At 73.5% G+C, this 57,671-nt stretch carries 37 protein-coding genes (1 of these 37 running past the window's edge); 10 read left to right on the plus strand and 27 right to left on the minus strand.

What is annotated here, in order from left to right; genetic code table 11:
- The 10 genes from ACWDBE_RS14615 to ACWDBE_RS14660 form a co-directional block, all read right to left on the minus strand.
- Nucleotides 1-6,046: SDR family NAD(P)-dependent oxidoreductase (locus ACWDBE_RS14615; RefSeq protein ID WP_449808169.1), on the minus strand; the 6,046-nt coding region annotated here is incomplete at its 3' end.
- A gap of 19 nt (nt 6,047-6,065) precedes the next feature.
- Complete coding sequence (locus ACWDBE_RS14620; protein ID WP_449808170.1) at nt 6,066-16,871, minus strand: SDR family NAD(P)-dependent oxidoreductase; 10,806 nt, start codon at nt 16,869-16,871, stop codon at nt 6,066-6,068.
- Nucleotides 16,872-16,990: 119 nt separating this feature from the next.
- Nucleotides 16,991-18,307: a methylaspartate mutase gene (locus ACWDBE_RS14625; protein ID WP_449793344.1), complete on the minus strand. Its 1,317-nt coding sequence runs from the start codon at nt 18,305-18,307 to the stop codon at nt 16,991-16,993.
- A gap of 29 nt (nt 18,308-18,336) precedes the next feature.
- Nucleotides 18,337-18,825 (minus strand): cobalamin B12-binding domain-containing protein, encoded by a 489-nt coding sequence (locus ACWDBE_RS14630; protein ID WP_402414003.1) that lies wholly within the window; start codon nt 18,823-18,825, stop codon nt 18,337-18,339.
- Nucleotides 18,825-20,063, minus strand: a complete 1,239-nt coding sequence (locus ACWDBE_RS14635) for a type III PLP-dependent enzyme (RefSeq protein ID WP_449808171.1) — start codon at nt 20,061-20,063, stop codon at nt 18,825-18,827. Before ACWDBE_RS14635 ends, ACWDBE_RS14630 begins: the two co-directional genes overlap by 1 nt.
- Nucleotides 20,060-21,589: an AMP-binding protein gene (locus ACWDBE_RS14640; protein ID WP_449808172.1), complete on the minus strand. Its 1,530-nt coding sequence runs from the start codon at nt 21,587-21,589 to the stop codon at nt 20,060-20,062. Before ACWDBE_RS14640 ends, ACWDBE_RS14635 begins: the two co-directional genes overlap by 4 nt.
- A gap of 30 nt (nt 21,590-21,619) precedes the next feature.
- Nucleotides 21,620-23,146, minus strand: coding sequence for an AMP-binding protein (locus ACWDBE_RS14645; protein ID WP_449808173.1), 1,527 nt, complete (start codon nt 23,144-23,146; stop codon nt 21,620-21,622).
- Nucleotides 23,147-23,179: 33 nt separating this feature from the next.
- On the minus strand, nt 23,180-23,431 hold the full coding sequence (locus ACWDBE_RS14650) for a phosphopantetheine-binding protein (RefSeq protein WP_380458481.1): 252 nt from the start codon (nt 23,429-23,431) through the stop codon (nt 23,180-23,182).
- 141 nt (nt 23,432-23,572) lie between these two features.
- Nucleotides 23,573-24,508, minus strand: coding sequence for an ACP S-malonyltransferase (locus tag ACWDBE_RS14655; protein WP_449808174.1), 936 nt, complete (start codon nt 24,506-24,508; stop codon nt 23,573-23,575).
- Nucleotides 24,505-25,428, minus strand: a complete 924-nt coding sequence (locus tag ACWDBE_RS14660; protein ID WP_449793337.1) for a proline iminopeptidase-family hydrolase — start codon at nt 25,426-25,428, stop codon at nt 24,505-24,507. Before ACWDBE_RS14660 ends, ACWDBE_RS14655 begins: the two co-directional genes overlap by 4 nt.
- A gap of 428 nt (nt 25,429-25,856) precedes the next feature.
- Between ACWDBE_RS14660 and ACWDBE_RS14665 the strand changes: the two genes are divergently transcribed.
- The 4 genes from ACWDBE_RS14665 (at nt 25,857) to ACWDBE_RS14680 (ending at nt 29,147) form a co-directional block, all read left to right on the plus strand.
- Nucleotides 25,857-27,086 (plus strand): cytochrome P450, encoded by a 1,230-nt coding sequence (locus tag ACWDBE_RS14665; RefSeq protein ID WP_449793336.1) that lies wholly within the window; start codon nt 25,857-25,859, stop codon nt 27,084-27,086.
- A 48-nt stretch (nt 27,087-27,134) separates the two neighbouring features.
- Complete coding sequence (locus ACWDBE_RS14670; protein WP_449793335.1) at nt 27,135-28,355, plus strand: cytochrome P450; 1,221 nt, start codon at nt 27,135-27,137, stop codon at nt 28,353-28,355.
- A 62-nt stretch (nt 28,356-28,417) separates the two neighbouring features.
- Nucleotides 28,418-28,609: a ferredoxin gene (locus tag ACWDBE_RS14675; RefSeq protein WP_449793334.1), complete on the plus strand. Its 192-nt coding sequence runs from the start codon at nt 28,418-28,420 to the stop codon at nt 28,607-28,609.
- Nucleotides 28,610-28,856: 247 nt separating this feature from the next.
- Nucleotides 28,857-29,147 carry a YccF domain-containing protein gene (locus tag ACWDBE_RS14680; RefSeq protein WP_449808297.1) on the plus strand — a complete coding sequence of 97 codons (291 nt, stop codon included), beginning with the start codon at nt 28,857-28,859 and terminating at the stop codon, nt 29,145-29,147.
- A 64-nt stretch (nt 29,148-29,211) separates the two neighbouring features.
- Here the strand turns inward: ACWDBE_RS14680 and ACWDBE_RS14685 are convergent, their stop codons facing one another.
- The 9 genes from ACWDBE_RS14685 to ACWDBE_RS14725 all read right to left on the minus strand — a co-directional run bounded on the left by ACWDBE_RS14685 (nt 29,212) and on the right by ACWDBE_RS14725 (nt 41,712).
- The gene (locus ACWDBE_RS14685; RefSeq protein ID WP_449793258.1) at nt 29,212-30,480 is read right to left on the minus strand and encodes an APC family permease; all 1,269 of its coding nucleotides are present in this window, start codon (nt 30,478-30,480) and stop codon (nt 29,212-29,214) included.
- 177 nt (nt 30,481-30,657) lie between these two features.
- Nucleotides 30,658-31,089, minus strand: coding sequence for an SRPBCC family protein (locus ACWDBE_RS14690; protein WP_449808175.1), 432 nt, complete (start codon nt 31,087-31,089; stop codon nt 30,658-30,660).
- A gap of 89 nt (nt 31,090-31,178) precedes the next feature.
- The gene (locus ACWDBE_RS14695) at nt 31,179-32,810 is read right to left on the minus strand and encodes an AMP-binding protein (protein WP_449808176.1); all 1,632 of its coding nucleotides are present in this window, start codon (nt 32,808-32,810) and stop codon (nt 31,179-31,181) included.
- Between the two features lie 140 nt (nt 32,811-32,950).
- Nucleotides 32,951-33,190, minus strand: coding sequence for a chaplin (locus ACWDBE_RS14700; RefSeq protein WP_449793261.1), 240 nt, complete (start codon nt 33,188-33,190; stop codon nt 32,951-32,953).
- 98 nt (nt 33,191-33,288) lie between these two features.
- Entirely contained in the window at nt 33,289-33,648 is a 360-nt protein-coding gene (locus ACWDBE_RS14705; RefSeq protein ID WP_449793262.1) for a hypothetical protein, read from the minus strand.
- A complete protein-coding gene (locus ACWDBE_RS14710; protein ID WP_449808177.1) occupies nt 33,645-36,257 on the minus strand; it encodes an Hsp70 family protein in 2,613 nt (870 codons plus the stop codon). The genes ACWDBE_RS14705 and ACWDBE_RS14710 overlap by 4 nt, the downstream gene beginning before the upstream one ends.
- Before the next feature lie 37 nt (nt 36,258-36,294).
- Entirely contained in the window at nt 36,295-37,065 is a 771-nt protein-coding gene (gene grpE, locus ACWDBE_RS14715; protein WP_449808178.1) for a nucleotide exchange factor GrpE, read from the minus strand.
- Nucleotides 37,062-37,487, minus strand: a complete 426-nt coding sequence (locus tag ACWDBE_RS14720; RefSeq protein WP_449793265.1) for a hypothetical protein — start codon at nt 37,485-37,487, stop codon at nt 37,062-37,064. The genes grpE and ACWDBE_RS14720 overlap by 4 nt, the downstream gene beginning before the upstream one ends.
- A 127-nt stretch (nt 37,488-37,614) precedes the next feature.
- Nucleotides 37,615-41,712: a hypothetical protein gene (locus ACWDBE_RS14725; protein WP_449808179.1), complete on the minus strand. Its 4,098-nt coding sequence runs from the start codon at nt 41,710-41,712 to the stop codon at nt 37,615-37,617.
- A gap of 248 nt (nt 41,713-41,960) precedes the next feature.
- Between ACWDBE_RS14725 and ACWDBE_RS14730 the strand changes: the two genes are divergently transcribed.
- Nucleotides 41,961-43,823 (plus strand): protein kinase domain-containing protein, encoded by a 1,863-nt coding sequence (locus tag ACWDBE_RS14730; protein WP_449808180.1) that lies wholly within the window; start codon nt 41,961-41,963, stop codon nt 43,821-43,823.
- A 57-nt stretch (nt 43,824-43,880) separates the two neighbouring features.
- On the opposite strand, the gene ACWDBE_RS14735 is transcribed toward ACWDBE_RS14730, so the two are convergent.
- Both ACWDBE_RS14735 and ACWDBE_RS14740 read right to left on the minus strand, forming a co-directional pair.
- Nucleotides 43,881-44,420: a hypothetical protein gene (locus ACWDBE_RS14735; RefSeq protein ID WP_449793268.1), complete on the minus strand. Its 540-nt coding sequence runs from the start codon at nt 44,418-44,420 to the stop codon at nt 43,881-43,883.
- Between the two features lie 218 nt (nt 44,421-44,638).
- Nucleotides 44,639-46,885: a heavy metal translocating P-type ATPase gene (locus ACWDBE_RS14740; RefSeq protein ID WP_449808181.1), complete on the minus strand. Its 2,247-nt coding sequence runs from the start codon at nt 46,883-46,885 to the stop codon at nt 44,639-44,641.
- 344 nt (nt 46,886-47,229) lie between these two features.
- Between ACWDBE_RS14740 and ACWDBE_RS14745 the strand changes: the two genes are divergently transcribed.
- Together ACWDBE_RS14745 and ACWDBE_RS14750 are read left to right on the plus strand one after the other, a co-directional pair.
- A complete protein-coding gene (locus ACWDBE_RS14745; protein ID WP_449808182.1) occupies nt 47,230-48,147 on the plus strand; it encodes a hypothetical protein in 918 nt (305 codons plus the stop codon).
- A gap of 353 nt (nt 48,148-48,500) precedes the next feature.
- On the plus strand, nt 48,501-48,941 hold the full coding sequence (locus ACWDBE_RS14750) for a nitroreductase family deazaflavin-dependent oxidoreductase (protein WP_449793271.1): 441 nt from the start codon (nt 48,501-48,503) through the stop codon (nt 48,939-48,941).
- A gap of 110 nt (nt 48,942-49,051) precedes the next feature.
- On the opposite strand, the gene ACWDBE_RS14755 is transcribed toward ACWDBE_RS14750, so the two are convergent.
- Nucleotides 49,052-49,207 (minus strand): hypothetical protein, encoded by a 156-nt coding sequence (locus tag ACWDBE_RS14755; RefSeq protein WP_449793272.1) that lies wholly within the window; start codon nt 49,205-49,207, stop codon nt 49,052-49,054.
- A gap of 73 nt (nt 49,208-49,280) precedes the next feature.
- On the opposite strand from ACWDBE_RS14755, the gene ACWDBE_RS14760 reads away from it, so the two are divergent.
- Complete coding sequence (locus tag ACWDBE_RS14760; RefSeq protein WP_449793273.1) at nt 49,281-49,835, plus strand: DUF1990 family protein; 555 nt, start codon at nt 49,281-49,283, stop codon at nt 49,833-49,835.
- Nucleotides 49,836-49,894: 59 nt separating this feature from the next.
- Here ACWDBE_RS14760 and ACWDBE_RS14765 read toward each other — a convergent pair whose 3' ends face one another.
- Nucleotides 49,895-50,356, minus strand: a complete 462-nt coding sequence (locus tag ACWDBE_RS14765; RefSeq protein WP_449793274.1) for a YjbQ family protein — start codon at nt 50,354-50,356, stop codon at nt 49,895-49,897.
- 243 nt (nt 50,357-50,599) lie between these two features.
- Nucleotides 50,600-50,866, minus strand: a complete 267-nt coding sequence (locus ACWDBE_RS14770; RefSeq protein ID WP_449793275.1) for a hypothetical protein — start codon at nt 50,864-50,866, stop codon at nt 50,600-50,602.
- Nucleotides 50,867-51,670: 804 nt separating this feature from the next.
- Between ACWDBE_RS14770 and ACWDBE_RS14775 the strand changes: the two genes are divergently transcribed.
- Nucleotides 51,671-53,872 (plus strand): bifunctional glycosyltransferase/CDP-glycerol:glycerophosphate glycerophosphotransferase, encoded by a 2,202-nt coding sequence (locus ACWDBE_RS14775; protein ID WP_449808183.1) that lies wholly within the window; start codon nt 51,671-51,673, stop codon nt 53,870-53,872.
- Between the two features lie 138 nt (nt 53,873-54,010).
- Here the strand turns inward: ACWDBE_RS14775 and ACWDBE_RS14780 are convergent, their stop codons facing one another.
- A complete protein-coding gene (locus ACWDBE_RS14780; RefSeq protein ID WP_392871794.1) occupies nt 54,011-54,223 on the minus strand; it encodes an EF-hand domain-containing protein in 213 nt (70 codons plus the stop codon).
- Nucleotides 54,224-54,399: 176 nt separating this feature from the next.
- On the opposite strand from ACWDBE_RS14780, the gene ACWDBE_RS14785 reads away from it, so the two are divergent.
- The gene (locus tag ACWDBE_RS14785; RefSeq protein ID WP_449793277.1) at nt 54,400-55,068 is read left to right on the plus strand and encodes a lysophospholipid acyltransferase family protein; all 669 of its coding nucleotides are present in this window, start codon (nt 54,400-54,402) and stop codon (nt 55,066-55,068) included.
- A 114-nt stretch (nt 55,069-55,182) separates the two neighbouring features.
- On the opposite strand, the gene ACWDBE_RS14790 is transcribed toward ACWDBE_RS14785, so the two are convergent.
- Nucleotides 55,183-57,048 (minus strand): ABC transporter ATP-binding protein, encoded by a 1,866-nt coding sequence (locus ACWDBE_RS14790; RefSeq protein ID WP_449808184.1) that lies wholly within the window; start codon nt 57,046-57,048, stop codon nt 55,183-55,185.
- A gap of 212 nt (nt 57,049-57,260) precedes the next feature.
- A protein-coding gene (locus tag ACWDBE_RS14795) for an SDR family NAD(P)-dependent oxidoreductase (RefSeq protein WP_449793279.1) crosses the window boundary here: on the minus strand, nt 57,261-57,671 show its 3' portion. The gene runs 363 nt beyond the window's last position; 411 of the gene's 774 nt are visible here — the last part of the coding sequence; its start codon lies beyond the right edge, outside the window; it ends in the stop codon at nt 57,261-57,263.

Consider the following 57,671-nt stretch of genomic DNA (forward strand, 5'->3'; position numbering starts at 1 on the left):
GGGACGGCCCGTTGGGCGCGGTCAGCCCGTTGGAGGCACCGTCCTGGTTCACCGCGGAGCCACGGATGACGGCCAGCACCTGGTGCCCGTTGCGCCGGGCGTCCGAGAGCCGCTCCAGCAGCAGCATCCCGGCGCCCTCGGAGAGCGTGGTGCCGTCCGCGCCGTCGGCGAAGGACTTCGCCCGGCCGTCGGCGGCGAGATTGCGCTGCCTGCTGAAGTCCACGAACGTGTCCGCGGTGGACATCACCGAGACGCCGCCGGCCAGGGCGAGCGTGCACTCGCCGCCGCGCAGCGACTGCGCCGCCAGGTGCAGGGCCACCAGCGAGGAGGAGCAGGCGGTGTCCACCGAGAGGGTGGGACCCTCCAGGCCGAGGGTGTAGGCGACCCGGCCCGAGGCCACGCTGCCGAGGCTGCCGTTGCCCAGGTAGTCCCGCACGTCCTCCGGCGCGTTGCTGAGCCTGCTGCCGTAGTCGTGGTACATCACCCCGGCGAACACGCCGGTGGCACTGCCCCGCACCGAGTACGGGTCGATGCCGGCGCGCTCCAGCGCCTCCCAGGAGGTCTCCAGGAGCAGGCGCTGCTGCGGGTCCATCGCGATCGCCTCGCGCGGCGAGATGCCGAAGAAGTCCGGCTCGAAGTCGGCGGCGTCGTGCAGGAACCCGCCCTCGCGGGAGTACGTCCGGCCGGCCTTGCCCGGCTCCGGGTCGTAGAGTCCCTCGATGTCCCAGCCACGGTCGGCCGGGAACTGCGAGATGCCGTCACCGCCGTCCGCCAGCAGCTGCCACAGCTCCTCGGGGGTGCTGACACCACCGGGGAAGCGGCAGGCCATCGCCACGATCGCGATCGGCTCGTCGCCGGCCTGCCGCGCGCCGGCGGCGGGTTCGGGGACCGGCTCGGCGGAGCCGAAGAGTTCGGTCCTGAGGTGGCCGACCAGGGCGGTGGGGTCCGGGTAATCGAAGACCAGGGTGGCCGGCAGCCGCAGACCGACAGCCAGGCCCAGCCGGTTGCGCAGTTCCACCGCGGTCAGCGAGTCGAAGCCCCAGTCCCTGAAGGCCCGTCGCGGGTCGAGCACCATGTCCGAGTCGTGGCCGAGCACGGCGGCGACATGGGTGCGGACCAGCTCGAGGAGGGCCGTGTCGCGCTCGGCCCGTCCGAGGGCGGCCAGCTTGTCCAGCGCGCTGCCCGGTGCCGCGGGTGCCGCTGCCGCCGTGCGCCGGGCGGCCGGACGGAGCAGGCCGCGCAGCACCGGGGAGAGCGTGCCCGCCGAACGCAGCGCGGGCAGGTCCAGGCCGATCGGCACCAGCAGTGCCCGGTCCCCGGCCAACGCGAGGTCGAAGAGCGCCAGGCCCTCGGCGGTGGCGAGAGGACGCACCCCGGACCTGGCCATCCGCACCACGTCCGCCTCGCTCAGGTGGGCGGTCATCCCGGTGCGCTGCTCCCAGAAGCCCCAGGCCAGCGAGAGGCCGGGCAGGCCGAGCGCCTGGCGGTGCTGGGCCAGACCGTCGAGGAAGGCGTTGGCCGCCGCGTAGCCGGACTGGCCCGCACCGTCCACGGTGCCGGCGGCCGAGGAGAAGAGCACGAACGCCTTGAGGTCGAGACCGGCGGTGAGCTCGTGCAGATGCCAGGCCGCGTCCACCTTGGGGCGCAGCACCGCGTCCAGCCGCTCAGCGGTGAGCGCGGTGACCAAGCCGTCGTCCAGCGCGCCGGCCAGGTGCAGCACGGCGGTCAGCGGGCGGTCGACGGGGACGGTGGCGAGCAGGTCGGCGAGCTGCTCGCGGTCGGCCGCGTCGCACTTGGCCACGGTGATCTCCGCGTCCAGGTCGGCGAAGTCGTCCTGGGCGACGCCGCTGCGCCCGGCCAGCAGCAGGTGACGCACACCGTGCTCGGCCACCAGGTGCCGGGCCACCAGCGCGCCCAGCACGCCGGTGCCGCCGGTGATCAGCACGGTGCCCTCGGCATCGAGGGGGCTGACGGTGCCATCCGGTGCGCTCCTGACCAGCCGGGGCACGTGCACCTTGCCGTCGCGCACGGCGAGTTGTGGCTCGCCCGAGGCGGCGACCGCCGCCAGGGCCTGCTCGACGGTGGTGTCCTGGTCGGCGTCCACCAGGACGAACTGCTCGGGGTTCTCGCCCTGGGCGGCGCGGGTCAGGCCCCAGACGGCGGCCGCGGCGAGGTCCTGGACGCCCTCGGCGCCCACCGCCACCGCTCCCCTGGTGAGCACCACCAGGCGGGAGGCGGCGACCTTCTCGCTGTCCAGCCACTGCCGCAGGGTCTCAAGCACCTGGACGGAGACGGCCCGGGTGCCGGTGACGGGATCCTCGCCCTGCCGCACCGGCAGGACCACCAGCTCCGGTACGGTCGCCAGCTCCGCCAGGCCGCCCTCGCCGAGCACCACGTGATCGGGTGCGGGTCCCTCCACCGCGAGGACCGGCCAGTCGAGCCGGAACAGGGCGTCGGAACGGGTGGCCGCCCCGAGCGCGGCGGGGTCGGCCGCGCGGGTGGTCAGCGCGTCCACCGAGGCCACCGGGGAGCCGGTGGTATCGGCGAGCTGGACGGTCAGTGCGTCGGTGCCGGTGATCCGCAGGCGCAGCGCCCTGGCTCCCGAGGCGTACAGCGAGACGCCGTTCCAGACGAAGGGCAGCCGGGCCTGGCCCGGATCCTGGCCACCGCCGAGGTCCGCGGCGTGCAGGGCCGCGTCGAAGAGCGCCGGGTGCAGGGCGAACCCCTGTTCCTCCACCGGGAGTTCGACCTCAGCGAAGACCTCCTCGCCACGCCGCCAGGCCGCCTTGAGCCCCTGGAAGGCGGGGCCGTAGTGGTAGCCCTGCTCGGCCAGCCCCTCGTACACGCCGTCCACCGGGACCGGCTGCGCACCGGCCGGGGGCCAGGCCGCCAAGTCGAAGCCGGCCTCGGCGGTGTCCGGCTCCAGCAGGCCGCTGGCGTGCCTGGTCCACTCGCCTTCGCCGCCCTCGGGGCGCGAGTGCACGGTCAGCGGGCGTCGGCCCGAGTCGTCCGGCTCGCCGAGGTGGAGCTGCAGTTGGACCGCGCCGCGCTCGGGCAGCAGCAGCGGCACCTCCAAGGTCAGTTCCGACACCCGGCCGCAGCCGACCTCGTCGCCGGCCTTGACGGCCAACTCCACGAACGCGGTACCCGGCAGCAGGACCGTGCCGCCCACCGCGTGGTCGGCCAGCCAGGGCGCGGTGGCGGTGGCGAGCCGGCCGGTGAAGAGCATGCCGCCGCCGTCGGCGACCGTGACCGAGGCGCCGAGCAACGGGTGTCCGGCGGCGACCAGACCGGCCGCCGTCACATCGCCCACCGCCTGGGAGCTGCCGAGCCAGAACCGCTCGCGCTGGAAGGCGTAGGTGGGCAGGTCCACCTTGCGCACGGGCGTCCCGGCGAAGACCGCCGCCCAGTCGAGGGCGACGCCGTGCACGTGCGCCTCGGCCAGCGATGTCAGGAAGCGCTCAGGGCCGCCCTCGTCGCGGCGCAGCGAGCCGATCCCGACGACCTCGGCGTTCAGCGCCTCCGCCGTCTCCTCCACGCTGTGCAGCAGCACCGGGTGCGGGCTGCACTCGACGAAGACGCCGTAGCCACTGTCGAGCAGCAGCCGGGTGGCGCCCTCGAAGAGCACGCTCTGGCGCAGGTTGGTGTACCAGTAGTCGGCGTCCAGGCCCGCGGTGTCGAACAGTTCGCCGGTCACCGTGGAGTAGAACGGCACGTCGACGGAGCGCGGGCTCAGCCCGGAAAGCTCCTCCAGCAGCCGCTCGCGGATCGACTCGACCTGGGCCGAGTGCGAGGCGTAGTCCACCGGCAGCCGTTTGGCCCGCACGCCCTCCGCGCGCAGCCCGGCGTGCAGCTGGTCCAAGGCGTCGGCGTCGCCGGAGACCACCACCGAGGCCGCGCCGTTGACGGCGGCCACCGAGAGCCGCCCTTCGTACTCGGCGAGCCGCGCACGGACCTGCTCCGCCGCCAGCGCCACCGACATCATGCCGCCGCGCGCGGACAGGTCGTCCGCGATGGCCAGGCTGCGCAGGGCCACCACCTTGGCGCCGTCGGCCAGCGAGAGCGCCCCGGCCACGCAGGCGGCCGCGATCTCGCCCTGCGAGTGCCCGATCACGGCGGCCGGGCGCACCCCGTAGGAGATCCACAGCTCGGCCAGCGACACCATGACCGCCCAGAGCACGGGCTGCACCACGTCCACCCGCTCCAGCGAGTCCGCGCCGCGGATGACCTCCAGCAGGTCCCAGCCCACGTGCGGGGCCAGCGCCTGGGCGCACTCGGTCATCCTGGCGGCGAACACCGGGGCCGTGTCCAGCAGTTCGGCCGCCATGCCGATCCACTGCGAGCCCTGTCCGGGGAAGACGAAGGCGATCCGGGACTCGCTCTGGCGCCCGCCCTGAACCACGCCCGCCGCGGCGCGTCCGGCGGCGAGCTCCCTCAGCCCGGCGGCCAGCGCGGAGCGGTCCGCGCCGATCACCACCGCGCGGTCACCGAGGGCGGCCCGGGAGGTGGCCAGGGTCCAGGCGAGGTCGGGCAGCGGGGCGCTGTCCAGGTGGTCGAGCAGCCGCTGCGCCTGGGCGGCCAGGCCCTGCTCACCCTTTCCGGAGAGCACCAGCGGCAGCGGTCCGGTCGGTTCGGTGGCACGCTGGGGCACTTCGGGCTCGGGCACGCTCTCGAGGATCACGTGGGCGTTGGTGCCGCTGATGCCGAAGGAGGAGACCGCGGCCCGCCGGGCCTCGCCGCGCTCGGGCCAGTCCCTGGCCTCGGTGAGCAGTTCGACCGCGCCATCGGTCCAGTCCACCTGCGGGGTGGGCTCGTCGACGTGCAGCGTCTTCGGCATCCGGCCGTGGCGCATCGCCATCACCAGCTTGATCACCCCGGCGACGCCCGCGGCCGCCTGGGTGTGGCCGATGTTCGACTTGATCGAGCCGAGCCAGAGCGGCTCACCGCCGGCGCGCTCCTGCCCGTAGGTCGCGAGCAGGGCCTGCGCCTCGATCGGGTCGCCCAGCGGGGTGCCGGTGCCGTGCGCCTCCACCAGGTGCACCTGATCGGCACTGAGCCTGGCGTTGGCCAGGGCCTGGCGGATCACCCGCTGCTGGGACGGCCCGTTGGGGGCTGTCAGGCCGTTGGAGGCGCCGTCCTGGTTGATCGCGCTGCCGCGGACCACGGCCAGCACCCGGTGCCCGTTGCGCTCGGCGTCCGACAGCCGCTCCAGCAGCACCATGCCGACGCCCTCGCCCCAGCCGGTGCCGTCCGCCGAGGCGGCGAAGGACTTGCACCGGCCGTCCAGCGAGAGCCCGCGCTGGCGGCTGAAGTCCACGAAGGTATCCGGGGTGGACATCACGGTGACACCGCCGGCCAGCGCGTAGGCGCACTCACCGGTGCGCAGCGCCTGGACCGCCAGGTGCAGTGCGACCAGCGAGGAGGAGCAGGCGGTGTCCACGGTGACGGCGGGCCCCTCCAGGCCCAGCGTGTAGGAGACCCGGCCCGATGCGACACTGCCCAGGTTTCCGTTGCCGAGATAGCCCTCGACGCCCTCGGGCACCTCGGCCAGCCAACTGCCGTAGTCGTGGTACATCACCCCGGCGAAGATGCCGGTCCGGCTGCCGCGCAGGGTGTGCGGGTCGATGTTGGCCCGCTCGAACGCCTCCCAGGAAACCTCCAGGAGCAGGCGCTGCTGCGGGTCCATCGCGATCGCCTCGCGCGGTGAGATGCCGAAGAACGCGGCGTCGAAGCGCGGTGCGTCGTAGACGAAGCCGCCCTCACGGACGTGGGTCTTGCCCGGCGCGTCCGGGTCCGGGTCGTAGAGCCCCTCGACGTCCCAGTCGCGGTCGGCGGGGAAGTCCCCCACCGCGTCCACGCCCTGGTCGACCAGCTGCCACAACTGCTCGGGCGAGCTGACGCCGCCGGGGTAGCGGCAGCTCATCGCCACGATCGCGATCGGCTCCTGCGCCGCGGCCTCGATCCGCGTGTTCTGCTGGCGCAGTCGTTCGTTCTCCAGCAGCGACTCGCGCAGCGCCTCGACTATCTGATCGACAGATGTATCCACGGTCGGTGTCGCTCCCTGATTACTTGGCGTCGCTACGGTCGAGCGCAGTGCGGATGAGATCGGAGATGTCCATGTTCTTGATGGCCGACGTCCGGTCGGCCCCGGACTCGGCCGGTGCGCCGGGCGCGGCCGGCTTCGGGTCGGCGGGGGCGGTCTCGGAGAGTTTCAGCAGCCGCTCCAGCAGACCCGACTCGCGGAGCCTGGCCACCGGGATGCCGGCCAGCAGCTCGGCCACCCGGGCGTCATCGGGCGCCTCGGCCGCCGGCTCGGTCCGCTCCGGGCGCAACCTGTCCAGCAGGTACGCGGCGAGCGCCGCCGGGGTGGCGTAGTCGAAGATCATCGTGGACGGCAGGCGCAGCCCGCTGACCGCGTTCAACTTGTTGCGCAGCTCCACCGCGGCGAGCGAGTCGAAACCCAACTCGCTGAAGGCACGCCTGGGTTGGACGGATGCCGGACCGTCGTGCCCGAGCACGGCGGCCACCTGCGAGCGAACCGCCTCCAGCACCGCGTGCTCGTGGTCGGCGGCCGGCAACGTGCTCAGGCGCTGGGCCAGCGAGGCCGCACCGCTGGAACCGCCGGCGCCGGTGGCCGCGTCCCGGCGGACGGTGGGCCGCACCAGAGCGCGCAGCACGGCGGGGAGGGACTCGCTGCGCTCGCGCAGCGCCGCCAGGTCCAGACGCGCCGGCACCAGGGTGGCACGCTCGGCGCGCAGGGCTGCGTCGAACAGGGCCAGCCCCTCGGCCGGGTCCAGCGCGCCGATGCCGGAACGCTCGATCCGCTCCAGGTCGGACTCGGCGAGCTGGCCGCCCATCCCGCCGGCTCCCGCCCACAGGCCCCAGGCCAGTGCGGTGGCCGGCAGGCCGGCCGCGACCCGGTGCTCGGCCAGCGCGTCCAGGAAGACGTTGGCGGCCGCGTAGTTGCCCTGCCCGGTGGCGTCCAGGGTTCCGGCCGCCGAGGAGAACAGGACGAACCTGCTGATCTCCCGCTCCAGGGTCAACTCGTGCAGATGCCAGGCACCGTCGACCTTCGGCCGCAGCACCGGGTCGATCCGCTCGGGGGTCAGCGAGCCGATCAGGGCGTCGTCCAGGACACCCGCGGTGTGCACGACGCTGCGCACCGGGTGCTCGGCGAGCAGCCCGGCCAGCGCCGCCCGGTCGGCGACGTCGCAGGCCACCACCGCCACCTGGGCGCCCAGTTCGGTCAGCTCAGCCTTCAGCTCCCGTGCCTCGGGCGCCTGCAGGCCCCGGCGTCCGGCCAGCACCAGGCTGGTGACCGCGTGCTGCCGCACCAGGTGCCTGGCCACCAGCGCGCCCAGGCCGCCGGTGCCGCCGGTGATCAGCACGGTGCCCCAGTCGGGGCCGTCCTGGTCGGCCTGCGGCAGCTGGACCCTGGCCAGACGCGGCACCAGGATCGCGCCCTCGCGCAGCACCAGTTCGGGCTCGCCCGAGTCGAGGGCGGCGGCCAGCAGCGGCAGCGTGAGCGGGTCCTCCCCCAGGCCCGCGGAGTCCACCAGGACGATCCGGCCCGGGTCCTCGGTCTGCGCCGCGCGGACCAGGCCGCGCACGGCGGCATCCGCCAGGCCCTGGGCGGTCAGCACCACCAGCGTCGCCTTGGCGTACCGGTCCTCGCGCAGCCACTCCTGGACGGGGCCGAGCACGGTGTGCAGGGCGGAGCGCACTGCCGTCGGCACCTGGTCGCCGGCAACCGTCGGCACCGGCAGCAGCACCACGTCCGGGATGGCGTCGCCGAGCGCGGTCAGGTCCGGGTGGACGGGCACGTCGAGGCCGAGGTCGCCGGTACCGAGCACCGCGAACTGCCGGTTGCCCACGCCCTGGGCGGTCAGCTCAGGGCGGGGCGTCAGCTCCACAGTGAACAGCGAATCCTGCTGGGGGCCGAGTTGGCCGGCCGCCACCGGCCGGGTCACGAAGGAGGAGACCGAGGCCAGAGGGGTTCCGGCGCCGTCGGCCAGCTCGATCCGGATGCCGTCGCCGTCCTGGCGGGTCAGCCGCACCCGGGCCACCGAGGCGCCGCCGGTGTGCAGTTCCACCCCGTTCCAGGCGAACGGGAGCAGCACCTTGCCCTCCGCCGGTGCTTCCTCACCCTCCTCGTCCAGCAGGGCGGTGGCGTGCAGGGCGGCGTCCAGCAGCGCGGGGTGCAGGCCGAAGCGGGCGGCGTCGGGCCGTTCGGCGGCGGGGAGTTCGAGCTCGGTGAAGACCTCCTCGCCGCGCCGCCAGGCGGCCTTGACGCCCTGGAAGATCGGGCCGTACTCGTAGCCCTCGGCGCGCATCCGCTCGTAGAGGCCGGTGACGTCGACCTCGGTCGCGCCGGCCGGCGGCCACTGGGTGAACGGCTCCGGGCGGGCGGTGCCTCGCTCCGCGAGCAGGCCGGTGGCGTTGACGGTCCAGCCGGCCTCCTCGGATCCCGCCGGGCGGGAGAAGATCTGCACGGCTCCGCCGCGCCCGGCCACGACCTGGAGCTGCACGGCGGTCGACTCCGGCAGCAGCAGCGGCGCCTGGAGCGTGAGCTCCTCCAGGACCGGCAGGCCGAGCAGGTCGCCGGCCCGAATCGCCAGATCGACCAGCGCGGTTCCCGGCAGCAGGACCGTGCCGAGGACGGCGTGCTCGGCGAGCATCGGGTGGGTGGCTCGCGACACCCGCCCGGTCAGCACCACCTCGTCGGAGGCGGCCAGCCGGATCTCGGCACCGACCAGCGGGTGGTCCACCGGCGCCTGGCCCAGGCTGCCCGCGTCGCCCTTGGCGGCCGGGGCGTCCAGCCAGAACCGCCGATGCTGGAAGGCGTAGGTCGGCAGCTCGACCGCCCGAGCGGTGTAGTCGCCGTAGACCGAGGGCCAGTTCAGCGCGGCGCCGCGGGTGTGCGCCAGCGCGAGGGCGCCCAGCAGCTCCGCCACCTCGGGCTTGTTCTTGCGGGCGACCGAGGCGAAGACCGCCTGCGCGTCGTCGGCCACGCACTCCGGGCCCAGCGCGCTCAGCACGGCGTCCGGGCCCAGCTCCAGGAAGGTGGTGACCCCCTGGTCGGCCAGCGCGGCGATGCCGTCGGCGAAGCGCACGCTCTCCCTGACATGCCTGACCCAGTACTCGGGCGTGCACAGCTCCGCCGGGCTCGCCGGCCGGCCGGTCAGGGTGGAGACGATCGGGATGCTCGGCTCGGCGTAGTCGAGTTCGGCCAGCACCGCGCCGAACTCGGCCAGCATGCCGTCCATCCGGGGCGAGTGGAAGGCGTGCGAGACGGTCAGCCGCTTGGACCGCTCGAAGCGGGCCGCCAGTTCCAGCACCGCCTCGGTGTCACCGGAGACCACCACGGAGCGCGGTCCGTTGACCGCCGCGATGCCGACCCGCTCGTCCAGCAGCGGCAGCACCTCGGCCTCACTCGCCCGCACCGCGACCATCGCGCCGCCCTCGGGCAGCGCCTGCATCAGCCGGCCCCGGGCACCGACCGCCTTCGCCGCGTCCGCCAGCGACCAGACGCCGCTGACGTGCGCCGCGGCCAGCTCGCCGATCGAGTGGCCCGCCAGGAAGTCCGGGCGCAGGCCGAACGACTCCAGCAGCCGGAAGAGCGCCACCTCGGTGGCGAAGAGCGCGGCCTGGGTGTAGGCCGTCTGGCCCAGCAGCTCGGCGTCCGCGCCGAAGACCACCTCGGCCAGCGGGCGGTCGAGTGCCGGGTCCAGGTGGGCGGCGACGCGGTCGAAGTGCTCGGCGAAGACCGGGAAGGTCTCGTACCACTGGCGTCCCATGCCGGGGCGCTGCGAGCCCTGGCCGGAGAAGAGGAACGCCAGGCCGCCCTCGTCGACCGTGCCGGTGACCAGCCCGGGTGCGCCCGTACCGGCACTCAACGCCGCCAGGGCGGCGTCGAGTTCGGCGCGCTCCGAGGCCAGCACCACCGCGCGGTACGGGTGCGCGCTGCGAGTGGTGGCCAGCGCGAGGCCCAGGTCGGCCAGGGCGAGCTCGCCGGTGCCGGCCAGCCGCTCGGCCTGGGCGCCCAGTGCCTCGGGGCTGCGGGCCGAGATCGGCAGCGCCACCAGGGTGGGCGGGGTGCCGGTGGCCGGGGAGTCCTCGCCGAGCTGCGCCTCTTCGAGGATCACGTGCGCGTTGGTGCCGCTGATGCCGAAGGAGGAGACGGCGGCACGGCGCGGGCCGCCCTCGCTCTGCCAGGGCCGGGACTCGGTGAGCAGCTCGACGGCGCCCGCCGTCCAGTCCACCTGGTCCGAGGGTGCGTCCACGTGCAGGGTCTTGGGCAGCACGCCGTGGCGCATCGCCTGCACCATCTTGATCACCCCGGCCACGCCGGCGGCGGCCTGGGTGTGGCCGAAGTTCGACTTGATCGAGCCCAGCCAGAGCGGCCGGTCCGCCGAGTGCTCCTGGCCGTACGTCGCGAGCAGGGCCTGCGCCTCGATCGGGTCGCCCAGCGTGGTGCCGGTACCGTGCGCCTCCACCACGTCGACCTCCGCCGCCGACAGCCCGGCACTGGCCAGGGCCTGGCGGATCACCCGCTGCTGGGAGGGGCCGTTGGGGGCGGTCAGGCCGTTGGAGGCACCGTCCTGGTTGATCGCGCTGCCCCGCAGCACGGCGAGCACCCGGTGCCCGTTGCGCTCGGCGTCCGACAGGCGCTCCAGCACCAGCATGCCGACGCCCTCACCCCAGCCGGTGCCGTCCGCCGCGGCCGCGAAGGACTTGCAGCGCCCGTCGGCGGCCTGGCCGCGCTGGCGGCTGAAGTCGATGAAGGTGTCGGGGGTGGACATCACGGTGACACCGCCGGCCAGCGCGAGCGTGCACTCACCGCCACGCAGCGCCTGCGCGGCCAGGTGCAGGGTGACCAGCGAGGAGGAGCAGGCGGTGTCGACGGTGACCGCCGGTCCTTCGAGTCCGAGTGCGTAGGCGACACGACCGGAGACCACGCTGCCGAGGGTGCCGTTGCCGAAGTAGGCGGCCACCTCCTCGGGGGCGTCGGTGAGCCAGCTGCCGTAGTCGTGGTACATCACCCCGGCGAACACCCCGGTCGCGGTCCCGCGGACCGTCGCCGGATCGATGCCCGCGCGTTCGAAGGCCTCCCAGGAGACCTCAAGGAGCAGGCGCTGCTGCGGGTCCATCGCGACCGCTTCGCGCGGGCTGATGCCGAAGAAGTCGGCGTCGAACTCCGCCGCCCGGTAGAGGAATCCACCCTCGCGGGAGTAGGTCTTGCCAGGCGCGCCCGGCTCCGGGTCGAAGATCGTCTCGGTGTCCCACCCCCGGTCGGTGGGGAAGTCCGCGATGGTGTCGACGCCGTCGGCAACCAGGCGCCACAGGTCCTCGGGCGACTCTACGCCGCCGGGGTAGCGGCAGCTCATCCCGACGATCACGATCGGGTCTTCCCCGGCCTGACGGCTGGTGGCCGCCCCCGCGGCCAGGCCGACGGGCGCGGCCGGCGCTGTGGGCTCGCTGCCGAACAGGGTGTCGCGGATGTGCTCGGCCAGCGTCTTCGGTGACGGGTAGTCGAAGACCAGGGTGGCTGGCAGCCGCAGCCCGGTCGCCGAGTTGAGCCGGTTGCGCAGCTCCACGGCGGCCAGCGAGTCGAAGCCGATCTCGGTGAACGCCCGGGTCGGGCTGATCGCCGCCGCACTCTCGTGCCGCAGCACGGCGGCCACCTCGGTGCGGACCAGCTCCAGCAGCGTGCGGTCCCGCTCGGCGGCGGGCAGTGCGCTCAGCGCGCTGTCGGCGGCCAGTTCGCGGGTACCACGGGCAGCCGACGCCCGACGGTTGGCCGGCCGCACCAGGCCGCTGAGCAGCGCGGGGATGCCGTCCGCGCGGTCGCGCACGGCGGCGGCGTCCACCTCGACGGGGACCACCCTGGCTTCGCCGGTGCGCACGGCGGCGTCGAACAGGCGCAGCGAGTGCGCCGCATCCAGTCCGGGCAGTCCGTAGCGGGCGATCCGGGCCAGTGTCGCCTCGTCGAGCGCGGCGCCCATACCGACCTCGCCCGTCCACAGGCCCCAGGCGAGGGCGGTGGCGGGCAGGCCCAGCGAGGCGCGGTGCTCGGCCAGAGCGTCCAGGAACGCGTTGGCCGCCGCGTAGTTGCCCTGACCGGCGCCGTCGAGGATGGCGGCGAGCGAGGAGAACAGCACGAAGGCCTTCAGGTCGAGCTCGGCGGTGAGCTCGTGCAGGTGGCAGGCACCGTCCACCTTGGCCCGGAACACCTCCTCCAGCGTCTCCTCGGTGAGCGAGCCGATCACTCCGTCGCGCACCGTGCCGGCGGCGTGGATCACCGAGTCGACCGGGTGGGCGGCCAGCAACGCGGCCACCGAGGCGCGGTCGCTCACGTCGCAGGCGACCACGGCCACATCGGCACCCAACTCCTTCAGTTCGGCCTCGATTTCGGGCGCCGAGCCGCGGCGTCCGGCCAGCACCAGGCTGCGCACACCGTGCTCGGTGACCAGGTGCCGGGCCAGCAGCCCGCCCAGGCCGCCGGTACCGCCGGTGATCAGGACGCTCCCCCACTGGGGCTTCGGGTTCGCCGCCGAGGGCAGGACGGCCAGCCGGGGGGCTTTGAACTCACCGCTCAGCAGTGACAGTTCGGGCTCGCCGGTGGCCAGAGCGGCGGTCAACTCGGCATCGGTGGGCAGGTCGGCGTGCTCGATCAGAACGAAGCGCCCGGGGTTCTCCGCCTGCGCCGAGCGCACCAGGCCGCGGATCGGCGCCTGGGCGAGTGCGGGCGAAGTGACCACCACCAGCGTGGAGTCGGCGAAGCGGTCCTCGGCCAGCCAGGCCTTGAGGACCCGCAGCACCCGGGCGGTGGCGTTCCTGGCCGCGAGCGGCAGGGCCTCGGCCCCGGCCACCGCGTGCAGCACGACTGCCTGCGGCAGCGGGTCGGCGAGCCCGGTCAGCTCGGCCAGGTCAGCGAGGTCGCCCTCCAGCGCCGCAATCCGCAGCAGCTCCGGCTCACTCGGCACGCCCAGCGGCAACTGCCGCACCGCATAGAGGACTTCGTCGTCCGACACCGGGCGGGAGACCAGACCCCGCACGGTGGCCAGCGGCACACCGGTGGCGTCGGCGAAGTCGAGCGCGAGGGTGTCCTTGCCCGGGTGGGAGATCCGCACCCGCACCGAGGCGGCACCGGCGGCGTGCAGCGACACTCCGGTCCAGGCGAACGGTACCAGCACCTCTGCGCGGGGCTCGGCACCCAGGTCCGCGGCATGCAGGGCGGCGTCCAGCAGCGCCGGGTGCAGGCCGAACTCGCTTGCCTCAGAAGTGAGTTCGACGGGCAGTGCGACCTCGGCGAAGACCTCGCCGCCCTGCCGCCAGGCCGCCCGCAGCCCCTGGAAGGCCGGGCCGTAGCCGTAGCCCTGGGCCGCCAGGGTCTCGTAGACACCCGCGAGGTCGACCTCCTCGGCACCCTGCGGCGGCCAGCTGTCCAGCGGCTGCGGCAGCGGCTCGGCGGCGGGTGCCAGCACACCACTGGCATGCTGGGTCCACTGCCCGGCGTCCGCGCCGTCCGCCCTGGAGTGGATGGTCAGCTGTCGGCGCCCGCTCTCGTCCGGCTCGCCCACCGCGACCTGGATGCCCACGCCGCCCTCGGCCGGCAGAACCAGCGGGGCGCCCAGGGTGAGTTCCTCGATCGCGCCCGCGCCCACGTGGTCGCCCGCACGCACGGCCAGCTCCACGAAGGCGGTGCCGGGGAAAAGCACCCGTCCGGCGATGACGTGGTCGCCCAGCCAGGGCCGGGCCCGCAACGAGAGGTGTCCGGTCAGCACCACGCCGTCCGCGCCGACGGCCACCACCGCACTCAACAGCGGGTGGCTGGCGGGAAGTTGGCCGAGGTCGGTGAGGTCGGCCCGGGCCGATCCCGGCTCCAGCCAGAACCGCTTGCGCTGGAAGGGGTAGTGCGGCAGGTCGATCCGGCGCCCGTCGCGACCGGCGTGGAAGCGGGCCCAGTCCACCCGAACACCGGCGCAGTAGGCCGCCGCCAGGGCCAGCACGGCCTGCCGCGGCTCGGGGTGCTCGCGGCGCAGCAACGGGGCGAAGACCGCCGCGGAGTCCTCCAGGCACTCCTGGCCCATGGCGCAGAGCACGCCGTCCGGGCCGATCTCCAGGAAGGTGTCGACCCCGGCGCCGGCCAACCAGCCCATGGCGTCAGCGAACCGCACCTGCGCGGCCACGTGCTCGACCCAGTACTCGGGCGTCGCCAACTGCTCGGTGCACAGCTCGCCGGTGACCGTGGAGACGATCGGGATCTTCGGCGCGGCGTACTTCAGGACCTTGGCGATCCGGCGGAACTCGGTAAGCATCGGCTCCATCAGCGGCGAGTGGAAGGCGTGGCTCACCCGCAGCCGCTTGGTCCGGTGCCCTGCCGCGGCCAGCTCCCCGGCGATCCGCAGCACCTCCTGCTCGGCGCCGGAGAGCACCACCGCGCGGGGGCCGTTGACCGCCGCGATGCCGACCTGGCCGGTGAGCAGCGGCGCCACCTCGGCCTCGGCGGCCTGCACCGCGACCATCGCGCCGCCCGCCGGCAGCGCCTGCATCAGCCGGCCGCGCGCGGCCACCAGGATGGCGGCGTCCTCCAGCGTGAGGACCCCTGCCACGTGCGCGGCGGCCAGCTCGCCGATGGAGTGCCCGGCCAGGTAGTCGGGGCGCAGGCCCCAGCTCTCGGCCAGCCGGAACAGGGCGACCTCTATCGCGAACAGCGCCGGCTGGGCGTACTCGGTGCGGTCCAGCAGCGCGGCCTCGGCCGAGCCCTCGGCCGCGAACAGCACCTCGGTGAGCGGCAGCTCCAGCTGGAGGTCCAGGTAGCCGCAGGCCTCCTCCAGGGCGTCGGCGAACACCGGGAAGACGGGGAGCAGTTCACGCCCCATCGCCAGGCGCTGGCTGCCCTGGCCGGTGAAGAGGAAGGCGAGCTTGCCGGGGCCGGCGACGCCCGTGGGAGTCGCACCGGAGGCGATCGCGCTCAGGGCGGCGCGCAGCTCCCCGCGGTCCTCTGCGACGACCGCGGCGCGGTTCGTCAGACCGGCCCGGGTCGTGGCCAGCGAGTAGGACAGGTCGGCGAGTCGGACCTCGTCGCGGTCCAACAGCGGGAGCAGGTCCGCGGCCCGTTCCCGCAGGGCCTGCTCGCCGCGCGCCGACAGGACGTAGGGCAGCACACCGGAGTCGGCGGGACCGGGGGGGCCGGTGGGGTCGGCGACGGGCTCCTCGGCCTGGGCGTCGTGTTCCAGCAGGACGTGCGCGTTGGTGCCGCTGACGCCGAAGGAGGAGACACCGGCACGGCGCGGCGCTCCGGTCCGCGGCCACGGCCGGCCCTCGGTGAGCAGTTCGACCGCGCCGGCCGACCAGTTGACATGCGGGCTCGGGGCGTCGATGTGCAGGCTCTTCGGCAGGTAGCCGTTGCGCATGCTCAGCACCATCTTGATCACGCCGGCCACGCCGGCGGCCCCCTGGGTGTGGCCCAGGTTCGACTTGGCCGAGCCGATCAGCAGCGGTGCGTCCCCGGGCCGGTCCTGCCCGTAGGTGGCGATCAGCGCGCTCGCCTCGATCGGGTCGCCGAGCGTGGTGCCGGTGCCGTGTGCGTCGACGGCGTCCACCTCGGCGGCCCGCAGACCGGCGTTGGCCAGGGCCTGGCGGATCAGCCGCTGCTGCGAGGTGCCGCTGGGTGCGGTGAGCCCGTTGCTGGCGCCGTCCTGGTTGACCGCCGAGCCGCGCACCACGGCCAGCACCTGGTGGTTGTTGCGCCGCGCCTCGGACAGCCGCTCCAGGACCAGGACGCCGACGCCCTCGGCGAAGCCCGTACCGTCGGCCGCGGCCGCGAAGGCCTTGCACCGGCCGTCGGGGGCCAGGCCGCGCTGCCGGCTGAAGGCGGTGAAGACGCCGGGTCCGCCCATCACCGCGACGCCGCCGGCCAGCGCCAGCGAGGACTCGCCCGCGCGCAGCGACTGGCAGGCCAGGTGGATCGCGACCAGCGAGGCCGAGCAGGCGGTGTCCACGGTGACCGCGGGGCCGACCGCGCCGAGCACATAGGCCACCCGCCCGGAGATGACGCTGGGCGCGTTGCCGGTCATCAGGTAGGCGTCGAGGCCGTCGGGGGCCTCGTGCAGCCGCGGGCCGTACTCCTGCACCTCAGCACCGAAGAACATCCCGGCCTCGGTGCCGCGCAGCGCCAGCGGGTCGACACCGGCGTGCTCCAGGGCCTGCCAGGCGGTCTCCAGGACCAGTCGCTGCTGCGGGTCCATGGCCAGCGCCTCGCGCGGGCTGATGCCGAAGAAGTCGGCGTCGAACTCGGTCGCCGTGTCGAGGAATCCGCCGCTCCTGACATAGCTGCTGCCGGGGGTCTCGGGGTCCTCGTCGAACATCCGCTCAAGGTCCCAGCCGCGGTCCTTCGGGAAGTCCGAGAGCACCTCGCCGCCGTCGAGCAGCAGCTGCCACAGGTCCTCCGGCGAGTCCACCCCGCCCGCGAACCGGCAGCCGATGCCCACGATCGCGATCGGCTCGTCCGCCGCACCGAGGTTGGCGGTCGGGGCCGGTTCCGGGGTGACGGCGCCGAGCGCCGCGGCGAGCAGCCGATCGACCAGCGCGACCGGGGTCGGGCACTCGTAGACCACGGTGACCGGCAGGTCGAGACCGGTGGCCGCGACCAGGCGGGCCTGAAGGTCGACCGAGGCCAGCGAGTCGAAGCCGAGCTCGGTGAAGGCACGCGCGGTGTCCAAGGTCTCGGCCGCCTCCGGGCGTGCGGCCTTCAGCGCCGCGACCGCCGCGCTGCTCACGAGGTCGAGAACCAACCTCCGGTGCTCCGACGGCGCGGCAGCGGCCAGCAGCCGGGCCAACACTGAATCGGAACTGGACTCATTCATCCGCGCATCTCCCACATCCGGCCAAGACCGTTTAGCAAACGAACAGTTACGCGGGGACGGCTGCGCCCAGCCGCGCATCGCCCCCGTCACGCCGCGCCACTCTCAGCGCCTGGCTGGGCTCAGGCAGCACCGCCGGAGAACGCACGGTTCCGCCCGGCGGCAATCGCTTCGCTGTCGAACTTCCAGCGGACGTAGGACAGTGACCCCAGCAGCTCGCCAGAGGTGACGGTGTGGGACTCGCCGGCCTCCACCACCCCGGCCAGCGGCAGCCTGCCGATGTTCGCCCAGCGCAGCCGCCCCTCCCCGTCCAGGTAGCTGCGGGTGCGCCCCTGGTTGTCGGGGTGCAGGCAGTAGGGGATGTCCAGGTACCCGCGCTGGAACGCCAGCAGCATCGCCCGCCCGACGTCCGGGTCCAGGTTCAGCACCGCGGAGACCAGCGCCGCGGCCTCCGCGTAGGTCTGCGAGTCGGCGCCGTCATCGGCGACCCGCTCGGTGCGGGCCGCACGCGCGGCCGCGTGCTCCAGCGCGCTGACGTTCTCCGCCACCGTCGGGATCCGCACGGACTCGGCGACGGTCTTCACGATCAGCCGCTCCGAGCCGGTGGAGGCGGCCAGCTCGGCCGCGTCGCCCAGCAGCGCCAGCGCCCCGTGCGGCGTGGTGGGGTAGACGCCCATGTAGGCGTAGATGACGACATGCCAGTCCGCCTCGGGCAGCAGCTCGGCGCAGAGCCGGCGCAGCGCGAACACGGCCTCCTTGTCCTGGCCTTGGTGCGTCTGCTGGGCGTAGCTGGCCGAGATCGAGCGCAGCCCGTGCTGGTAGAAGAACAGCGCTTCGAGCGCGCTGATCGCCACCAGTTGGCTGGGCGGGCAGAGTTGGCCGAGCATGCAGCCGCCGAAGGTCTCCAGGTGCGGATCCCGCCCGAGTTCGCGCAGCCGGCCGAAGAGGTCGCAGGAGCGCGACCAGTTCTCCACCGACTCGCGCAGCGGGATGCGCCCGTACGGAAGGCAGTAGGAGACCGGACCGCCTTCCGAGGCGTCCAGTCCCACCGTCATCAGCGCGCGGAAGATGTCCAGCGGCGCGGCCGAGCCGTGCCGGACCTGCACCGGGAAGTCCGCGCCGTGGATCCCGTCCAGCACCCCCCTGGTGGTCTCCGGATCATGGCTGACGATCGGGTAGCCGTTGAGCGATACGCCTTCCAGCAGGGCGAGCTCGGCGGAATCCAGGTCGTTCACCCGGGTGTAGCTGTCCAGGGTGACGGTGCCGACCGTACGGCCGGCGGCACCCTTGGTGGCCAGCAGTCCGGCCCGCATCAGCGCCGGATCGCTCATCCCCATCCGGGGCTGCACCACGAGTTCGCCCGCCCGGTGCGCCCGGCGGACGAACGCGCCCAAGCCGCCGAACCCGGCGACCTCGCCGTACCCGCCGGACCCGACCACCTCGCCGAGCCCGCCCACCTCGCCCCCGGTCACGTCAGCACCCGCTGCGGGAGCGAGTCGAGCAGCCGCCGGAAGGAGGCGATCCCCTCCGCCCCGTCGTCGAAGACCGCGTCGTAGCCGGCCGCGATCAACTCGGCCAGCTGATCGGCGCTCTGGGCGCCCGCGATGGCCAGCTTGCCGCCGATCACCGCCGGGACAGCGCTCAGCTCGTCTCGCTCGCGTACCTTGCCGATCATCCGGATGCCGTCCTGGAAGCCGTGCCCGTTGACGCTGCTGACCACCAGCAGCACCGGACGGCGGGCCAGGCTCTCGCTCACCAGCAGGTCGGTGGGCACGCAGGGGCCCAGGTTCACCACGTCGAACCCCATCTCCTCCAGCAGCAGTTGCAGGAAGACCAGATTCCAGGTGTGCGAGTCGGAGGTGCCGCCCGCGACGATCACCGTCGCGTCCCGTCTGACCACGGCGGGAAGGTTCTGCGCGGCGGCGACGGCCTTGTTCTGCTCTGCGGGCAGCGACATCACAGCTCCTGGCCGAGCTCGTAGGCGCGGACGTGCTCGATCCGCGACACCGAGATCAACTCCTCGCCGCGGACCAGGATCTCGGTCGGTGCCGGGCGTCCGAGGAACATCAGCAGGCTGGCCGTCGGACCGTAGGCGCCGGCGTTGGGGATGCTCACCACGTCCCCGGGCGCCAACGCGGGCAGCTCGATGTCGCGGCCGAGCACATCGCCCGGAGTGCAGAGCGGTCCGACCAGGCTGGCGATCTGGTCGAGCGGGACCCCCTCGTCGTCCAGGCGCACCGAGACCGGCATGATCCGGCCCAGCCCGGACATGCCGCCGAAGGTGTTGATCCCGCCGTCCAGGATCACGAAGCGCCGGCCGCGGCTCTCCTTGAGGTTGACCACGCCAACCATCAGCGTGCCGCTGTCACCGACCAGGTAGCGCCCGGACTCGACCGCGATCCTCACCTCGCCGCTGCGCCAGCCGGGGAACGACTCGTCCAGCGAAATCGCCATCGCCTCACGCAGGTTGCCGTACACCGGCCGCTCGCCGCGGACCGCGTACGGCACCGAGAAGCCGCCGCCGATGTCGACGAAGCGAAAGCGCGTGCCGAGCTCGTCCTGCACTCGGGCGGCCACCGCGATGGTGTGCTGGAACTCCCCGATCAGGCTCGCCTCGTCCTTGGCGTTGCTGAGCGGGAAGAAGTGCGCGCCCGCCACGTCCGTGCCCGGCACGTCGAAGACCTGCTCGCGCAGCTCGGGCAGTGTCTCGCTGTCGAAGCCGAACTGGGAGGGCACCCCGGTCATCCGGATGCTGGACGTGGCGCTGGCACTGGCGCTGTTGACCCGCAGAAGGCAGGTGGCGACCACGCCCAGCCGGGTGGCGACCGCGCCGACGTTGCGCAGATCACCCAGCGACTCGACCGAGAAGTGCCGCACCCCGGCGCTCAGCGCCTCGGTCAGCTCCCCCTCGGTCTTGCCGGGGCCGGTGTAGAGGATCTCGCTGCCCTGGAAGCCCGCGCTCAGAACCGCGGCGAGCTCACCGGTGGAGCTGATCTCCGCCCGGCAGCGCCGGCCCTCGCCGGCGCGCATCTCGCGCAGCAGCTCGGGGTGCGGGTTCGCCTTCGCCGCGTAGAAGAGCTCGACCTCCTCGGGCAGCGCGGCGAACAGGTCGCGTCGGGCGGCCGCGACGCGGTCCAGGTCGTAGACGTACGACGGAGTACCGAAGCGCTTGGCAAGCTCGGCGTAGCCGGTCACGGGGTGGCCCCTTCGAAGAGTAGAGCGAGCTTCCTGCGATCGTGCTTGCCGTGCAGCGTGAGCGGCAGCTCCTCGACCATCCGGCACAGGCCCGGCACCTTGGCCGGTTCCAGGCGCAGCGACAGCTCTCGCAGCACGGTGTGCGGCGCCAGGTCGCCCACCACGCAGACCGCGAGGTCGCGGTCCTCGGTCGGCGGCAGCACCGCTGCGGCCCGGACACCGGGGATGTCCATCGCGGCCGCCTCGATCTCGATCGTGCTCATCCGCACGCCCTTGCGCTTGAACATGTCGTCCCGACGGCCCTCGTAGTAGAGGAACCCGTCCTCGTCCACACTGCCGAAGTCACCGGTGTGCAAGCGCCGTTGCCCACTTACCGGGTCGGTACGGAAGGCCTTGGCGGTGAGCTCGGGCGCCCGCCAGTAGCCGGGCATCACGTGCGGGCCCTCGACCACGATCTCGCCGGCCACGCCGGTGGGCACCTCATTGCCGTCCTCGTCGAGGATCAGCACCCTGGTGCCCGGCAGCGGACGGCCCACCGAGGTGGGCTTGGCGTCCTCGAACTCGGGCGGCAGCACCGAGATGCGCTTGCACTCGGTCTGGCCGAACTGGCGGACCACCTCGACGCCGGGGAAGGCCGTGCGCAGCCCGTCCACCGTGGTCTTCGGCAGCGCGGCGCCGGTGTTGGTGAACAGTCGCACCTTGGACTCGCCGCCCGGGTCGCGCTCGGCGAGGGAGCAGATCATCGCCGCCAGCGAGGGCACGATCGGCACCACGGTCGCGCCGCTCTCACGGATCCGCTTGAGCAGCACCAGGTCCGAGTCGGTGTCGGCCAGCACCAGTTCCGAGCGGCCGAGCGCGGCGAGCAGGATCTTGTAGAGCCCGTAGTCCCAGGAGATCGGGAACCGGCAGAACACCACGTCGTCGGGGCGGTAGCCGAGTTCCTGGTTGATCGCCCTGGAGGCGAAGACCATCTGACGGTGCGGGCAGATCACACCCTTGGGCGCGGCGGTACTGCCGGAGGTGTAGACCAGGACGGCGACCGCGTCGGCGTCGACCTCCTGGACCGAGGCCCGCGCGCCGGCACCGTGCAGAGCCGTCACCTCGGGCCAGACCTCGCCGAAGCCCAGCACCTCGACCGGCGAGAGCCCGGAGATCCGGTCCACCGCAGTGTCGGCGACGATCACCAGCCGGGGCTCGGCGTTGGCGAGCACCGAACGCAGGTGGTACTCCTTCATGCCCGGGTTCAGCGGCACCAGCACCGCACCGCGCCGGGCCGTGCCGTAGAACAGCGCCACCAGCGCCCGGTTGCTCGGCAGTTGAACCAGCACCCGGTCACCGGGGCGCACGTCGCGCGACTCCAGCCACGCGTCGACCGCGTGGCTGTACTCGCCGAGCTCCTGGTAAGTCCATCGCCCGTCCCGGTCGCTGACCGCGACGGCACCGGGCGCGACGTCTGCCGTCGCCTCGTCGAGCACACCGTGCACCAGCACGGCGGGCGCGGCCTGCGGTATCGCGTCACCACTCACGGCGTGTGTCCGTCCTCTCCATCGTGAGCCTCAATCGGATGTCGTCGCGGCCTGGAGTGCGAGCTGCTTGCGGTCGATCTTTCGGTTCGAGTTCAGCGGGAACTCGGCCAGGTGCCGGTAGCGCTTGGGGACGATCGCCACCGGTAGCACCTTGCGCAGGTCACGGGCGAGTTGAGCCGACGGCACGACCTCGCCGGTGTGGAAGACCACCAGCTCCACCGAGCCCTGAGCCGCGATCGCCACGGTGACCGCGTCCTGCACGCCGGGGCAGCTGCGCACCGCGGCGTCCACCTCGGCCAGCTCCACCCGCACCCCGAGCACCTGCACCTGCGCGTCGTCCCGGCCCAGGTAGAGCAGCTCACCACCGTCCGCCCGGCGAACCCGGTCCCCGGTGCGGTAGAAGCGCCGGCCGTTGCGGTCGAAGAACCGCCCCACGTCGTCGCCGGGATCGAGGTATCCGGCAGTCAACTGTGGTCCGGCAATGCACAGTTCTCCCTCGACGGCATCGTCCTCGCCGCTGGGGCCGAGCAGCAGGACCTGGTGTCCGCCGTGCACCGAACCGATCGGCACCATGCCGTTGAGCGCGTCCTCGCCCGCCCAGCGGTGGGCGGCGACGGTGATGGTCAGCTCGGTCGGCCCGTAGAGGTTCTCCAGCGTCGAATCCGGCGCCGCCGCCAGCCAGTCGCCCGCATCCTGGCAGCTCAGCGCCTCTCCGGCGAAGAAGCTCCAGCGCAGCGAGGGCATGCCGGCGGGCCCGAGACCCCCCATCCGCCGCACCAGCGCGATCGCGCTGGGGGTGGAGAACCAGACGGTCAGGCCGTTGTCCGCGATGAACCGCGGCATGTCCCGGTAGGCCTGCGGCGGCGGAACGACCAGCGTGCCACCGGCTCCCCAGGCGCAGAACAGGTCGAACATCGCGCAGTCGAAGTTGAGGTCGAAGTTCTGCGAGAAGACGTCCTCGGGACCGAAGTCATACCGCTCGTCGAGCAGGCCGAAGTAGTGATGGGTGTTGGTGTGGGTGACCGGAACGCCCTTGGGCCGGCCCGTCGAGCCCGAGGTGAACAGGACGTACGCGGTGTCCTCGCCGCGCACCGGCATCGGCGCGGACAGCGCGCTGCCCGCCGCCAGCGGTACGGCCGGCTGCGGCTGACCGCCGGGGGCGAAGAGCACCGGGAGGTCGACGCCCTCCGCCCGCAGCCCGACCAGGGCCGGCAGCGAGTCGTCGTCGGCGATGAGCGCACCGACTCCGCTCGCCTCGATCATCTGCCGGGTGCGGGCGGCGGGGAAGGCCGGTTGCAGCGGGACCACGGTGATCCCGGTGTACAGGCCGGCCAGGATCGACGCGTACGCCGAGGGGCCCTTGCCCGCCAGCACGCCGATCGCCGCCGGCCGCGACGGCAGGTGGGCCAGCAGCGAACCGGCCAGCAGCAGCGCGCGCTCGTGCAGCTCCCGGTAGGTCAGGCTGGTCCCGCCTGCCAGCACTGCGGGGCGGTCCGCCGACTTGGCGAGTCCGCGCAGGAAACGCCCGGACAGCGCGAGGTCCACGGTGTCATCCATCGTGGTGGCCCTTTCGTGCCCCTCCCCGCCCCGTCAGGCCTCGGTGCCGATCAGCATGCCCGCCATGGCCTTCCAGAGCACGGCGGGGGTCTCGAAGGTCTCCGGGGTCAGCGCGTCGTCCAGGAAGCGGACGTCGTAGGCCGCCTCCAGGTTGCCCAGGAGCTCCACGGTGCCGAGCGAGTCCAGGCCCAGCTCACGCAGCGGGGTGTCGCTCTCCAACTGCTCGCCCGGGGGCAGGAAGGGCAGGAAGCGGCGCAGGGTCTCTTCGAACTTCTCGTCCCACATGGTCACTCCATCACTGTCGTTGCTCGTCGTAGTGTGCTCGGACGGCGCCGAAGCGGCGCCGGTGTGCTCGGGCGGCGCCGACCGGCGTCGGCGCGTTCTGCCAGGTGCGTTCCAGGAGGGGCCGGACCCTCGCCTCGGCGCTCAGCCGACGGCGGACCGGCGCCTGGGGGTCATCGCCAGCCGGGGGTTGGCCGGCACGACCTCGAAGTTCCCCGTGGTGCACGGGACTCGGCCGAACAGGCTGTCAGGGCCCGCGACACAGACCCGCTCGACGCCGAGCCGCTTGAGACCGGCCACCGCGTCCGGCCAGCGCAGCGGACGCACGATGCTGTCCAGCAGCATCGTGCGCACCTGCTCGGCCGTGGTGAGCAGCGCGCCGTCCTGGTCGGCCACCACCGGAAGCTTCGGGTCGGTGAAGTGCAGGGTGGACAGCACCTCGCGCTCGGCCTTGTCCCGCAGCCCGGCGAAGGCGCCCGAGTGCAGCGGCGGACGCATGGTGTAGAGCGGCATCCCACCGATCGCGCGCAGCCGCTGCTGCATCCACTCCACCCGGGACTCGCGCAGCGAGAGCATGTAGAAGCCCTCGTCGATGTAGCAGGAAATGTCGTGCCACTCGCCCTGCTCGTCCAGCTCGGCGAGGATCTCGCCCAGTTTCTCCTCGGGAGTACGGACGAAGGAGAGCACCACGATGTCGGTGTGCTCCTGGCTGAAGTACTCGTCCATGCAGCGCGCGAGTTCCGCGGTCATCCGCACGGCCTCGGGCATCGGGAGCGACTGGGCGAAGGCGACCGCCGCCTTCTCGCCGAAGCTGGGGCCGAGGACGGCCTCGGCTTCGACGCCGAGGGCATCCTGCGCCCAGTCGGCGCTGGCCAGGCAGTTGACCAGGAAGGCCACCTGGGCTGCCTCGGAGTAGTCGCCCTCGGCCTCGCGGAAGGCGTCCACCAGGGAGTAGCCGAGGACCTCGTCGGCGACCGTGACCAGTTCCCTGGCGAAGCGGTTGGCCACCATGAACCGGCCGACGTCGTCGAAGGTGGCCGGGCCCATACCGGGGAAGATCATCGCTGTTCGCTTCGTCATGACCGGCTCTCCCGCACCGGCTGCGCCAGCTCCTTCAGGAAGCCCACCATCACCTCGGTGAAGCGATCCGACTCCTCCAGGTGCGGGCAGTGGCTCGAGTTCTCGAAGATCTCCCAACGCACGTTGGGGATGCGGTCGAAGTAGGGCTGCATCGTCACCGGGGTGGCCTCGTCGTACCTGCCGCTGATCAGCAGCGTCGGCGTCCGGATCGCGTCCAGTTCGTCGATGATCGACCAGTCCTTGAGGGTGCCGATCACGTGGAACTCGTTGGGCCCGTTCATCGTGTAGTACACGGTCGGGTCGTTGTAGATCTCCATGAAGGAGGAGAGGAAGTCCTTCGGCCAGGGCAGGATCCGGCACACGTGACGGTCGTAGAAGACCCGCATGGCGGCCAGGTACTCGGGCGATTCGAAGGTCTCGGCCGCCTCGTGCCGCAGCAGGGTCTCCTGCACGTCCGACGGCAGCTGCGCGCGCAGCACGGCCATCTCACTGAGCCACAGCGGGTAGGAGGCGGGCGAGTTGGCCACCACCAAGCCGCGTAGTCCGGCCGGCCGGGTCATCGCGTGCTTCGCGGCGAGCAGGCCGCCCCAGGACTGGCCGAACAGCACGTAGTTGTCGGCGATGCCCAGTTCGCTCAGCAGGTTGGTCAGTTCGGCGGCGAAGAGGTCGGTCTTCCAGAAGTCGGCGCCCTTGTCGGGCAGATGGGTCGAGCCACCGTTGCCGAGCTGGTCGTAGTGCACCACCGGCCAGCCCTGCTCGGCGAGTTCGGTCAGCTGCAGCAGGTAGTCGTGGGTGCTGCCGGGACCGCCGTGCACCACCACCACGGCCGGTTTCTCCGCTCGGAGGTCGCCGGTGACGCGGTACCAGGTTCGGTACTCCCCGAACGGGACGGTTCCCTTGGCGCTGGGCTCCAGGGGCACGGTAACCACCTCAGTCGACAGACGTGTTCGGGGTGCATGGCAAGTGATCCGGTCCCGACGCTAACGCGCTGCGACGGCCCGACTGGACCCCTAGCGGCCCCTAGCCCAGCAGGGGCGCGAGCCGGATCGGCCCGGGTCGCGACACAGGCCACGCGGTAGGGGTCGGCAGGGGGTGTGGTGCGGTGATCGGGCCGCCTAACGTGCGAACAGCGGTCGAATGCGCCGTACGGATGGCCGCTCCACGCGCCCGGGTTCTCCTCGCACCGGGGCCTTCCTCGCGCGGAGGGGCGGAGGGCTTCTTCGCGCCGGGGGCCTTCCTCACACCGGGATCAGCGTGCCCGGATCAGCGTGCTCGCGCATGCGACGCACGCGAGTTCCGACGCATGCGGGTTCGAATGAGTTCGTTCCAGTGAGTTCGAGAGGGCACCATGACCCAGACTGCCGACCAAGAACGTCCGGCCGCCCAGCCGCCGGCCTTCCCGATGCCGCGTTCCTGCCCTTTCAGCCCGCCGGCACAGTACGCCAAGCTCCGTGAGAGCGAGCCGATCTCTCGGGCGGTCCTCAAGGTCAACGGCAAGCCCACCTGGCTGGTCAGCACCTACGAGAGCATGAAGAAGATCCTCGGCGACTCCCGGGTGAGCGCCAACCTCAAGCTGCCCGGCTACCCGCTGCAGGTGCCGGTGCCCGAGGAGATGCTGCAGGCCGTCCCGCTCACCTTCCTCTCCATGGACCAGCCCGAACACACCGTCCAGCGCCGGCTGCTGGCGCCCGAGTTCAGCCTGCGCCAGATTCGCGCGCTGCGCCCCCGGATCCAGCAGATCGTGGATGCCCGGATCGATGCGATGCTGGCCGAGGGCGGCCCGCTGGACCTGGTGGCCGCACTCGCACTGCCGGTGCCCTCGCTGGTGATCTGCGAGCTGCTCGGTGTTCCCTACGAGGACCACCCGCGCTTCGAGCACTGGGCCGGCCAGATCATGAACCATGACATCAGCGACGCGGAGCGCGGCCTGGCGCACTACGAACTCGACCAGTACGTCGACCAGTTGGTCACCAACAAGGAGACCACGCCGGGCGACGACATGATCAGCCGGCTGATCGCGGCCAACCGCGCCGAGCCCTCCGTCGAGCACGCCGACATCGTGAGCATGGCCCGGCTGATGCTGGTCACCGGCCACGAGACCACCGCCAACATGATCGCGCTGGGCACTCTGGCCCTGCTGGAGCACCCCGACCAGCTCGCCGCGGTCAAGGCCGACTCCACCCTGCTGCCCAAGGCCGTCGAGGAGTTGCTTCGGTTCTTCAGCATTTCCGACGCCGGCACCGCCCGGGTCGCGCTGGAGGACATCGAGATCGACGGAGTCGTCATCAAGGCAGGCGAGGGCATCCTGCCGCTCAACAACTCCGCCAACCACGACGAGAGCGTCTTCCCCGACGCCGGCACCCTCGACATCCGCCGCGAGGCCCGCAGCCACCTCGCCTTCGGCTACGGCATCCACCAGTGCATCGGCCAGAACCTCGCCCGGATCGAACTCGAAATGGTCTACGAGACCCTGTTCCGGCGCATCCCCGGCCTCAAGCTGGCCGTCCCGATGTCCGAGCTCAAGTTCAAGGACGACGCCATCGTCTACGGCATGTACGAACTGCCCGTCACCTGGTGACCCAGGCGGATCGATCCGACCAGTCGAACCCGACTCCGAGAGGGCACCATGACCCAGGACCACCTGGCGACCGAACTGCCGAACTTCCCGATGACCCGCACCTGTCCGTTCAGCCCGCCGGCGCAGTACGCCAAGCTCCGTGAGAACGAGCCGATCTCCCAGGCGGTACTCAAGGTCACCGGCAAGCCGGCCTGGCTGGTCACCACGCACGAGCACGTCAAGACGGTGCTCGGCGACTCCCGCGTGAGCTCCAACCTCAAACTGCCCGGCTACCCGCACCAGTTCCACATCCCCGAGGAGATGCTCCGCGAGGTCCGCCTCATGCTGCTCTCCATGGACCCGCCGGAGCACACCGCCCAGCGCCGCTACCTGATCCCCGAGTTCACCGCCCGCCGAATGCGCGCGCTGCGCCCCCGGATCCAGGAGATCGTGGACGCCCGGATCGACGCGATGCTCGCGGCCGGCGGACCGGTCGACCTGGTGGCCGCACTCTCGCTGGCGGTGCCCTCGCTGGTGATCTGCGAGCTGCTCGGCGTCCCGTACGAGGACCACCCGCAGTTCGAGGAGTGGTCGGCGCTGATGATGAACCACGACATCAGCCCGGAGGAGTACGGCGCCGCGGTCGTCGGCCTGGACATGTACCTGGACAGGCTGATCACCGCCAAGGAGACCGAACCCGGCGACGACCTGATCAGCCGGTTCATCGAGAAGAACCGCGAAGAGCCGATCGCCGACCACACCGACATCGTCACCATGGCCCGGCTGATGCTGGTCGGCGGGCACGAGACCACCGCCAACATGATCTCGCTCGGCGTGCTCGGCCTGCTGGAGCACCCCGAGCAGCTCGACGCCGTCAAGGCCGACCACGAGCTGCTGCCCGGCGCGGTGGAGGAACTGCTGCGGTTCTTCAGCATCTCCGACTCCGGCACCGCCCGGGTCGCACTGGAGGACATCGAGATCGACGGCACCGTCATCAAGGCAGGCGAGGGCATCCTGCCGCTCAACAACTCCGCCAACCACGACGAGAGCGTCTTCCCCGACGCCGACACCCTCGACATCCGCCGCGAGGAGGCCCGCAGCCACCTCGCCTTCGGCTACGGCATCCACCAGTGCATCGGCCAGAACCTCGCCCGGATCGAACTCGAAGTCGTCTTCGGCACCCTGTTCCGGCGCATCCCCGGCCTCAAGCTGGCCGTCCCGGTGTCCGAGCTCAAGTTCAAGGACGAGGCCCTGGTCTACGGCGTCCACGAGCTCCCCGTCACCTGGTGACCGTTCAGCCCACAGAGGTCCACTCCACCGAAGTTCACCCCACAGAGCGAGGTACAACCACTATGCGTGTCAGCGTCGACCCCGACCGGTGTGTGTCGGCCGGCCAGTGCGTCATGCGCGCCCCCGACGTCTTCGACCAGGACGACGACGGCATCGTGACACTGCTCCAGGAGGAGCCACCCGCGGCGCTGCACACGCTGGTCAGGCAGACCGCCTCGCTCTGCCCGGTGCGGCTCATCCAGATCACCGAGTAGCCGAAGGACGGCTGAGCGAACACCCCCACCGATCGCCGCACGCCCGGCGGGGCGTGGCGCGTTTGCGGGGCCCCGCTCCCTGGACTGGGCCGGCGTTCGCCGCTGTCCGGCGTGGTCGGGGCCCCGACCACGCCGCTCACCGCAGCGTCCCGGTCCCGGGAGAGCTCCGTCGACTGCGCCGCTCCCACCCCGGTCGGAAGCCGGAACCGCAGCACGCTCGCCGCGCGAACCGGAGCGCCCGGCAACGATCCCGTTCGGCATCGCGTCGTTCCGGCTTGCCGGGTTCATCCTGTGGCCGTTCGGGCGGTCGGCGGTGGAGCGGCCGGACGCGGGGCCGGCGTCCTGCGTGGGGAACGTCATCTGGCTGGTGTTCGCCGGCTGGTGGCTGGCTCTCGGGCACCTGATCACGAGCATCCCGCTGTTCCTGTCGATCATCGGCATCCCCTTCGGATGGGCCAACCTGAAGATGATCCCGGTCTCGCTGATGCCGCTCGGCCGCGAGATCGTGCCGACCGACCAGGAGTGGGGCGCGCGGTAACCGTCACGGACGTCGACGGCCGGCGGGGGCAGCAAGCCCTCGCCGGCCGTTCGCGTTTCCGGGGTCAGGGGCGGCGGGTGAGGGCCTTGCGCGCCGCGTAGGCGGCGGCGCCGAGGGCGAGGACGGCGGCGCCCCAGAGGACGGAGCCGGCGGGGAGGGCGAACGCGAGGACGAGGCAGCCGGCCGTGCCGAGGACGGGGACGGCGAGCGGGGGCCGGCCCTCCGCGGGGGTGAGGGTCCAGGCGGAGGCGTTGGCGACGGCGTAGTAGGCGAGGACGCCGAAGGAGGAGAAGCCGATCGCGCCGCGGAGGTCGCCGAGCGCGGCGGCGAGGGCCACCACCGCGCCGACGGCCAGCTCGGCGCGGTGCGGGACGCCGAAGCGGGGGTGGACGGCGGCGAGGAGGTGCGGGAGGTGGCGGTCGCGGGCCATCGCCAGGGTGGTGCGGGAGACGCCGAGGATCAGGGCGAGCAGCGAGCCGAGGGCGGCGACCGCCGCACCCGCGCGCACCACCGGGACGAGGGCGGGCGCTCCTGCGGCCCGGACGGCGTCGGCCAGCGGAGCGGTGCTGTGGGCGAGGCGGTCGGGGCCGAGGACGGCCAGGACGGCGAGGGCGACGGCGGCGTAGACGACCAGGGTGATGCCGAGGGCGAGTGGGATCGCCCGGGGGATGGTGCGCCGGGGATCGCGGACCTCCTCGCCGAGGGTGGCGATCCGGGCGTACCCCGCGAAGGCGAAGAACAGCAGGCCGGCGGCCTGGAGCACGCCGTGGAAGCCGGCGTCCGCACCGACGGCCCAGTGGCCGGTGTGGGCCGCGCCGCCGGCCAGGCAGGCGGTGACCACGGCGGCGAGCACCGCCAGGACGACGGCCACGATCGCCCGGGTCAGCCAGGCGGCCTTCTGCACGCCGACGTAGTTGACGGCGGTCAGCGCCACCACGGCGGCGACCGCGACGGCGTGGGCCTGGCCGGGCCAGACGTAGGAGCCGACGGTGAGGGCCATCGCGGCGCAGGAGGCGGTCTTGCCGACGACGAAGCCCCAGCCGGCCAGGTAGCCCCAGAAGTCGCCGAGCCGCTCCCGGCCGTAGACGTACGTGCCGCCGGACTGCGGGTAGCGGGCGGCGAGCCGCGCCGAGGAGGTGGCGTTGCAGTACGCCACCACGCCGGCCAGCGCCAGGCCCACCAGGAGCCCGGAGCCCGCTGCCCCGGCGGCGGGCGCCAGCGCGGCGAAGACGCCCGCGCCGATCATCGAGCCCAGCCCGATGACCACGGCGTCGAACACCCCCAGGTGCCGCCGCAGCTCCCCCGGGGCGGCCACCGTCGGCGACGAACTCATGCGCTGTACCTCTCTCGATCCGGCTGTGGTGTCGGCGCACCCTACCGGAGGGAGGGGAACAGGGGGTGCGGGGCCGAGGCGCCGAGGAAGCCCCTGGTCGCGGGGGGAGGGAGGACGCGGGGGTGGAAGGGGCCAGGATGTCGGCGCACCCTGCCGGAGGGAGGGGTACGGCAGTGGTCACCCACTGAGCCGGGCCTCCAGGGCGCGCAGGTCCGCGGTGAGGGCGGCACGCACCTGGCAGGACATCAGCGGACCGACCAGGAGGGGGCCGCCGCGGACGCGGATGCGGGCGAAGGTGCCGGCATGGGTGGGTTCGAAGGTGTAGGTGACGCGCATGGGCGTCGGCCCGCAGACGGAGACCATGTCGAGCACCGTCGGCGGGCGGTGGAGTGCCACGCGCAGCACGTACCGGAAGGACCTGCCGAGGAAGTGCGCGGTCCGGGTGACCTCGGCGCCCACGCCGAAGCCGCCGGTGTCGGCTTCCCGGGTGAGGGCCGCGGTGCGGATGCCCCGGGTCCACTCGGAGTCGTGGCGCCAGTCCATCGCGTAGGCGGCGACGGTGGTCGGCGGGAGGGGGATCAGGCGTTCCACTGTGACGTCGAGGGGCATGATCACACTCTCCCGCCGGGCGGGCCACTGCGCTCCCTGGACCCGCCCGGGGGAAGGGCCGAACGGGTGGATCCGTCGGAGCCCCGTGATCAGATCCCCAGGATCCGCTGGGCCTGCGCCCGCATCTCGACCTTGCGGATCTTCCCGGTGACCGTCATCGGGAACTCCTCGACCACGTGCACGTATCGCGGGATCTTGAAGTGGGCGAGCCGGCCGGCGCAGTACGCGCGGACGGCCTCGTCGGTGAGCGGTTCGGCGCCCTCCCGCATCCGGATCCAGGCCATCAGCTCCTCGCCGTACTTGGCGTCGGGCACGCCGATGACCTGGACGTCCAGGATGTCCGGGTGGGTGTGGAGGAACTCCTCGATCTCGCGCGGGTAGAGGTTCTCGCCGCCGCGGATCACCATGTCCTTGATCCGGCCGGTGATGGCGAGGTAGCCGTCCTCGTCCATCACCGCGAGGTCCCCGGTGTGCATCCATCGGGCGGCGTCGACGGCCTCGGCGGTGCGTTCGGGCTCGCCCCAGTAGCCGAGCATGACGGAGTAGCCGCGGGTGCACAGCTCGCCGGGTTCGCCGCGCGGGACGGTACGGCCGGTGGCCGGGTCGACCACCTTGACCTCCAGGTGCGGGCCGACCCGGCCCACCGTGGTGACCCGGCGCTCGACCGGGTCGTCGACCCGGGTCTGGGTGGAGACCGGCGAGGTCTCGGTCATGCCGTAGCAGATGGAGACCTGCGCCATGCCCATCCGCCCGATGACCTCCTTCATCACCTCGCTCGGGCAGGGCGAGCCGGCCATGATGCCGGTGCGCAGGCTGGTGAGGTCGTAGCGGCCGAAGTCCGGGTCGGCCAGTTCGGCGATGAACATGGTCGGCACGCCGTACAGCGAGGTGCAGCGCTCGGCGGCGACGGCGGCGAGGGTCGCGCCGGGCTCGAAGGACGGGGCGGGGATGACCATGCAGGCGCCGTGCGAGGTGGCCGCGAGGTTTCCCATCACCATGCCGAAGCAGTGGTAGAAGGGCACCGGGACGCAGATCCGGTCCTGCTCGGTGTAGTCGAGCAACTCGCCCACGAAGTAACCGTTGTTGAGGATGTTGTGGTGCGAGAGTGTCGCACCCTTGGGGAAGCCGGTCGTCCCGGAGGTGTACTGGATGTTGATCGGGTCGTCAGGGGCCAACTCGTCCTGTCGCTCGGCGAGTCGGGCGTGGTCGGCGCGCCTTCCGGCGGCGGTCACGGCGCCCCAGTCCGGACTGCCGATCAGCAGGACGCGCTCCAACTCCGGGCAGCGGGGCCTGACTTCCTCGATCATTCCGGCGTAGTCGGAGGTCTTGAAGCGCTCGACGGCAACCAACAGCCGGATGCCGGCCTGGTTCAGCACGTACTCCAACTCGTGAGCCCGGTAGGCCGGGTTGACCGTCACCAGGATCGCGCCGAGCTTGGCGGTGGCGTACTGGGTGAGCGTCCACTCGGCGCAGTTGGGGGCCCAGATGCCGACCCGGTCCCCCTTGGCGATCCCGAGCTCCAGCAGGCCGAGCGCCAGGGCGTCGACGTCGGCGGCGAGTTCGGCGTACGTCCAGCGGCGGGCGGTGGCCCGGTCGACCAGGGCGTCGCGCTCGGGGAAGGCGCGCACCGCGCGGTCGAGGTTCTCCCCGATGGTGTCACCGAGCAGCGGGACGTCCGCGGTGCCGGAGGCGTAGCTGCGTGGGGTCGGCGTGGTCGGCACGGGCTGGCTCCCGGGGACGGCGGTGCGGGTCAGGGACCATGGTCGCCCGCCCCGACCCCGCGCCACCACCCCCGAACGGGGGTGCGGACACGGCGCTGGGGCCGCCCGTCGGCTTCGACGGACGGCCCCAGCGCGCGGGGTCACTTGTTGATACAGATGTTGCCGAAGGCAGGGTTGAGCAGGCCGATGATGTCGATCGAGTTCCCGCAGATGTTGGCCTCCAGGTTGATCGGGACCTGGATCTGGTTGCCGGACAGGACGCCGGGCGAGTTGGCGGCGATGCCGTTGGCGGTGGCGTCGCCGGCGGAGGCGGTCCCGGCACCGGCGAGGACCGTCACCGCGGCGAGGGCGGTGGCGGCGAGGGTGGTACGCATACGCATTGCGTCGCTCCTTGTGAGCATGGCGGTTCGAAGTGTGACGATCACACTCGCTCACGATCACAAGCGATCCACCCCGCCGCACGCCGGATTGACCCGTTCTAGGGCGCGTCGGCCTCCCGCCCCTCCCCCCGCCCCGTCGGCGCCGCGCCCTCGGGGCTGGCCACGCTCAGTGATCCCAGCAGGTCCCGGGCCGGACGCAGCCCCGGCTCGGCCGCCACCGCGCGGTGCAGCAGCCCCAGCGCGAGCCCCTCCTTCCCCGCCGCCAGGGCGGCCAGCGCCCGGTTGTAGTCGATCCGACCGGCGTAACGCAGCCGGAACAGCACCGACAGGTCCTCCCTGCAGGAGGGGCAGCGCAGGGTCTCCCGGTCCGCCGGAACCCTGCACAGCGGGCACGGCACGTCCAGGGCCTCCGGGGCGTCCGGCGCGCCCGGGGCCTCCGGTGCGTCCGCGGCGCTCATCGCGGCCCCGCCTCCTCCGGGCGGACCGGGCCGAGCGGCTCCGGGGCCGACTCGCTGCCCAGCTCCCGCTGCGCCTGCGCGTACAGAGCCAGCAGGTTCGACATGTGGGTGTTGACCTCCGCCATGTTGGGCGCCTCCACGGCCGCGTCCAGGCCGCGCAGCTCGGCCATGATCAGCTGGGCCAGGGCCGGCGAGACCATGTTCTGGGTCACGTACACGTTGCACATGGTGATCATCCGCATGGTGTGCCCGAGCGAGTCGCAGAGCTCGTCCGCCTTCCGGGCCGCGCGCACCGCGCCCTCCCAGTCGGCGGCCTCGCGGCGCAGCCGCAGCTCGGCGGCCACCGAGCGCAGCCGGTCCAGGTCGCTCGGGTCGAGGTGCTTCTCGCAGTAGTGGATGAACAGGCTCAGGTACGCCTCGGAGCCGCGCACCCAGCGCTGGGCCTTGAGCTGCTGCTGGGCCCGCTCCAGCGCCGCGTCCACCGACTGGCCGCGGGTCTGCCCGGCCGCCAGGTCGTCCAGGGTGTCCATCAACCGCTGTGCCTCGCGCCGCTCGGCCTCGGTCAGCTCGCTGCCCCAGCGGTCGGTGAAGGACTCGATCTGCCGCTGCTGCTCCTCGACCTGCACCTTCAGCTCGGGGTCGAGGGTGACCCGCTCCAGCTTGACGGTCTTCTCCGCGCCGCCCTGGATCCGCACCGACAGGGTGATGGTGCGGTCCCGGTCGAGGCCGAAGGAGACCTCGACCGGGGTCCGGCCGCCCAGGCCCTCGGGCAGCCGAAGGGTGAGGTGGCCGATCAGCTCGTTCTGCTGGGCGATCTCGTGCTCGCCCTCGTAGACCGCGATCTCCAATCGCTGGCGCCCGCTGCCGGAGACCACGAACTCCCGGCTGACCGGCGAACTCGTCGGGTAGCCGCTGTTCTTGGGGATGATGACGGCGAGGCGGCCGTCGTTCAGCTCGATGCCGAGGTTCTTCGGGGTGATGTCGAACGGGTTGGTGACCTGCGCCAGTTCGCCGCAGCCCGGGCAGACCTCGCAGCCGGGCGGGTTGACCACCCCGCAGGAGGCGCAGCGCAGGCCGACGTCCTCGGCGGCGGTGGTGGCCACCCTGGTCCGGCCGGGGGCGGCCGAGTTGAGCGGCTCGCCGCACAGTTCGCAGGCGGTGACCCCGGGGGCGGCCGGCGTGCCGCAGCGCGGGCAGTTGCCGCCGTGCACCACGGCGGTGGCCTCGGTCCGCTGCGGGGCCGTCGTGCCTCCCGGGCCGGTTCCGGTGGCCCCCGTGGCTCCGGTGGCTCCGGTGGCGCCCGAACCGTCCAGCGCCTGATCGCACTTGGGGCAGGCGGCGGCGTCGGCGTCGACCGGGATGTGACACCTCGGGCAGGAGACCCGGGCGCCGCCGAGCAGGGTGGTGGCACAGTTGGCGCAGCTGGAGGCGGACAGGTCGCCGGGGGCCCGGCACTCGGGGCACTCCACCTCGCCGACCAGCGCGGACTGCACGGCCGCGCCGAGCGCCACGCACTGCATCGGGTTGACGCCGCGCCTGATCCGGCGCGGGCCGAAGACCTCGCCGAGCCGGCGGGCGACCAGCGGGATCGCGGTCGAACCGCCGACCAGCACCACCTCGTCGATGTCCCCGACGGTCAGGTTGGCCTGCATGATGGCCTTGTGGGTCAGCTCGATGGTCCGCTCGATCCGGCCCTCGATCAGCTCCTCGAACCGGGCCCGCTCGAACTCCGTCTCCAGCACCAGCTGCCCGGCACCCAGGCCAGGCAGGATGACCTCGGAGGACTCCTGGTTGGAGAGCTCGATCTTGATGGTCTCGGCGGTGGCGGCGATCTTCGGGCGGTCGCGCAGGTCGGGCTGGTACTCCGCGCCGTACTCCTCGCGTATGTCCTCCAGCAGCGCGGTGGTGATCCCGCGGTCGAAGTCGTCGCCGCCGAGCAGGTTGTCGCCCTCGATGCCGAGCACCGAGACCGAGCCTGGCACCAGCAGCAGGATGGAGATGTCGAAGGTGCCGCCACCGAGGTCGTAGACCAGGACGGTCTTCCCCTCGTCGCCCGCCTCGGAGGTGATGCCGTACGCGAGGGCGGCGGCCGTCGGCTCGTTGATGATCCGCAGCACGTGCAGGCCGGCCATCCGGCCCGCCTCCTGGGTGGCCGCGACCTGCCGCTCGCCGAAGTACGCCGGGACGGTGATGACGGCCCGGTGGAAGGGCTCGCCGAAGCGCTGCTCGGCGTCCTCCTTGAGGCGGTGCAGGATGATCGCGGAGATCTCGATCGGGGTGTACGAGCGGCCGTTGAACCAGACGTTGACGTCCCCGTCGGTGCCCGCGGTGACCTTGTAGTCCACCTCCTTCAGGGCCGCCTGGACCTGCGGGTCCTTGAACTTGCGGCCCATGAAGCGCTTGACCGAGCGGATCACGTTGGCGCCGTCGATGGCGATCCGGCTGCGCGCGGTGGAGCCGACCAGCAGCTCGCCCTTGCGGCCGCTGCCGACCACGGAGGGCGTGGCCTCCTGGTTCTGGCGGTTGAAGATGATCTCCGGCTCGCCCCGGCGCAGATGGGCGACCACGGAGTTGGTGGTACCCAGGTCGATCCCGAGTGTGCGGTACATGTCGTTCCCCTCTTGCCCCTCGTGGTCCTGGTCCTGGCTAGTTCTTGCGCTTGGCCTGTTGGGCCTGTTGGGCCACGGCCTTGGCCCGGCGGCGGGCCCGGGGCGGGGCTGCCTTGGGCTGGACGCGGATGACCGGCGCGGTGGCGACGGTGGCGGTCGCCTCAGGTGTCTCCGGTGCCTCGGGCGTCTCCAAGACCTCGGGCGCGACGGCTTCGGTGGCCTTGGACGGCTCCAGCGCCTCGGGCTCGGCGGCTTCACTGGCCCCGGACGGCTCCAGCGCCCTGTCGGGCTCCGGGTCCGGCTCCGGCGCGGCGACCACCACCTGGGCCCGGCGCAGCACCTCGTCCTCCCAGAAGAACCCGGTCACCACCGTCCGCACCACCGTCTCCGGCGCCACCCCGGGTCGGGCCTCGGTGCCCACGATCTCGGTCAGGTCCGGGTCGGCCGTCATGCCCTCCAACCGCATCGGCCGCACCTTGGCCTTGGCCAGCTGCCCGAGCAGCCGCCTCCGGGTGGCCTCCAGGCCGGCGCCGCGCCCGAGCGCCACCAGTTCGCGGTCCAGGCCGAGGGCGGCGAGCGCGTCGTCCACCTCGACCAGGATGCCCAGGAGTTCGCGCTGCTCGGCCCGAGCCGCCTGCTTCTGCTCCGCCAGCTTGCTCCCCAGCAGCGAGGCCCGGAAGAGCAGCCGGCCGAACGCCGCCTCCAGGTCGACCTCCTCGACACCGGGCGGGATCTCCAACCGCCGCTGGCCGCCGAGCAGTTCGGCGGTCGACGCGCCGGCGGTCAGGTCAGTGGGTGCGTCGGTCATTCGGGTACCTCGATCTGCGGCAGCACGGACAGGTCCGCCGCGTAGCGGGCGGGGACGGGCGGTTCGGGGTCGGCGCCGCCGGGGGCGGGCTCGGTGAAGTCGGCGGCCAGCTCGGCCCGGTGGAGGGCGGGCAGGGTGGCGACGGGCGGCAGCGGCTCGCGCTCGATCACCAGCAGCGGTTCGGCGAGCGCGGGGGCGAGGAGTTCGGCAGCCTGGTCCACCGGTTCCGGCGGGAGCGGCTGTTGGAGGTCCGCCTCCAGGCGCCGGTCCGGGTTGCGCAGCAACGCGGCGGCCTCCTGGATCTGTTGGCGGCTGTAGCGGCCGGCCCGCATCGCCGGTCCGACGGCGAGGTTGATCTCGCGCACGCCGGCCGTGAGCGGGATGCCCAGGACCTCGTACGGCGACGGCTCGTGCAGTGGCATGGCGGGCGGTCCCTCTCCTCACAGTGGCCGGGTGGGTGGCTGGGGTGCCGGTACGGTCGGCGGTCCGGGTGGCGGTCCGGCTGCGGCGTACGGTCTGGGACGCCTTCCAACTGCCGTACGGTTTCCGTCAGTAGAGCGAGTTGATCCGCATCTGCATGGCTCGCAGCTCGAGGTCGTCCGGATTGTGCTCGACGGCCTTGCGGGCCAGGTCGCGGGCCTCGCGCAGCTGCCGGGCGTTGGCCCGCTGGACGGCGAACGAGCCGTAGACGATGCCGAGTTCGCGGTGCAGCTTGTCGGTGTCCTCCGGGGTGCGGGACAGGCCGAGGGCCTCCTCCAGCAGCCGGATGGCCTCGAGGTAGCGGCGGGCCTCGTAGTGGCCGATGGCCTCGCCGCGCCAGAGGCTGACCATCAGCCGGCGGATGTCCGGCGAGTCGTCGTAGGACTTGGCCTTCTGCAGCATCGCGGCCTGGGCGGTGAACGGCTGGTCCTGCATGGCGTCCACCACGTGGTTGGCGAGCATCACCGAAACCCGGCGCGGGGCCTCGTGCTCGACCCCGCCCTCCCAGTCCGGGTCGGCACGCAGTGCCTCGGCCATCCGCTCGACGGCGCGCCGGCGGTCGTCGGCGAAGGCGGCCGAGCGGGAGAGCTGGCGCAGTACGAAGGCGAGGCCGATCCGGTGGTCCGGGTCGGGGTTGAGCTCGATCAGCGCCCGCCAGGCGTCGGCGGCCTCCTCCAGTTCCGCGTCGGTGGCGTCGGGACGGCTGAGCTGGCCGGCCCGGTTGCCGAGGGCGGCCTCCAGGAAGTGCCGGGCGGTCGGGTCGCCGGGGACCAGGTCCAGGCTCTTCTCCAGCAGGGCGAGGGCGCGGGGGTAGTCCTGGTCCTCATTGTTGATCTTGCGTGCCCACTGGGCGTAGGTGGCGCCGAGGTCGCCCCGCACCTCGGGGTCGTCGGGGGCCAACGCCAATGCTCTCTCCAGGAGTTCGGCGGCTCCGGCCTGGTCGTCCAGGCTGTTCTTGAGCAGCGCGCGGGCGGCCCGGACGCCGGACTCGGCGGCGATCGCGGCGGCGTCGGCGGGCAGCCGGGCGCCGGGGACGGACCGCGCGCGGGTGAGGCTGTCCAGCGCCTGGCGCCAGTCCTGGTTGCGGTGGTGCTCGCGGGCCTGGCTGACCAGGGACTCGCCGAGCAGCGCCTGCCAGTCCTCGCCGCGCCGCTGTTCGGGCACCGCGTCCAGGGCGGCGACGGCGGCGGCCTGCCTCCCCTGGAGCTGCAGGTAGCGCTGTGCGCCGAGCTCCCCGAACAGGCCGAGGGCGCGGGTGGGCGCGGGCGCGTCGGGGCCGGCGGGCCGCTGCCAGGGCCGGACGGCCCGCTCGAACGCCTCGTCCCAGCCTACGAGTTCGGGATCGGCGCGGAGCAGCCGCTCCAGGACGGGGCCGAGCGCGAGGCGGCGGTCCGGGCGGCCGGGCAGGGCGATCCGGACGTCCTCCTGGGCGAGGGCGTCCGCACAGTACGCCTCCATGCCGAGGCGCAGCGTCCAGGCGGTGACCTCGTCGCCGCCGCGCCCGGCGGCCCGGTCCAGGGCGCGCAGGTCCTCACGGAGGCGGTCGAGCAGGCCGGTGCGGGCGGCGGCGAGCCGCTGGGGTTCGGCGGTGCGGCCGGTGGTCCGGGCGGACTCGGCCCACAGCTCGGGCTGGTGGAGGGCGGCGACCAGGCAGCCGAGCGTCCAGGCCCAGAGCTCCTCGTCCGGCTCCTGGTCGGGGGTGCCGGCGGCGAGCCGGTAGCCGGCCAGCCCGAGCGCGTGCAGCAGCCGGGGGTGGGCCGGATCCCCGCGCAGCAGCTCCCGGTAGGCCTCCCAGGCCTCCCGGTGGCGGCCGTCGAGGGCGGCCTGGTGCGCCTCGTGCTCGGCGAGCAGGACGAGCGCGCCCGCCGCCTGCGGGTGTTCGGGGGCGAGCCGGAGCGCCTGGCGCAGGTCGATGGCGGCCGCACCCGGCCGGTCGGCCGCGAGGGCGGCGCCGGCCCGGCGGACCAGCACGGCCGCGCGGGCCGTCGTGGCGTCCTCGGGCAGGTCTGCCAGGGCTTCGTCCGGTCGGCCGAGTTCGGCGCGCAGCAGGGCGAGGTCGAGCCGGACGGGTGCGGCGGCCGTGCCGTCGCCGAGCGCCTCTGCCCAGCGGGCGAGCACGGGTTCGGCCTGTTCGGGGGTGCCGGCCCGGCGGGCGCAGTCGAGGACGGCGCGCAGGACGGGGGCGGTGCAGCGCACGCAGCGGGGCGAGGCGGCACCGCGCGGGGTGTGCTGGTGGTCGGTGCAGGCCTCGCGGCCGCAGCCGCCGCAGGTGTCGGCGGCGGGGCGGTCGCAGAGCGCGCAGTCGCCGGTCGGCGCCAGGCCGGCCGCTGTGCCCGAGGCCAGGAAGTGCCGGTACCAGTCCAGTGCGGCGGCCCAGTTGCCGGCCCGTTCGGCGAGCAGGGCGCGCAGCCGGGCGATCGCCGGGTCGCCGGCCGGGTCGGGCGGGCCGAGCAGGGCGATCGTCCGGGCCGGGCGGCCCGCCAGCAGGGCGACGGCGGCCAGGTGGTAGCGGTCGCGCAGGCCGCTGCCGGCGTCGAGCAGCGCGGTGACCGGCTCCGGGGTGCCCTCGGCCAGGGCGAGCGCGGCGCGCAGCCGGGCCTGGCGGTGGGTGAGGGCGCCGGGCAGGGAGTCGGCGAGGGCGAGCGCGGCTGCGGCGCGGCGGCGCGGTTCGGCCCGGTCGCGGCCGGTGACCAGCAGGTGGGCGGCCTCGCGCAGGGCGGCTTCGCGCAGCGCGGCCCGGTAGCCGGGGGCGGCGGGGTGCTCGGCGGCGGCCTGCTGCCAGAGTTCGCGGGCGGCCGTCGGGTCGGTGGCGAGCCGGGTGCGGGCGAGCCGGTCGCGGGCCAGGGCGCGGCGGGGGTGCAGGTCCTCGTCGTCGAGTTGCTCCCAGCGGGCGAGGGCGCCGGCCTGGTCGTCGGTGCGGGCGAGGGCGAGGCCGTGGTGGAAGGCGGCGATGGCGCTCCAGCGGCTGCCCGGTTCGGTGTCGGCCTCGGCGCGCAGGATCGGCTCGGCCGGTCCGGCCTGACCGGCGGCGAGCAGGGCGGCGCCGAGCCGGACCCGGGCCGGGCGCCAGTCGGGGGCCGTGCCGAGGCCGGCCCGGTAGTCGGCGGCGGCCTCGGCGGGGCGGTCGGCCCGCTCGTGCACCAGGGCGAGGCCGAACCGGGCGGGGGCGAAGTCCGGTCGGAGGGTCAGGGCCGCGGTGAACTCCTCCCGGGCCTGCTCGTCGGCGCCGAGCAGCAGGGCGAGCCGGCCGAGGGCGTAGCGGGGGCGGGGGTCGGTCGGGCTCTCCACGGCGGCGGCCGCGAGGTCGCCCCAGGCCCGCTGGGTGTTGCCGGCCCGCTGCCTGGCGAGGCCGCGGAAGAGCAGTGCGTCGGTGCGCAGGGCCTGGCCGCGCCCCCACGGGGAGGTCTCGCCGGGGCCGAAGTGCAGCGCCTCGTCGAAGGCGGCGACGGCGGGCCCGTCCTGGTGCCGGGCGTACAGCTGTACGCCCCAGCGGAACCAGAGTTCGCCGCTGCCGCCGGGGGCCGCTTCGGCGACCAGGCCCTCGGCCTCGACGGCCCGGCCGGTGGCGGTCAGCAGGGCGGCGCGGGCGAGCACCGGCCAGTCCCGGCCCGGCAGGGCGGCGAGGGCGCGGGCGGTGGCGTCCTCCCGCTGCTCGACGGCGCCCTCCCGGCAGCGGCGCTGCAGCCAGTCCAGGGCGTGGGCGGCGGCCTCGGCCTCCTCGCCGGGCTCGGCGCCGGCGGCGGTGGCCTGGAGGAAGGCGAGCAGCGGGCCGAGGTCGCCGTCGGGGGCCCGCATCCGTTCCTCGGCGAGGCTGCGCAGACTCCACCGGGGCAGCTGGCGGGCCGGGTCGGCGAGCAGCGGGTAGGCCTCGCGGTGCAGGGCGAGGGTGGCCTGCTGGTCGCCGGTGGGGATGGTGGCCTCGGCCTGGCCGAGCAGGGCGAGGCCGCGCTGCGGGCGCAACTCCTCGGGTGCGTCGGCGAGTCGGCGGGCCAGCCGGGCGTAGCGGCGGCGGGCCTGGGCGGCCCGGCCGGCGGCGAGCCGTTCGGCGGCCGCGGCCAGGGCCTTCGCCACCGCCGCGGCGTCCGTGGCCCGTCGGCGCCGGGCCAGGACGACGCTGGTGGCACCGGCCAGTGCCACCACGACCAGCAGCACCGCTAACAGCGCCATGCACCGTCCCCCTGGTTCGAGTACCGTCCACCGGGATGATCAACTTCCCTGGGGTGGCCGTGATTTGACGTCGTGTCGCGATGTTGCCCGAGTGCCATCAGAATAGGCCCTCGATCGGACGGACGAACAGGAAGGAGCACTATCCTGGGCATCACATCACCAGGGGGACGAGAGCACAGCAACAGCTCAACAGCAGCGCGCCAACAGCGCGTCCACAGCGGTCAGTAGCGTCGGGGGTCGGGGGTCGGGTGTCGCAGTCGCGTTGGGTGCCCGGGCTCCGGTTCGGGCCGGAGTTCGACCCGGAGCAGTACGAGCTGCTGGAGTTCCACCACCGGGGCGGCGAGGCCGAGGTGTGGCGGGCGGTTCGCACCGGCCACAACGGGCGCAAGGAACTGGTCGCCGCGAAGATCATGCTGGAGCGCGACCCGACCGAGGTGCGGCGCTGGCTCGGCCGTTGGGACGACGTCTCGCACAACGCGCACCGGCTGGGCGTCACCGACCTGGTGGTCCCCAGCTTCCTGCTCGGCCCCTCCCCGCACCGGCCCGGCAGCCCACCCGGCGCCGCGCTGCTGGGCTACCAGATCTCGCCCTGGGTCGAGGGCGTGCCGCTGCACACCTGGGCGCGCGGCCGGCACGGCGGCCTTTCGGCGGTCGCCGAGGTGCTGGCCCGGCTCTGCCGGATCGTCGACGAGCTGCACCGCAAGCGCTGGGTGCACCGCGACATCTCCCCCGCCAACGTCCTGGTGGACGGCCAGGGGCAGGTCAAGCTGATCGACCTGACCTTCCTCGCCCCGCTGGACCACGCCCTGACCGTCGCGGTGTTCACCCCCGGGCACGTCCCGCCGGAGGCCGAGCAGGTCGGCGGCTTCCCGACCACCGCCAAGGACCTGTTCGCGGTCGGCACCCTCGCCCGAACCCTGCTGTTGCCCGACCACGGCCGCCTCGATCACCGGCTGGCCGCCGAGCAGGCCCGCGCCGAGCTCCTCGCGGCCGGCTACGGCGAGGAATTGGCGCGCTGGGCCTGCGAACCGCTGGCCCGCGACCCGGACCGCCGCCCCTCCCCGCTCGGCCCGTGGGCCGCCCGGGGCCGTGAACTGCTGCGCGCCCACCGGCCGGTGGCCCGCACCGCGGGCCTGGCCGTGCTGCCCGACCCGGACGGGCGGCCGCTGGTGGTCACCGGCGGCGCCGACGGCACCGCGCTGGCCGGCCCCGGCGCCCTCGGCCGACGGCTTCCGGCGGGGCAGGGGCCGTCCACCGTACGGGAGCTGGCGGCCGGCTGGGCCGGGCAGCCGGGCGAGCTGGTGGTCTGCACGGAGGACCGCGGCGGCACCCTGTGGGTCGGTACGGCGGCGGGCTGGTGGGAGGCGGCGCGCGGGGTCAACGGGTTGGCGGGCGGGGTCGGTTCGGGCGGGTGGGGTGGTCCGGGTGGCTCGGGCGGCTCGTTCGGCTCCGGCGGTTCGTTCGGGTCGGGCGGCTCGGCCGGAGAGATGACGGTCTGGACGGCGGCCGGCGGCGCACTGCGCTCCTACCGCTGGGCACCCGGCCGCACCCTCACCGGCCAGGAACACCCCGGCTGCCCGGCCGACCGGGTGCTCGCCGCCACCGAGGAGCGGCCCGGCGCCTGGCTGCTGCTGGTCGAGCACCGCGAGCGGGTGCTGAGCTGGCGGCCCGGCACCGCGCAGCCGCCCGTCCCGGTGGGCCCGGCCGGCCCGCTGCGCGCCGGAGCGCTGGCCCGCACCTCCGCCGGACCGCAGGCCGCCACGCTGCGGCCGGACGGCTCGGTCCAGCTGCACACCCTCGGCAGGGCCGGGGCGGGAACGGAGATCGGCGACGGTGAGCCCTCGCTCGGGATCGCCATGGTGGGCCACCGCGGCGGCCCGACCGTCGCGCTGGCCGGCGCGGGCGGCGTACGGCTGCGGCTGCCGGTCGGCGGCGCCTCACGCCGACCGCGCTGGTGGCGGCCCACACTGCGCCCGGCGACCGGGGTCGCGCTGGCCATGGGCGAGGACTGGCGGCTGTGCCTGGCGGCGGTGGTGGAGGGCGAGTTGCAGGTGTGGCAGGAGGACGCGGCGTACCGCTGGCAGGCGGTGGATCTGCCGGAAGAGCGTTAGCCCTCCGCGGGTCGGTGCTGTGCCGGTCGGTCCTCTCCCTGGTCGGCGCCTTCCAGGTCAGTCCTTCTCCGGGCAGCCGTGGAGCAGTTCGGCGAAGGCCGCGCCGGCGGCGTCGCGCGGGAGGATCCGCTGTGCCCGGACGCCGTCCGGCGTGCTGATCACGTAGTGCTCGGCGAGGTACGACAAGTCGTCCCAGGGCTCCCAGCCGTGGGCGCGGAGCAGGGTCCGGCCGCAGCGGGTGCAGCCGATCCACGGCACCAGCACCAGGTCGGCCAGCTCCGGCTCGCTCCAGCCCGTCAGCACCTCGGCCTCGTCGCGCTCGCCGTCCAGCAGCCGCACCGGGGCGGGCGCGCCGTCGCCCGGGCAGCGCAGGAGGCCCGGGGTGAGCCGCTCGCGCACTCCCCACTCCTCGGCGAGCACGGAGATCTGCGCACGGTCCGTGCCGCTGATCGGTATCTGGCGGGCCAGCAGGCCCTCGACCAGCCGACCGAGCCCGCTCTCCTGCTCCCCGATCGCCCGGCAGTCCTTGACCTCCCGGGCGATGTCGTCCGGCAGGAGATCGGCGATCCGGCTCCAGCGCGCGGTGTCTTCGTCCATGGGTCGGACTCTAGCTCCCGGCGGATCGGCGCCGGTCGGCAAGGGGTCCCTGGCGGAGGGTCCTCGTACGGGCGCCGTCGGCGGCGGGGCCGGAGCAGCGCCGAGGCCCCGGAACCCCAAGCGGCGGGGTTCCGGGGCCTCGGCCCGGTGGTGGAGGGTGGCTCGGAGGTTCGGTCCCGTTGAGCACCGACGGACCGACGGACCGACGGACCGACGGATCAGCGGAAGCGGCGCAGCCGCAGGCTGTTGCCGACCACGAAGACCGAGGAGAAGGCCATCGCGGCCCCCGCGATCATCGGGTTGAGCAGGCCGGCCGCGGCCAGCGGCAGGGCGGCGACGTTGTAGCCGAAGGCCCAGAACAGGTTGCTCTTGATGGTGCCCAGGGTGCGGCGGGAGAGCCGGATCGCGTCGGCCGCCGAGCGGAGGTCGCCGCGGACCAGGGTGAGGTCGCCGGCCTCGATGGCGGCGTCGGTGCCGGTGCCCATCGCCAGGCCCAGGTCGGCCTGGGCGAGCGCGGCCGCGTCGTTGACGCCGTCGCCGACCATCGCCACGACCCTGCCCTCGGCCTGCAGCCGCTTGACGGTGGCGACCTTGTCCTCGGGGAGCACCTCGGCGATCACGTGCTCCGGCGCGATGCCGACCTCGGCCGCCACGGCCGCGGCGACCGCCCGGTTGTCGCCGGTGAGCAGCACCGGCGTCAGGCCGAGTGCGCGCAGTCTGTCGACGGCCTCGGCGCTGGTCGGCTTGACCGCGTCGGCGACCTCCAGCACGGCCCGGGCCTCGCCGTCCCAGCCGACCGCGATCGCGGTGCGGCCGGCCGCCTCGGCGTTGCGCTTGGCCTCGGCCAGCGCCTCGGGCAGCTGCTGCGACCACTCGCTGAGCAGGGCCTCCCGGCCGGCCACCACGGCGTGGCCGGCCACCACGCCCTGGACGCCCAGGCCCGGGACGTTCTCGAAGCCCTCGACGGCGGGCAGCTCTCCGGCCTTGGCGGCGGCGTTGGCGATCGCCCGGGCGATCGGGTGCTCGGAGGCGTGCTCCAGGGCTCCGGCCAGGCGCAGCGCCTCGGCCTGGTCCACGCCCTCGGCGGTGTGCACCGCGAGCAGGGTCATCTGGCCGGTGGTGACGGTGCCGGTCTTGTCCAGGACGATGGTGTCGACCTTGCGGGTGGACTCCAGGACCTCCGGGCCCTTGATCAGGACGCCGAGCTGGGCGCCGCGGCCGGTGCCGACCAGCAGCGCGGTCGGGGTGGCCAGGCCCAGGGCGCACGGGCAGGCGATGATCAGCACGGCGACGGCGGCCGTGAAGGCGGCGGTCCAGCCCTCGCCGGTGCCCAGCCAGTAGCCGAGGGTGGCCACCGCGAGGGTGATCACGATCGGCACGAAGACCGCGGAGATCCGGTCCGCGAGGCGCTGGGCCGCGGCCTTGCCGTTCTGCGCGTCCTCGACCAGCTTGGCCATCCGGGACAGCTGGGTGTCCGCGCCGACCCGGGTGGCCTCGACCACCAGCCGGCCGCCCGCGTTGACGGTGGCGCCGGTGACGCCGTCCCCGACCCCGACCTCGACCGGGACGGACTCGCCGGTCAGCATCGAGGCGTCCACCGCCGAGGCGCCCTCGACCACCGTGCCGTCGGTGGCGATCTTCTCGCCGGGGCGGACCACGAAGCGGTCGCCCACGGCGAGGTCCGCGATCGGGATGCGCACCTCGGCTCCGCCGCGCAGCACCGTCACGTCCTTGGCGCCGAGTTCCAGCAGGGCCTTGAGCGCCGCCCCGGCGGTGCGCTTGGAGCGCGCCTCGAAGTAGCGGCCGGCCAGGATGAAGGCGGTGACGCCGGCCGCCGCCTCCAGGTAGATGTTGGAGGAGCCGTCGGTGCGGGCGATGGTGAACTCGAAGCCGTGCCGCATGCCCGGCATCCCGGCGTCGCCGAAGAACAGCGCCCACAGCGACCAGAGGAACGCGGCGAGGGTGCCGAGCGAGACCAGGGTGTCCATCGTCGCGGCGCCGTGCCGGGCGTTGGTGAACGCGGCCCGGTGGAACGGCCAGGCGGCGTAAGTGACGACCGGCGCGGCGAGGGTCAGCGAGAGCCACTGCCAGTTGTCGAACTGGAGGGCCGGCACCATCGCCATCGCGATCACCGGCACCGCGAGCGCCACCGCGGTGAACAGCCGCTGGCGCAGCGGGGCCAGTTCGTCGGCGGGTTCGGCCTGCCCGGTGCCGCCCGTGCCCTCGGCGGCCGGGGGCTTGGGCAGCGCGGCGGTGTAGCCGGTGGCCTCGACGGTGGCGATCAGGTCGGCGACCTCGACTCCGCCCTCGAAGGAGACCTTCGCCTTCTCGGTGGCGTAGTTGACGCTGGCGGTGACCCCGTCCATCCGGTTGAGCTTCTTCTCGATGCGGGCCGCGCAGGAGGCGCACGTCATTCCGCCGATCGAGAGTTCCACCTCCGCGGAGGCGGGTGCCTGCGTAGTCATCGTCGCTCCTCGTGACGTCGTCGTGCGGTACGTTCGGCGGCCGGGCCGTCATACCCGGTCGGGGTATCGGGCGGTGCCGGGTCCCTTTATACCCCCGAGGGGTATCAGCCACAAGCCTTCGAGATACCCCTGGCCGGTATTTTTCGACCCCCAGATCCGGGTTGGCCTGGTACCCCTATGGGGTATTCACTCACTTCAGCCGAAGGGCGCGCCCCGCCGAGATCGCCGAGGTCTCGCAGGCCGTCGCCCGGTCGTCCGGGCCTGGGCCCGCCCCACCACTCCGTACGTCCGTCCGAGCCGCACGTCCCGTCCGATCCGCACGTCCTTCCGAGGGGAACCCCGCCATGAACACCGCCCTGCGCATCACCGCCTTCACGGGCGGACTCGCCGCCGCCTTCGGCCTCGCCCTCGGGGTCGGCCACGCCACCGGCAGCGGCCCCGCACCCAAGCCCGCCGCAGCACACGCGGGGCACGGGGGGCACGAGGAGAAGGCGGACAGCGGCGGCACCGAGCACCTGCCCGGCGGGCTGCAGATCTCCGAACGCGGCTGCACGCTCAGCGTCGACAACCCCTTCGTGACCGCCGGCTCCCCCACCGACCTGCGCTTCCGCATCCTCGGCACGGACGGCAAGCCCGTCACCGCCTACCAGCCACAGCACGAGAAGGAGCTGCACCTGATCGTCGCCCCGCGCGACCTGTCCACCTTCCAGCACCTGCACCCGACGCTGACCGCCGACGGCACCTGGAGCGCCCCCACCGCCGTCCCCGCCGCCGGCGAGTACCGGGTCTTCGCGGACTTCACCCCCGCCGGCCAGAGCGAGGGCCTCACCCTCGGCGCCGACCTGCACGCCGCGGGCGACCTGCACCCCGCCCCGCTGCCGGAGACCGGCCGGACCGTCACCGTCGACGGCTACACCGTCACCCTGGGCGGCGACCTCACCCCCGGGCGCAGCGGCCGGCTCACCCTCGGCGTCAGCAAGGACGGCAAGCCCGTCACCGACCTCCAGCCCTACCTCGGCGCGTACGGCCACCTCGTCGCCCTGCGCGCCGGCGACCTCGCCTACCTCCACGTCCACCCGGACACCAGTGCCCCGGGCCCGGAGATCGACTTCACCACCACCGCCCCCAGCACCGGCGGCTACCGGCTCTTCCTGGACTTCAAGCACCAGGACACCGTCCACACGGCGGCCTTCACCCTGACCACCGCCACCGCCGCCACAGCCACCGAGCACGCCGAGGAGGCGGGCGCTCACCAGCACTGACCGCCCCGCCACACAGAGATGTGCCGGGCGATCCCACCACGGATCGCCCGGCAGTCAGGGGTTCCCACGTGTGCAGGGCCCCGGCATGCGCAGCACCCTGACCGGCCTCGCCCGCCGCCTCTACGGCGACGAGTGCGGCCCCAACCGCCGCCCAGGAGCTCGCCGGGTCGGCGCCGCGCCGGCGGCGACGCGCCGACCGAGCCCCGCCGGTGAGACCGAGAGCCGGGTGCGACCCCTGAACCTTGCCGTCACACTTGAGGCTGTCGACGGAGCGGGAACAGCGCCTCTCCGTCGCGCAAGGCCTGCGCCGGGGCGTCCCGGCGCGATCCGTACACGGCAATGAGGTGAAGGCGATGCCCCTTCAGGGCGAGTACGAGCCCAGTCCGACGCAGTGGGTGCGCGAACAGGTCGAGCTGTACGAGAGTTCGGGCGGCACCCAGGGCACGACGCTCCGGGAGACGGGCCTGCCGGTCGTCATCGTCACGATGCGCGGCGCGCAGAGCGGCAAGCTCCGCAAGATTCCGCTGATGCGCGTGGAACACGAGGGGCGGTACGCGGCGGTGGCCTCGAAGGGCGGCTTCCCGCAGAACCCGTCCTGGTACTCCAACCTCAAGGCCGACCCGCGGGTGGAGCTCCAGGACGGCCCCGACCGCCGGGCCATGACGGCGCGTGAGCTCACCGGGGACGAGAGGGCCCAGTGGTGGCAGCGCGCGGTCGCCGCGTATCCGCCGTACGCCGAGTACCAGGAGAAGACCCAGCGCGTGATCCCGGTCTTCGTGCTCGAACCCAGTTAGCGGAACGTGCCGGGCGGCCCGTGCGGGCTCGCCCGGCACCTCCGCTCGTCCGTAGTCGTCCAGCGTGAGAAGTCGGCCTGCCCGACTTCTCACGCGGTCAGCTCACGCGGTCAGCGGCGCCCCGGACAGCCGGGCCCGGCGGCGCTCCGGGTCGGGCCGGCTGCAGCGGCGACCGCGACGGCGGTGGCCAGGCAGGCGAGCAGGCAGCGGGTGACGGGGTGGCGTACGGCGCGCAGCAGGGCGGGCGTGGCTTCGCGGGGCGTCATCGGGGGATCCGTTCACCTGAACCCGTCCGCCCCGCCGCCGGCCCCCTCCCGCCCGGCGGCTACCGTGACCGGCATGCCCACCGCCCCGCACCGCCGCCTGCTCGCCGCCCGCGCCACCAGCCCCTCGTACCCCGAGGTGGGCGCCACCCGGAACGGGGGCGGGAGACTGCCGGACGGCTACGCCCACCTGCGGCGGCGGGTCCACCTCGGGCACGGGCGGGAGGTGCTGGAGCGGGCCGGGAGGTACGTGCTCGCCTGGGGCAGCCAGTTGGGCACCGGCTTCGCGGTGTTCCCGGCCGGCCCCGCCCGGCAAGGCGAAACGGTACTGCTGCGGCTGAACCTGCCGGGGATCCGGTGGCCGCGGCTGGTGATCCCGTGCCGGGTGGTGTGGACGGTGGACGAGCCGGACCGGATCGGATACGGGTACGGAACCCTCCCGGGGCACCCGGAGTGCGGCGAGGAGGCGTTCCTGGTGTCGATGGACGCCGCCGGCGAGGTGTGGTTCGAGGTCACCGCGTTCTCCCGGCTGTCCGCCTGGTACGCCCGGCTGGGCCGCCCGGTGGCCCTGCTCTGCCAGCACCTGGCGATCGAGCGCTACCTCGCCGCGGTGGCCGCGCACGTCCGCTGAGTCCGCCGCTCGGGCGGCGTCAGCCGCGCCGCTCGGGCGTCGGCCGCGCCGCTCGGGCATCAGCCGAGGAAGGACAGCCGGACGGTCCGGCGCGGGTTGTCCCCGTTGGTGTCGACCAGCACCACCGACTGCCAGATGCCGAGCGCCAGTTGGCCGCCGAGCACCGGCAGGGTGGCGTGCGGGGCGACCAGCCCGGGCACCACGTGGTCCCGGCCGTGCCCCGGGCTGCCGTGCCGGTGGCGCCAGCGGTCGTCGGCCGGGAGCAGGTCGCGCAGGACGGCGAGGAAGTCGTCGTCACTGCCGGATCCGGTCTCCAGCACCGCGATCCCCGCGGTGGCGTGCGGGACGAAGATGTTGAGCAGGCCGTCGCGCCCGACGGCCCTTTCGTCGAGGAACGCGACGCAGCGGTCGGTGATGTCGAGCGCGACCTCGCGGGCGCCGGTGGTGATCTCGAAGGTGCTGCTCTGGAAGGTGGTCGTCGGGTACGGGCCGGGCTGGGGGGAGTGGTTGTTGTCCGCCATGGCGCCATCCTGTCCCAGGCCGGCGGGCCGGGCGTACTCCCTCGCCGTCTCGCCGTGCCGGAGGGGCGAACTCGCGTAGGGTGAAAGGTTCAGACCACAGCACCCCGGGCGCCGGGGGTACCCACCCGGGCACGGCCAGGGCACGCCCCGGGCACACCGAAGACCCGGCGGACCGGATGGTCCACCGGGTCGGTTGCCGACCGGGCGGCGGGGAGGGACCCGTACCGCCGGCCGGACCAGGCTCTAGCCGCGCCCACCGAAGAGGCTCCGACGCAGCCGACGCAGCGGCGTCAGCAGCGAGATCCTGGTGTGGCGACGGCGGATCGTCGGGACCTCGGCGCCGCGCGGCGTGAGTTCCCTTATCAGCCCGAGCGCCTCGGCGGTGTCCACCGCCGGGAGTGCGGGCGCGCCGAGCACGGCCAGGTGTCGGTCGATCCGGCGGCCGGTCGTGCCGACACCGCACTGGATCGCCGGCACGCGGGGCCGAGTCCGCACTTGCATGTGTTCCATCAGTTTTCCCACCCCTACGAGGCGCCAGGGCCGTGAGGCGAAGACTATCCGTGACGGACGGCCTTCGCGCAACCGTCCTCGGTGTTGTGCCACCGTACCGTGCGGCGTCAACTGACGAAGCACCAGGGGCCGCCCGGCCGGTCACGACTAGGCATCAATGATGGTGCACGACCAGCCGCCCGTCACCAGGGACGGCCGATCCGGCTGCGGCGACGCCGCGCACGGCGCCCGCCCGGCGCCGCGCCTCGGCCCGCTCCTCGACCCGTGCCTCCACCCGCGCCTCCGTAATAGGGGACGGCCGCCACATCGACAAAGTGATCACCGAGGCGCCCGCCGAGCGGCCCGGGCCCGCCCGGCGAGCGTCATCGGCCCCTGACCACCCGACTTCAGGAAGTGAACACATTCGAGGGATTGACTCCCGTCAAACCTCCAAGCAGTATTCTGATGCACGCGCCGGTGCCCGCACCGCACTCAAGCGCGTGTTCGAGTGGTGAAGAACTCGGGCTCCCCGCGAGCCACTGCCCGGCCGCCTCGACGCTGCGGCGGCCAGGCTCGCGCGGTGCCCGGACCGGCGGTCGGCCGTAGAGGGTCGGCCGGACCGCCACCTGACTGCCGGTGCCGCCCCGCACGGGGCCCGGCACCGGCGGTTCCGGGTCCACCACGAACGCCCGCCCCCGGACACCCGCCCACGGGCCCGCCACAGCCGCTGGTCCCCACCGCGCCCGCACCGACCTCCAGGCCCCCACGGCGCCCGGCCGGCCGTCCGCGCAGGTCGCACCCGGTGGATCGGTACACTCGGCCAGCGTGTCCCTCCTCCTCAGCATCGTGCTCCCGGTCCACGGCGTGGAGCGGTACCTCCCGCGCTGCCTCGACTCGATCCTCGCCGACACCCCCGCCGCCGAGACCCGTTTCGAGGTGATCGCGGTCGACGACCTCTCCCCCGACGGCTCCGGCGCGATCCTGGACGCCTACGCGGCCCGCGACAGCCGCCTGCGGGTCCTGCACCTCACCGAGAACCAGGGCCTCGGCGGCGCCCGCACCGCCGCCCTGCCGCAGGCCCGTGGCGAGTACGTCTGGTTCGTGGACAGCGACGACTGGGTGCCCGAGGGGACCGTCGGCGCCCTCCTGGACGAGCTGACGCAGGAGAGCCGCCGGGACACCCCCGCCGACGTGCTGATCACCGACTTCACCCACGTCTACCCGGACGGCGGGACCGAGCCCAACCCCTGGCGCCACGTGCTGATCGGCTCCCCGCTGGTCGAGGGCTGCACCCTGGCCGAGCACCCGGCGCTGTTCCAGACCGTGATGTCGGTGTGGAACAAGCTGTTCCGCCGCGCGTTCCTGGACGGCCTCGGCGTCTCCTTCGGCCGCGGCTACTACGAGGACATCTCGGCCACCTACCCGGCGCTGCTGGCCGCCGAGCGGCTGCGCTACCTCGACCGCCCCTGCTACTTCTACCGGCGCGGCCGGGACGGCGCGATCACCGCCACCGCCTCCCCCAAGCACGCCGACGTGTTCGCCCAGTACGACGCGATCTTCGCCTTCCTGGACCGCCCGGACCGCCCCGGCCGACCCGTCCCGGACTCGCTGCGCACCCTGGTCTTCGACCGGACCGTCCGCCAGGCGCTGAACGTCTACGACACCCCCGGGCTGGTCCCCACCGACCTGCGCAGGGACTTCTTCCAGCGGATCGCCCGGCACTTCGACCGCCACCGCCCGGCCGACTACCGCTTCCCCGGCGGGGTTCGCGGCGTGCAGTACCGGCTGGCCGCCCGCGGCGCCCGGATCGCGTACGCCGAACTGCGCCGCACCGGCCGGCTGCCGCGCGAACTCAAGCGCGGGGCGAGGGCGGTGGCGCCCGCGGTGAAGAAGGGGATGCGCAGCAGCGCCCGGTTCACCGCGTACAACGCGTTCCGCCGGCTGCCGCTGGACGAGAACCTCGCGGTCTACGCCGCGTACTGGCACCGGGGTTACGCGTGCAGCCCGGCGGCGATCTACGAGAAGGCGAAGGAACTCGCGCCGCGGATCCGGGGCGTGTGGGTGGTGGAGAACCGCGCCCAGGCCGCCACGCTGCCGCCCGGGGTGCCGTACGTGATCGTCAACACCCCCGCCTACCTCAAGGCGATGGCGACCGCCAAGTACTTCGTCAACAACGTCAACTTCCCCCGCACCATGACGAAGCGGCGGGGCACGGTGCACGTCCAGACCCAGCACGGCACCCCGCTCAAGGCCATGGGCATGGACCTGCGCGACCACCCGGCGGCGGCCGAGGGAATGGACTTCGAGGCGCTCCAGGAGGCCGTCGACCGCTGGGACTTCCTGGTCTCCCCCAACCCGCACACCAGCGAGCACTTCGCCCGCGCCTTCCCCGGCCGGTACGAGATGCTGGACACCGGCTACCCGCGCAACGACCGGCTGGCGAACGCCACTTCGGACGAGGTCCGGGCGATGCGCGAGCTGCTCGGACTGCGGCCCGGCACCCGGGCGGTGCTGTACGCGCCGACCCACCGCGGCAGCAAGGGCGGCTACGTGCCGCTGCTGGACGTGGCGGAGCTGGCCCGGCGGCTGGGCCCGGACTTCACGCTGCTGGTGCGCACCCACTACTTCCACACCGGTGGTCCGGGCGACCTGGCGGAGGCCGGGGCGGAGTCGGCGCGGATCGTGGACGTCTCGGCGCACCCCACCGTCGAGGACCTCTACCTCGCGGCGGACGTGCTGGTGACGGACTACTCGTCGATGATGTTCGACTACGCGGTGCTGGACCGGCCGGTGGTGATCTTCGCCCCGGACTGGGAGGAGTACCAGCGGGAGCGCGGCGTCTACTTCGACCTGTTCGCGGAGCCGCCGGGCGCGGTCACGGTGGACGCGGACGGGCTGGCGCGGGCGCTGCTGGCGGGCGACCCGGAGCCGGCCGCGCGGGCGCGGTTCCGGGAGAAGTTCTGCGTCTGGGACGACGGCGGGGCAGCGGAGCGGGTGGTGCGCCGGGTGTTCCCGGTGGAGAAGTAGCGGTTCGCGGCGGAGAAGTAGCGGTTCGCGGCGGAGGGGCAGTGGTTCGCGGCGGAGGGGGCTCTAGGCCCGCGCGAGGACGGGCCTCCGGACGGGGCCGGTGCCGCCGGTACGGCGACCGGCCCCGTCGGCGCGGGCTCAGCGCCGGCGGGCGGCCAGGAACTCCTCGAAGGTCAGGACGCCGTCGTGGTTGGTGTCCATGCTGTGGATCAGCGCCTCGGCCATCGAGAGGGTGACGTCGTGGTCGCCCATCTCATTGGCGGCCAGGGCGTACTCGGCCGCCGTGATCTTGCCGTCGCCGTCCTTGTCGAAGCGGTCGAAAAAGGCCTTGATCGCCTCGGTGGTCTCCATCGTGCCCTCCTGGGTACTGCGCGGTGTTGCTCTGTTCCGACGGCCGTACCCTACCCGGCCGTGGTGCGCGCCACGGTCGCCGGGAGTGGACGTGCGCGGGGGTGGGTGTCGTAGTCTGCGGATCTGATTGCGGGCCCGGGCTCCTCCCGGGCGGTCGTTCGTCCAGGGAGGGAATCGTGCTCGACCTCGTCACCAAGTTGGTGCTGAAACCGGTCTCGCGGGGGATCTGGCGGCCGGTCATCGAGGGAATCGAGAACGTGCCGCGCAAGGGCGGGGTGATCCTCGCCAGCAACCACCTGTCCTTCATCGACAGCGTGGTGATCCCGCTGACCGCCCCGCGCCGGGTCCACTTCCTGGCCAAGGCCGAGTACTTCACCGGCACCGGGCTCAAGGGCCGGCTCTCCAAGGGCTTCTTCGAGGCCATCGGCGCCGTGCCGGTCGAGCGCGGCACCTACCGTTCCGCCCAGGCCTCGCTGGAGTCGGCGCTGGAGATCCTGGAGGACGGCAAGGCCTTCGGCATCTACCCCGAGGGCACCCGCTCGCTGGACGGCCGCCTCTACCGGGGCAAGACGGGCGTCGCCTGGCTCGCGCTGACCGCGGGCGTGCCGGTGGTGCCGGTGGCCCTGGAGGGTCCGGAGCAGATCCTGCCGGTGGGCAAGCGGGTGCCGCGGCTGAAGAAGGTGACGGTGCGCTTCGGCGAGCCGCTGCACTTCGACGAGCTGCACGGGCAGGCCCGCTCGCTGAAGGCCCGTCGGCAGGTGACCGACGAGGTGATGGCGGCGATCCAGCGGCTCTCCGGCCAGGAGGTCGCCGGGAGCTACAACGAGGTCCCGAAGGCGGCCTGACCGGCGGCCGCTCGCCGGCGTCGGCGGTCCGTCGGCGGCCTGGCCGATCGGTCGGCATGGCCGGTCCGTCAGCGTCGTCGTCGTGCGGCCGGTCCGTCAGCGCGGCCGGGTCCGTCACACGGACTCCGGCGCGGCCGCTTCGGGCTGCCCGGCGGGCTCCGGCGCGTCGGCCCGGACGGCGGCCTCCGGCACCTCCCGGCGCAGCAGCGCCGCGTACCGGCCGTCCAGCGCCACCAGCTCGTCATGGGTGCCCAGTTCGACCACCTCTCCGCGGTCCAGGACGGCGATCTGGTCGGCGGCGCGGACGGTGGAGAGCCGGTGCGCGATGGTGATGGTGGTGCGGCCGGCGGCCAGGGTGTCCACAGCCTGCTGGACGGCGCGCTCGGTGCGGTTGTCGAGCGCGCTGGTGGCCTCGTCGAGGATCAGCACCGGCGGGTTGCGCAGGATCGTCCGGGCGAGTGCGAGGCGCTGCTTCTCGCCGCCGGAGAACCGGTAGCCGCGCTCGCCGACCAGGGTGTCGTAGCCGTCCGGGAGGGCGGCGATGGTGTCGTGGATCTGCGCGGCCCGGGCGGCCTCGACCAGTTCGGCGTCGTCGGCGCCGGGCTTGGCGAAGCGCAGGTTCTCGGCGACCGAGGCGTGGAAGAGGTAGGTCTCCTGGGAGACCACGCCGACCGCCCGGGACAGCGTGTCGAAGGACAGTTCGCGCACGTCCACGCCGTCCAGGCTGACCTGTCCGCCGGTCACGTCGTACAGCCGCGGGACGAGGTAGCTGAGGGTGGTCTTGCCCGAGCCGGTCTCGCCGACCACGGCCAGCGAACTCCCGGCCGGGACCGTCAGGTCGACGCCGGACAGGGTCGGCCGCTCCTGCGTCGGGTCGTAGCGGAAGTCGACGTCCTTGAAGCGGACCTCGCCGCGGATGTCGGTCAGGGTGATCGGGTCGGCCGGCTCGTCGATCTCCACCGGCAGGTCGAGGTACTCGAAGATGCGCTGGAAGAGCGCGAGCGAGGTCTGCACGTCCACCCCGGTGGAGAGCAGGCTGACGGTCGGGCGGAAGAGGCCCTGCTGGAGGGTGACGAAGGCGACCAGGGTGCCGACGGAGACGATCGGCGCGCCGGCGGCGGAGGTCAGCCCGGCCGCCCAGTAGATCAGCGCGGGCATCGCGGCCAGCACGATCTGGATGGTGTTCATCCGCCAGCGCCCGGCCATGCTGGCCCGCACCTCCAGGTGGGCGAGCTGGTCGGACTGCCCGGTGAACTCCCGGGCGAGCGAGTCGGAGCGGCCCATCGTGCGGCCGAGCAGGATGCCGCTGACTGAGAGCGACTCCTGGACCGCCGAGCTCATCGCGGCCAGCTGCTTCTGCCGCTCGGTGGTGATCTTCTTGCGTTCCTGGCCGACCCTGCGACTGATCCAGACGAAGAGCGGGAGCAGCAACAACGAGACGACGGTCAGCCGCCAGTCCAGGGCGACCATGGCGAGGACGGAGGCGACCACCGCGGTCAGGTTGGAGACCAGGCTGGTCGCGGTGGAGGTCACCGTGGACTGCATGCCGCCGATGTCGTTGGCGATCCGGGACTGGACCTCGCCGGTGCGGGTGCGGGTGAAGAAGGCCAGCGACTGCCGCTGGAGGTGGCCGTAGACGGCCGTGCGCAGGTCGTGCATCACGCGCTGGCCGACGGTGGTGGAGATCAGCGTCTGGAGGACGTTGAAGACGCTGTTCACCACGGCGGTGAGGATCATCCCGAGCGCGAGCAGGCTGAGCAGCCCGGTGCGGCCTTGCGGGATCGCGGTGTCCAGGACGGCCCGGAGCAGGAACGGCGACACGACCGAGACCACGGCGGAGGCAGCGACCAGCAGCCCGACCACGGCCAGACGGCCCCGGTACGGGCGGAAGAGGGCGAGGATGCGGCGCCACTGCGCGGGCGGGCGGGGCTCGCCCTCGGCGCGCTCGGGCGGGGTCCAGTCGATGGCGGTGGGCCTCAAGGACGGGCCTCCCTGGGTGGGGCGGTCGGGCGGACGGGCGGGTTGGGGGCGACATAGCGAGAATAGCTCATAGTTAGACAAGCTAATAGTGAGGGCAGCTCTATTCCTCGGCCCTCGCCCCTCGGCCCCCAGCGCTCGGCCCTCGGCGCTCGCTCCCGCTTCCCCGGGAGGCCTCGCTGACCCGCGCCGACCGCGCCCGACCGCGCCGATCGTCAGTTCGTCCGGTACGTGCGCGCCGCCTTCGAGGAGAGCCCGCCGAGCTTCCCGGAGGGCAGCACCCGGGCGATGGCCACGGCCATCTTGTACCGCTTGCTCGGCACCGACACGGACCGGCCGCGCGCCAGGTCGCGCATCGCCTCGTCCACGACCCGCTCGGCGGAGAGCCAGGACCAGGACGGGATGTTGCCCGTGCCCATACCGGCCCGCTGGTGGAACTCGGTCCGGGTGAAGCCCGGGCACAGCGCCATCATCCGCACACCCGTACCGCCGAGGTCGCGCATCACGCCCTGAGTGAAGCTCACCACCCAGGCCTTGCTGGCTCCGTAGGTGCCGCGCGGCAGGAACGCCGCCACCGAGGCGACGTTGACGATCGCTCCGCGGCCGCGCTCCCGCATGCCGGGCAG

Source organism: Kitasatospora sp. NPDC001132 (assembly GCF_053598415.1).

Coding starts and splice junctions, on each gene's coding strand:
- ACWDBE_RS14630 (WP_402414003.1), bottom strand. CDS start 18,825: ATGTCGCTGCCCGCAGAGCAGAACAAGGCCGTCGCCGCCGCGCAGAAC.
- ACWDBE_RS14650 (WP_380458481.1), bottom strand. CDS start 23,431: ATGTGGGACGAGAAGTTCGAAGAGACCCTGCGCCGCTTCCTGCCCTTC.
- ACWDBE_RS14780 (WP_392871794.1), bottom strand. CDS start 54,223: ATGGAGACCACCGAGGCGATCAAGGCCTTTTTCGACCGCTTCGACAAG.
- ACWDBE_RS14675 (WP_449793334.1), top strand. CDS start 28,418: ATGCGTGTCAGCGTCGACCCCGACCGGTGTGTGTCGGCCGGCCAGTGC.
- ACWDBE_RS14655 (WP_449808174.1), bottom strand. CDS start 24,508: ATGACGAAGCGAACAGCGATGATCTTCCCCGGTATGGGCCCGGCCACC.
- ACWDBE_RS14770 (WP_449793275.1), bottom strand. CDS start 50,866: ATGGAACACATGCAAGTGCGGACTCGGCCCCGCGTGCCGGCGATCCAG.
- ACWDBE_RS14685 (WP_449793258.1), bottom strand. CDS start 30,480: ATGAGTTCGTCGCCGACGGTGGCCGCCCCGGGGGAGCTGCGGCGGCAC.
- ACWDBE_RS14735 (WP_449793268.1), bottom strand. CDS start 44,420: ATGGACGAAGACACCGCGCGCTGGAGCCGGATCGCCGATCTCCTGCCG.
- ACWDBE_RS14665 (WP_449793336.1), top strand. CDS start 25,857: ATGACCCAGACTGCCGACCAAGAACGTCCGGCCGCCCAGCCGCCGGCC.
- ACWDBE_RS14750 (WP_449793271.1), top strand. CDS start 48,501: ATGCCCCTTCAGGGCGAGTACGAGCCCAGTCCGACGCAGTGGGTGCGC.
- ACWDBE_RS14710 (WP_449808177.1), bottom strand. CDS start 36,257: ATGTACCGCACACTCGGGATCGACCTGGGTACCACCAACTCCGTGGTC.
- grpE (WP_449808178.1), bottom strand. CDS start 37,065: ATGACCGACGCACCCACTGACCTGACCGCCGGCGCGTCGACCGCCGAA.
- ACWDBE_RS14720 (WP_449793265.1), bottom strand. CDS start 37,487: ATGCCACTGCACGAGCCGTCGCCGTACGAGGTCCTGGGCATCCCGCTC.
- ACWDBE_RS14745 (WP_449808182.1), top strand. CDS start 47,230: ATGAACACCGCCCTGCGCATCACCGCCTTCACGGGCGGACTCGCCGCC.
- ACWDBE_RS14620 (WP_449808170.1), bottom strand. CDS start 16,871: ATGAATGAGTCCAGTTCCGATTCAGTGTTGGCCCGGCTGCTGGCCGCT.
- ACWDBE_RS14740 (WP_449808181.1), bottom strand. CDS start 46,885: ATGACTACGCAGGCACCCGCCTCCGCGGAGGTGGAACTCTCGATCGGC.
- ACWDBE_RS14670 (WP_449793335.1), top strand. CDS start 27,135: ATGACCCAGGACCACCTGGCGACCGAACTGCCGAACTTCCCGATGACC.
- ACWDBE_RS14705 (WP_449793262.1), bottom strand. CDS start 33,648: ATGAGCGCCGCGGACGCACCGGAGGCCCCGGGCGCGCCGGACGCCCCG.
- ACWDBE_RS14765 (WP_449793274.1), bottom strand. CDS start 50,356: ATGGCGGACAACAACCACTCCCCCCAGCCCGGCCCGTACCCGACGACC.
- ACWDBE_RS14755 (WP_449793272.1), bottom strand. CDS start 49,207: ATGACGCCCCGCGAAGCCACGCCCGCCCTGCTGCGCGCCGTACGCCAC.
- ACWDBE_RS14760 (WP_449793273.1), top strand. CDS start 49,281: ATGCCCACCGCCCCGCACCGCCGCCTGCTCGCCGCCCGCGCCACCAGC.
- ACWDBE_RS14690 (WP_449808175.1), bottom strand. CDS start 31,089: ATGCCCCTCGACGTCACAGTGGAACGCCTGATCCCCCTCCCGCCGACC.
- ACWDBE_RS14725 (WP_449808179.1), bottom strand. CDS start 41,712: ATGGCGCTGTTAGCGGTGCTGCTGGTCGTGGTGGCACTGGCCGGTGCC.
- ACWDBE_RS14645 (WP_449808173.1), bottom strand. CDS start 23,146: ATGGATGACACCGTGGACCTCGCGCTGTCCGGGCGTTTCCTGCGCGGA.
- ACWDBE_RS14700 (WP_449793261.1), bottom strand. CDS start 33,190: ATGCGTATGCGTACCACCCTCGCCGCCACCGCCCTCGCCGCGGTGACG.